At 42.7% G+C, this 57,671-nt stretch carries 54 protein-coding genes and 1 riboswitch (1 of these 55 running past the window's edge); of the genes, 19 read left to right on the forward strand and 35 right to left on the reverse strand.

Translation table 11 applies throughout. The annotated features are described in order from the left end of the window. From ACP69X_RS14125 to ACP69X_RS14180, 12 genes are all read right to left on the reverse strand, one after another. Positions 1-410: T7SS effector LXG polymorphic toxin (locus ACP69X_RS14125; RefSeq protein WP_426052767.1), on the reverse strand; the 410-nt coding region annotated here is incomplete at its 3' end. Positions 411-641: 231 nt separating this feature from the next. After that, entirely contained in the window at positions 642-2,363 is a 1,722-nt protein-coding gene (locus tag ACP69X_RS14130) for a pyruvate oxidase (protein ID WP_073980020.1), read from the reverse strand. A 67-nt stretch (positions 2,364-2,430) separates the two neighbouring features. Beyond that, the gene (locus ACP69X_RS14135; RefSeq protein WP_048238041.1) at positions 2,431-4,257 is read right to left on the reverse strand and encodes an APC family permease; all 1,827 of its coding nucleotides are present in this window, start codon (positions 4,255-4,257) and stop codon (positions 2,431-2,433) included. Positions 4,258-4,369: 112 nt separating this feature from the next. After that, positions 4,370-4,514: riboswitch (cyclic di-AMP (ydaO/yuaA leader) on the reverse strand. Between the two features lie 69 nt (positions 4,515-4,583). After that, on the reverse strand, positions 4,584-6,668 hold the full coding sequence (locus ACP69X_RS14140; RefSeq protein ID WP_338527770.1) for a cellulose biosynthesis cyclic di-GMP-binding regulatory protein BcsB: 2,085 nt from the start codon (positions 6,666-6,668) through the stop codon (positions 4,584-4,586). 4 nt (positions 6,669-6,672) lie between these two features. Further along, a complete protein-coding gene (locus ACP69X_RS14145; RefSeq protein ID WP_175579069.1) occupies positions 6,673-7,896 on the reverse strand; it encodes a glycosyltransferase family 2 protein in 1,224 nt (407 codons plus the stop codon). 37 nt (positions 7,897-7,933) lie between these two features. Further along, on the reverse strand, positions 7,934-9,646 hold the full coding sequence (locus ACP69X_RS14150) for a DUF2334 domain-containing protein (protein ID WP_073980022.1): 1,713 nt from the start codon (positions 9,644-9,646) through the stop codon (positions 7,934-7,936). Further along, positions 9,636-10,487: a GGDEF domain-containing protein gene (locus ACP69X_RS14155; RefSeq protein ID WP_075610909.1), complete on the reverse strand. Its 852-nt coding sequence runs from the start codon at positions 10,485-10,487 to the stop codon at positions 9,636-9,638. The genes ACP69X_RS14150 and ACP69X_RS14155 overlap by 11 nt, the downstream gene beginning before the upstream one ends. Then, on the reverse strand, positions 10,468-11,550 hold the full coding sequence (locus tag ACP69X_RS14160) for a glycosyl hydrolase family 8 (RefSeq protein WP_041089160.1): 1,083 nt from the start codon (positions 11,548-11,550) through the stop codon (positions 10,468-10,470). Before ACP69X_RS14160 ends, ACP69X_RS14155 begins: the two co-directional genes overlap by 20 nt. 196 nt (positions 11,551-11,746) lie before the next feature. Further along, a complete protein-coding gene (locus tag ACP69X_RS14165) occupies positions 11,747-13,933 on the reverse strand; it encodes a DNA topoisomerase III (protein ID WP_073980025.1) in 2,187 nt (728 codons plus the stop codon). 72 nt (positions 13,934-14,005) lie between these two features. Next, complete coding sequence (locus ACP69X_RS14170; RefSeq protein ID WP_426052768.1) at positions 14,006-15,061, reverse strand: tartrate dehydrogenase; 1,056 nt, start codon at positions 15,059-15,061, stop codon at positions 14,006-14,008. A gap of 97 nt (positions 15,062-15,158) precedes the next feature. Next, positions 15,159-16,091 (reverse strand): DMT family transporter, encoded by a 933-nt coding sequence (locus ACP69X_RS14175; RefSeq protein WP_041089154.1) that lies wholly within the window; start codon positions 16,089-16,091, stop codon positions 15,159-15,161. After that, the gene (locus ACP69X_RS14180) at positions 16,088-16,915 is read right to left on the reverse strand and encodes an AraC family ligand binding domain-containing protein (RefSeq protein ID WP_041089152.1); all 828 of its coding nucleotides are present in this window, start codon (positions 16,913-16,915) and stop codon (positions 16,088-16,090) included. The genes ACP69X_RS14175 and ACP69X_RS14180 overlap by 4 nt, the downstream gene beginning before the upstream one ends. Before the next feature lie 154 nt (positions 16,916-17,069). Here ACP69X_RS14180 and ACP69X_RS14185 point away from each other — a divergent pair, with 154 nt between their 5' ends. Next, the gene (locus ACP69X_RS14185; RefSeq protein ID WP_041089325.1) at positions 17,070-17,744 is read left to right on the forward strand and encodes a GntR family transcriptional regulator; all 675 of its coding nucleotides are present in this window, start codon (positions 17,070-17,072) and stop codon (positions 17,742-17,744) included. Between the two features lie 129 nt (positions 17,745-17,873). After that, positions 17,874-18,170 carry a DUF3817 domain-containing protein gene (locus tag ACP69X_RS14190; protein ID WP_426052769.1) on the forward strand — a complete coding sequence of 99 codons (297 nt, stop codon included), beginning with the start codon at positions 17,874-17,876 and terminating at the stop codon, positions 18,168-18,170. 229 nt (positions 18,171-18,399) lie between these two features. On the opposite strand, the gene ACP69X_RS14195 is transcribed toward ACP69X_RS14190, so the two are convergent. Next, the gene (locus tag ACP69X_RS14195) at positions 18,400-20,649 is read right to left on the reverse strand and encodes a hypothetical protein (RefSeq protein ID WP_426052770.1); all 2,250 of its coding nucleotides are present in this window, start codon (positions 20,647-20,649) and stop codon (positions 18,400-18,402) included. Between the two features lie 158 nt (positions 20,650-20,807). Here ACP69X_RS14195 and ACP69X_RS14200 point away from each other — a divergent pair, with 158 nt between their 5' ends. From ACP69X_RS14200 to ACP69X_RS14210, 3 genes are read left to right on the forward strand one after another with little or no spacing between them, the layout of a single operon-like run. Then, on the forward strand, positions 20,808-21,026 hold the full coding sequence (locus ACP69X_RS14200) for a hypothetical protein (RefSeq protein ID WP_041089147.1): 219 nt from the start codon (positions 20,808-20,810) through the stop codon (positions 21,024-21,026). Between the two features lie 13 nt (positions 21,027-21,039). Further along, positions 21,040-21,222 (forward strand): hypothetical protein, encoded by a 183-nt coding sequence (locus ACP69X_RS14205; RefSeq protein WP_041089145.1) that lies wholly within the window; start codon positions 21,040-21,042, stop codon positions 21,220-21,222. Further along, complete coding sequence (locus ACP69X_RS14210; protein WP_041089144.1) at positions 21,219-21,398, forward strand: hypothetical protein; 180 nt, start codon at positions 21,219-21,221, stop codon at positions 21,396-21,398. Before ACP69X_RS14205 ends, ACP69X_RS14210 begins: the two co-directional genes overlap by 4 nt. A 444-nt stretch (positions 21,399-21,842) precedes the next feature. Here the strand turns inward: ACP69X_RS14210 and ACP69X_RS14215 are convergent, their stop codons facing one another. Next, complete coding sequence (locus ACP69X_RS14215) at positions 21,843-22,265, reverse strand: pyridoxamine 5'-phosphate oxidase family protein (protein WP_426052771.1); 423 nt, start codon at positions 22,263-22,265, stop codon at positions 21,843-21,845. A 294-nt stretch (positions 22,266-22,559) separates the two neighbouring features. Then, the gene (locus ACP69X_RS14220) at positions 22,560-23,429 is read right to left on the reverse strand and encodes an SDR family oxidoreductase (RefSeq protein WP_024425561.1); all 870 of its coding nucleotides are present in this window, start codon (positions 23,427-23,429) and stop codon (positions 22,560-22,562) included. 156 nt (positions 23,430-23,585) lie between these two features. On the opposite strand from ACP69X_RS14220, the gene ACP69X_RS14225 reads away from it, so the two are divergent. After that, complete coding sequence (locus tag ACP69X_RS14225; protein ID WP_041089138.1) at positions 23,586-24,197, forward strand: class I SAM-dependent methyltransferase; 612 nt, start codon at positions 23,586-23,588, stop codon at positions 24,195-24,197. A gap of 16 nt (positions 24,198-24,213) precedes the next feature. On the opposite strand, the gene ACP69X_RS14230 is transcribed toward ACP69X_RS14225, so the two are convergent. The 3 genes from ACP69X_RS14230 to ACP69X_RS14240 all read right to left on the reverse strand — a co-directional run bounded on the left by ACP69X_RS14230 (position 24,214) and on the right by ACP69X_RS14240 (position 28,235). Further along, positions 24,214-26,301, reverse strand: a complete 2,088-nt coding sequence (locus tag ACP69X_RS14230; RefSeq protein WP_041089136.1) for a BglG family transcription antiterminator — start codon at positions 26,299-26,301, stop codon at positions 24,214-24,216. A gap of 129 nt (positions 26,302-26,430) precedes the next feature. After that, complete coding sequence (locus ACP69X_RS14235) at positions 26,431-27,513, reverse strand: C45 family autoproteolytic acyltransferase/hydolase (protein WP_411264493.1); 1,083 nt, start codon at positions 27,511-27,513, stop codon at positions 26,431-26,433. An 89-nt stretch (positions 27,514-27,602) separates the two neighbouring features. Next, on the reverse strand, positions 27,603-28,235 hold the full coding sequence (locus tag ACP69X_RS14240) for a GDSL-type esterase/lipase family protein (protein ID WP_305960831.1): 633 nt from the start codon (positions 28,233-28,235) through the stop codon (positions 27,603-27,605). Positions 28,236-28,640: 405 nt separating this feature from the next. Between ACP69X_RS14240 and ACP69X_RS14245 the strand changes: the two genes are divergently transcribed. Next, positions 28,641-29,276: an FMN-dependent NADH-azoreductase gene (locus tag ACP69X_RS14245; RefSeq protein WP_024720223.1), complete on the forward strand. Its 636-nt coding sequence runs from the start codon at positions 28,641-28,643 to the stop codon at positions 29,274-29,276. A gap of 34 nt (positions 29,277-29,310) precedes the next feature. On the opposite strand, the gene ACP69X_RS14250 is transcribed toward ACP69X_RS14245, so the two are convergent. The 8 genes from ACP69X_RS14250 to ACP69X_RS14285 form a co-directional block, all read right to left on the reverse strand. Continuing rightward, positions 29,311-30,084 (reverse strand): IclR family transcriptional regulator, encoded by a 774-nt coding sequence (locus ACP69X_RS14250; protein ID WP_411264495.1) that lies wholly within the window; start codon positions 30,082-30,084, stop codon positions 29,311-29,313. Continuing rightward, positions 30,068-31,114 carry a biotin-dependent carboxyltransferase family protein gene (locus ACP69X_RS14255; RefSeq protein WP_411264496.1) on the reverse strand — a complete coding sequence of 349 codons (1,047 nt, stop codon included), beginning with the start codon at positions 31,112-31,114 and terminating at the stop codon, positions 30,068-30,070. Before ACP69X_RS14255 ends, ACP69X_RS14250 begins: the two co-directional genes overlap by 17 nt. Further along, a complete protein-coding gene (pxpB, locus tag ACP69X_RS14260) occupies positions 31,111-31,857 on the reverse strand; it encodes a 5-oxoprolinase subunit PxpB (RefSeq protein ID WP_305960828.1) in 747 nt (248 codons plus the stop codon). Before pxpB ends, ACP69X_RS14255 begins: the two co-directional genes overlap by 4 nt. A gap of 18 nt (positions 31,858-31,875) precedes the next feature. Then, entirely contained in the window at positions 31,876-32,667 is a 792-nt protein-coding gene (locus tag ACP69X_RS14265) for a putative hydro-lyase (protein ID WP_426052772.1), read from the reverse strand. Between the two features lie 5 nt (positions 32,668-32,672). Then, positions 32,673-33,890: an NRAMP family divalent metal transporter gene (locus ACP69X_RS14270; protein ID WP_426052773.1), complete on the reverse strand. Its 1,218-nt coding sequence runs from the start codon at positions 33,888-33,890 to the stop codon at positions 32,673-32,675. Between the two features lie 26 nt (positions 33,891-33,916). Next, positions 33,917-34,675 carry a LamB/YcsF family protein gene (locus tag ACP69X_RS14275; protein ID WP_041089118.1) on the reverse strand — a complete coding sequence of 253 codons (759 nt, stop codon included), beginning with the start codon at positions 34,673-34,675 and terminating at the stop codon, positions 33,917-33,919. Positions 34,676-34,858: 183 nt separating this feature from the next. Then, positions 34,859-35,614, reverse strand: a complete 756-nt coding sequence (locus ACP69X_RS14280; protein ID WP_041089116.1) for a Cof-type HAD-IIB family hydrolase — start codon at positions 35,612-35,614, stop codon at positions 34,859-34,861. Positions 35,615-35,741: 127 nt separating this feature from the next. Further along, positions 35,742-36,011: an excalibur calcium-binding domain-containing protein gene (locus ACP69X_RS14285; protein WP_080772302.1), complete on the reverse strand. Its 270-nt coding sequence runs from the start codon at positions 36,009-36,011 to the stop codon at positions 35,742-35,744. A 184-nt stretch (positions 36,012-36,195) separates the two neighbouring features. On the opposite strand from ACP69X_RS14285, the gene ACP69X_RS14290 reads away from it, so the two are divergent. Genes ACP69X_RS14290 through ACP69X_RS14300 form a run of 3 tightly spaced genes read left to right on the forward strand, consistent with a single transcriptional unit; the run spans position 36,196 to position 37,151 of the window. Further along, complete coding sequence (locus ACP69X_RS14290) at positions 36,196-36,573, forward strand: VOC family protein (RefSeq protein ID WP_305960825.1); 378 nt, start codon at positions 36,196-36,198, stop codon at positions 36,571-36,573. 25 nt (positions 36,574-36,598) lie between these two features. Beyond that, the gene (locus tag ACP69X_RS14295; RefSeq protein ID WP_426052774.1) at positions 36,599-36,892 is read left to right on the forward strand and encodes a DUF5316 domain-containing protein; all 294 of its coding nucleotides are present in this window, start codon (positions 36,599-36,601) and stop codon (positions 36,890-36,892) included. A 25-nt stretch (positions 36,893-36,917) separates the two neighbouring features. Continuing rightward, positions 36,918-37,151, forward strand: a complete 234-nt coding sequence (locus tag ACP69X_RS14300; protein WP_041089110.1) for a DUF2651 family protein — start codon at positions 36,918-36,920, stop codon at positions 37,149-37,151. Between the two features lie 32 nt (positions 37,152-37,183). Here ACP69X_RS14300 and ACP69X_RS14305 read toward each other — a convergent pair whose 3' ends face one another. The 5 genes from ACP69X_RS14305 to ACP69X_RS14325 all read right to left on the reverse strand — a co-directional run bounded on the left by ACP69X_RS14305 (position 37,184) and on the right by ACP69X_RS14325 (position 42,736). After that, on the reverse strand, positions 37,184-37,576 hold the full coding sequence (locus tag ACP69X_RS14305) for a RidA family protein (protein ID WP_039176565.1): 393 nt from the start codon (positions 37,574-37,576) through the stop codon (positions 37,184-37,186). Between the two features lie 215 nt (positions 37,577-37,791). Further along, entirely contained in the window at positions 37,792-39,540 is a 1,749-nt protein-coding gene (locus ACP69X_RS14310) for a methyl-accepting chemotaxis protein (protein WP_426052775.1), read from the reverse strand. Positions 39,541-39,640: 100 nt separating this feature from the next. Further along, positions 39,641-40,762: a mannitol-1-phosphate 5-dehydrogenase gene (locus ACP69X_RS14315; protein WP_041089106.1), complete on the reverse strand. Its 1,122-nt coding sequence runs from the start codon at positions 40,760-40,762 to the stop codon at positions 39,641-39,643. A 1-nt stretch (position 40,763) separates the two neighbouring features. Beyond that, complete coding sequence (locus ACP69X_RS14320; protein ID WP_012008933.1) at positions 40,764-41,198, reverse strand: PTS sugar transporter subunit IIA; 435 nt, start codon at positions 41,196-41,198, stop codon at positions 40,764-40,766. A gap of 95 nt (positions 41,199-41,293) precedes the next feature. After that, entirely contained in the window at positions 41,294-42,736 is a 1,443-nt protein-coding gene (locus ACP69X_RS14325) for a PTS mannitol transporter subunit IICB (RefSeq protein WP_059375998.1), read from the reverse strand. Positions 42,737-43,242: 506 nt separating this feature from the next. On the opposite strand from ACP69X_RS14325, the gene ACP69X_RS14330 reads away from it, so the two are divergent. The 3 genes from ACP69X_RS14330 (at position 43,243) to ACP69X_RS14340 (ending at position 46,263) form a co-directional block, all read left to right on the forward strand. Next, positions 43,243-44,877, forward strand: a complete 1,635-nt coding sequence (locus ACP69X_RS14330) for a copper resistance CopC/CopD family protein (protein ID WP_426052776.1) — start codon at positions 43,243-43,245, stop codon at positions 44,875-44,877. A gap of 16 nt (positions 44,878-44,893) precedes the next feature. Continuing rightward, the gene (locus ACP69X_RS14335) at positions 44,894-45,508 is read left to right on the forward strand and encodes a YcnI family protein (RefSeq protein ID WP_041089100.1); all 615 of its coding nucleotides are present in this window, start codon (positions 44,894-44,896) and stop codon (positions 45,506-45,508) included. A 158-nt stretch (positions 45,509-45,666) separates the two neighbouring features. Continuing rightward, a complete protein-coding gene (locus tag ACP69X_RS14340; protein WP_041089098.1) occupies positions 45,667-46,263 on the forward strand; it encodes an NAD(P)H-dependent oxidoreductase in 597 nt (198 codons plus the stop codon). Positions 46,264-46,306: 43 nt separating this feature from the next. Here ACP69X_RS14340 and ACP69X_RS14345 read toward each other — a convergent pair whose 3' ends face one another. From ACP69X_RS14345 to gabT, 3 genes are read right to left on the reverse strand one after another with little or no spacing between them, the layout of a single operon-like run. Next, positions 46,307-47,701 carry an NAD-dependent succinate-semialdehyde dehydrogenase gene (locus tag ACP69X_RS14345; RefSeq protein WP_041089096.1) on the reverse strand — a complete coding sequence of 465 codons (1,395 nt, stop codon included), beginning with the start codon at positions 47,699-47,701 and terminating at the stop codon, positions 46,307-46,309. Next, entirely contained in the window at positions 47,676-49,064 is a 1,389-nt protein-coding gene (locus ACP69X_RS14350) for an APC family permease (protein WP_041089095.1), read from the reverse strand. The genes ACP69X_RS14345 and ACP69X_RS14350 overlap by 26 nt, the downstream gene beginning before the upstream one ends. A 21-nt stretch (positions 49,065-49,085) precedes the next feature. Beyond that, the gene (gene gabT / locus ACP69X_RS14355; protein ID WP_041089093.1) at positions 49,086-50,402 is read right to left on the reverse strand and encodes a 4-aminobutyrate--2-oxoglutarate transaminase; all 1,317 of its coding nucleotides are present in this window, start codon (positions 50,400-50,402) and stop codon (positions 49,086-49,088) included. A gap of 109 nt (positions 50,403-50,511) precedes the next feature. Here gabT and ACP69X_RS14360 point away from each other — a divergent pair, with 109 nt between their 5' ends. Then, positions 50,512-51,936 carry a PLP-dependent aminotransferase family protein gene (locus ACP69X_RS14360; RefSeq protein ID WP_426052777.1) on the forward strand — a complete coding sequence of 475 codons (1,425 nt, stop codon included), beginning with the start codon at positions 50,512-50,514 and terminating at the stop codon, positions 51,934-51,936. Between the two features lie 31 nt (positions 51,937-51,967). Here ACP69X_RS14360 and ACP69X_RS14365 read toward each other — a convergent pair whose 3' ends face one another. Beyond that, positions 51,968-52,279 carry an ArsR/SmtB family transcription factor gene (locus ACP69X_RS14365; RefSeq protein ID WP_039182979.1) on the reverse strand — a complete coding sequence of 104 codons (312 nt, stop codon included), beginning with the start codon at positions 52,277-52,279 and terminating at the stop codon, positions 51,968-51,970. Positions 52,280-52,416: 137 nt separating this feature from the next. Between ACP69X_RS14365 and ACP69X_RS14370 the strand changes: the two genes are divergently transcribed. The 5 genes from ACP69X_RS14370 to ACP69X_RS14390 all read left to right on the forward strand — a co-directional run. Next, positions 52,417-52,794 carry a hypothetical protein gene (locus ACP69X_RS14370; protein WP_269103812.1) on the forward strand — a complete coding sequence of 126 codons (378 nt, stop codon included), beginning with the start codon at positions 52,417-52,419 and terminating at the stop codon, positions 52,792-52,794. A 139-nt stretch (positions 52,795-52,933) separates the two neighbouring features. After that, on the forward strand, positions 52,934-53,800 hold the full coding sequence (locus tag ACP69X_RS14375) for a TetR/AcrR family transcriptional regulator (RefSeq protein ID WP_228280305.1): 867 nt from the start codon (positions 52,934-52,936) through the stop codon (positions 53,798-53,800). 16 nt (positions 53,801-53,816) lie between these two features. Continuing rightward, positions 53,817-55,250: an MDR family MFS transporter gene (locus ACP69X_RS14380; RefSeq protein WP_041089086.1), complete on the forward strand. Its 1,434-nt coding sequence runs from the start codon at positions 53,817-53,819 to the stop codon at positions 55,248-55,250. 174 nt (positions 55,251-55,424) lie between these two features. Then, complete coding sequence (locus tag ACP69X_RS14385; protein WP_041089084.1) at positions 55,425-56,801, forward strand: aspartate kinase; 1,377 nt, start codon at positions 55,425-55,427, stop codon at positions 56,799-56,801. A 164-nt stretch (positions 56,802-56,965) separates the two neighbouring features. Then, a protein-coding gene (locus tag ACP69X_RS14390) for a GAF domain-containing protein (RefSeq protein ID WP_041089082.1) crosses the window boundary here: on the forward strand, positions 56,966-57,671 show its 5' portion. 140 nt of this gene lie beyond the right edge of the window; the window shows 706 of its 846 coding nt (coding positions 1-706); it begins with the start codon at positions 56,966-56,968; its stop codon lies off the right edge, out of view.

Raw genomic sequence — 57,671 nt, forward strand, 5'->3', positions numbered from 1 at the left:
TCTTCTATTTTTTCGTCAAAGTTTTGGCTATCAAATACCTCTAGTGAAATGAGATCATCAATGTCTTGAAAAATCGTTTTGAGTGCCTTTTTTTGATCCTTTACAATGCTTTTGGCATTCTTGATGCCCATATGTACTGCGTTGTCTAAAAAGTGTTCTTCTACAAAGGTATCGCCGCCAAAGCTCGTATCATCAAGTGTCCCAGAAACACCTTCATGAAAGGCTTTTTGCTTATCAATGAAATTGATAAACATGTCAACATTACCCGCTAGTTCTTTATAAAAGCTTTTAATGTTATCGGCACCTTTCCCAGTAAAATCATCACGGAGGTTGGCAACACCTTGGAATGCCTTTTTTAAATCTACCATTTGTTCACGGAGTTCCTGATAGTGTTTTGCCCTTGTGTCCATGGCACTTGTTAGTGCTTTTGCATCAAGTATCTTGCCCAGAAGAAGTCACTCCCTCCATTATTGATCATAAAGTCTATTTTACCTTTCTCAGCGAATTGGAAAAATAGGCTTTAAGTTACAAAAATAATTTCCATATATTTTCAGAAGGAATAAAACAAGTGATAATTGAAATATTTTTCCTTTCATCACAAAAAAGTCAGTCCTCTTTTGAGAGGACCGACTACATTTTGTTTAGAAAAAGCGTTTTAAACTTTTCTTGAGTGGAGGGATATCCAGCTCGCCTTTTTCAAAGAATTTTTTCAGTAAGTACTTACTAAAACCAGCTGCTTGTGTGTACGTAATTTTCCCAGGTAACGGCGGTTCATTGGTGACAGCAACATCAATAATGACAGGTTTATCTGATTGAAGGGCTGTATCAAAGGCTGGAGCTAGTTCTTCATGTGATGACACGGAGATTCCTTTGCCGCCACATGCTTCTGCAAACTTAGCAAAATCAATATCTTCCAGCTCTATACCATAATTGATGTTTCCTTTTACTTGTTGTTCATATTCAATCATTCCAAGGTTATTGTTGTTTAAAATCACAACAACGATTGGCAGTTTATATTTTACCGCTGTCACAAAGTCTTGCATGACCATTGTGAAGCCACCATCGCCACAGACAGCAATCGCTTGGCGATTCGGTTCATTTAACTTAGCAGAGATAGCACCAGGCAAACCACAGCCCATTGTGGCAAGCCAGCTGGAGATGATGAAATCCTGTTGTTTCATTTCAAAATGGCGTGCCATCCATACGGTCACATTCCCTACATCAACAGAAAGAATGGCGTCGTCTTCGACTGCTTCTTCTAATCTAGCAATGACTTGCTGAGGTTTAAGTGGTGATGTAGCAACGGATTTTTCCTTATCCATTTCTTCTCGCCATTTCATCATATGCTCAGTACAAGCTTCAAGGAAACCACGCTGTTCTTTATATTCAATGTAGGAGGTCAGTTCATGCAAACCACTCTTGCTGTCACTCACGATTCCTACGTCTACCGGATATCTTTTACCGATTTGATCTGGTTTAATATCCAGTTGAATGGCAGGTGTGTCCTCTGGTAAGTAGTCTCTATATGGAAAGGAAGTTCCAAGCATAATTAAGAGATCACACTCTTCCATCGCTTCATAAGCTGGCTTCGTTCCAATTTGACCTAGGTTTCCTAAAAAGTATGGATGCCTGTCTGGCACAACACCTTTTGCAGGAAGGGTGATGACGATAGGTGCAGCAGCCTTTTCTGCAAATGAAAGAAGCTCTTCTTTTGCATTACGTAATCCTTTACCTGCTAAGATGACTGGCTTCTTCGCATTTTTAATTAGCTGTGCTGCCTTTAGCAGTTGATCTTTCTTTGGCCGTACTTCTCCTTCAACATAAAGAGGAGATGTATAAACAGGCTTACGCTTAATTTTTTGAGAAAATAAGTCATCCGATACGGTGAGAACTGCCACCCCTTTATGGGTATAAGCTGCTTTAATGGCTTGATTCAATAAATCAGGCAGAGCTTCTGCTGTTTGTACCTGCTGATTAAAGACTGCGACGTCGTCAAACATCCGCTCTAATTTGATTTCTTGAAATGTGTCTCTTCCTACTTCATTCGACGCAACCTGCCCTGCAATTGCTAAAACGGGTGCGCCATCTGCTTTTGCATCGTATAGTCCATTTAATAAGTGGACAGCACCCGGTCCAGCGATGGATAAGCAGACACCGAGCTTACCTGTTAGTTTGGCATCAGCCGCCGCTGAGAGTGCCGCCACTTCTTCATGTCTCGTTTGTATAAATTGTATTTCGCTTGATTCGTGCCTAAGCTCTTCAATCAATTCGTTTATGCTGTCGCCGGGCATTCCATAAATATGTTTTACGCCCCACTCTTCCAGTAGCGCTGTTACTTCTTTTCCTGCGGTTCTTTGCGGCATGTGAGAAAACTCCTTTTTTCTTACTCCATACCACCGCACCCTTTTGATCAAACGTTTCAACTTGCTGCTACTTTTTAAAATGATATGGAAGGGTGGCGACCACAATATCCCGTTTCCATAATAGACGGAATCTTAATAAAAAGGCAGATTGGTTATGCAAGATGGTGTGCCATCTTTTTTTCGGGATAAATTGAGGAACGAGCACCATCACTTTATATTGATGCGCATTTGCTTTTGCCTCAACCGTTTCAAGAAATTTATCAAGCGGATGAATAAGACTTCGATAAGACGAATGCAGCATCACAAGCCGCACACCGCTGTTCAGTTTTTCCCAATCCGCTTCAATTTTCTTATCTTTTTCTTTATCAAAGGATACATGAACTGCTATGACTTGCTCTGATAAGGATTTTGCATATTGAACAGATTGCTCGACGACACGTGTTACCCCTGCTATTGGCACGATGACCACATTTCCTTTAATCTCAACTGGCTCTGTTTCATTCATTAAACGCAGTTGCTCTCCGACAGACAGATAATGCTTTTTAATAGAATGAAAGATCAATAGCACAATTGGCATGAAAACAAATACTGGCCATACAAGATGGAACTTGGTCAAAATAAGAATCATGAGAACCGTGAAAGAAATCAGCGCTCCCACTATATTGATAGGCATTTTCGTTTTCCAGCCCTGCGGTTTTTCACGAATCCACTTCACACACATACCGGTCTGTGACAACGTAAATGGAATAAATACACCGACAGCATATAGCGGGATAAGGTGTTCCGTTTTCCCATCAAACAACCAAATGAGTAGCATGGAAGCTACACCTAAAAAGATAATGCCATTAGAGTAACCGAGACGATCCCCTCTTACAGTAAACATGCGCGGCATATATTTATCCTTTGCTAAGTTGACCGCCAATAAAGGAAAGGCGGAGAAGCCGGTGTTTGCCGCTAATATCAAGATTAAAGCTGTGACAGCCTGAATGACATAATAGAAAAATGTACGTCCAAATGTATCTGATGCAATTTGTGATACAACTGTTTCTTCTGGCTTTGGTGAGATACCAAAACCAAACGCAAGCAATGTCACGCCAACAAATAATACAGCTAGTAATCCACCCATCATCAATAATGTTCTCGCTGCATTTTGTGCAGCTGGTTTTTTAAAGGATGGAATGGTATTTGAAATGGCTTCTACTCCAGTCAGTGCAGAACAGCCAGACGAAAATGCTTTTAATAAAAGAAATAATGTAATGCCAGGTACGTGTGTACCTATTGCAGTATGCTCAGGTGCTGGAGGAACGCCTCCTGTTAATAATTTAAAGCCGCCGACTCCAATTAATATAAGGAGTGATATGACAAACAAGTATACGGGATAAGCCAAAATAGATGCTGATTCTGTCAATCCACGAAGGTTGAGCACCATAATCAAGATGACCAATACAATTGAAATCAGCACATGATATGGATATAGTGCCGGAAAAGCTGATGTGATGGCATCGGTACCCGCTGATATGCTCACTGCTACAGTCAAAATATAATCTACAAGCAATGATCCGCCAGCGATCAGTCCTGGCTTTTCACCTAAGTTTCGGCTAGAGACGACATAGGCCCCGCCGCCTTCTGGATAAGCATAAATAATCTGGCGGTAAGATAGAATTAACGCCATTAAAAGAATTAATACACAACCTGCAATCGGGAGTGAGTACCAAAATGCTGCTGCACTAACGACTGAAAGAACAATCAAGATTTGTTCTGTACCGTATGCAACGGATGATAATGCGTCTGATGACAATAATGCCAACGCTTTGATTTTTGATAGTTTTTGTTCTCCTGCTGCCTGTGATTTTAATGGTTTCCCAATTAAAATACGCTTCATCAAACTGTACATGTGATGCCCGCTCCTTTAGTGTCAAACGATTTAAGTTACAAAAGATGGATCGCCAAAAAGACACAGAGGCAATAGAATGCCCCTGCGTCTATTGTTTAGATCACAGGTTGGTCTTTGCTCTCTTTAACGCTTACGAGGTTAGCTGACGGATTCGGGCGCATGAGACTTTGCCCTACCTAAAAAGGATTCACCCCAAGTGGTGTCCTGCACCACAAATGGTTCCCCCGCTCATCGAAATGATTCAGCGATTGGTCTTTTATAAAAGAGATCATACTCCCGTTTGACACCAAAGTAAAGATATTTTTTCAAGGTCTTTTGATCGTTTATCAATCAGTCTTTTTGCGGTTTTTGCGCACAAAATAAATAATCATTCCGACCACAAAAATAATCAGCACAGCGATACATGCAAAATAAATCCAAGAATCACCGACGCCTTGCTTTTCACCTTTTTTGAGATCATTTGTTGTGCTGACCGTTTGATGATTAGAGAACATGTCTTTGTTTTTGCTCTCGATGGCAACTGTTGCCATTTCCGTATTTGTTTGCAGGAAATGAAGCACTTCATGTGAAAGATCAGCGTCAGCTGCATTCATTCCTGAAAAGACGGTCATTGTTTGCTCTTTGTTCCATACAGATGGCTGTGTCCATACAATACGAGCAGTCGTTTCGTTGATCATGCCAAAGGAGGATACATCATACTGATCCTTTGTCACAGGAACGATGAGATCCTCTGCCTTTTCTTTTAAAAGAGAGAACGTTTGAATGCCCCCGATGAAAATAATAGAGTGATTTTTCAATTGATCATTTGTCACATTTGATGCTTTGATTAATTGATATTGAGCAGCTTCCGGCTGACTAAATGATTCTGTCAGCATCGCCATTTGATTGATCGTTTCTTGCTTGATTTGATTTGGCATGATGATCAATGTTTTTCCTTGCTGCGTTTTTGATGTGAAAGGAAGCGGCCATGCGGCTAAATCCGGTGTATCACTAGTCGTCCCTTCTGGTATTTGAAGAGAGCTATTCTTATCAATGTAAATCCAGCCTTCTTCATCTGTATGTCTACAGGATTCCATGTTTTTAAAGCCTGTAGTAACAAATTGCAAATCAATATATTCATTCTTCTGGAGCACTTGTGAATCTACTGGAATTGACACATGATAGAATCCATTCTCATCTTTGTTTCCTAGTTTTGTTAACGGTACATCGTGTGGTTCATTATTAATCATGACTGTTAAGCGTTCCGCTTTGTTCGCTGTATCAGTTTTTTTAAATGATAGATTTAACTTTGCACCAGATTTTTGATTAGAGATCAATGCCTTCGGATAATAGTAATGATCCGATGCCGTCTTTTTGGTTCCAACCGTTACATCATCACCACCAAAATCTTTTAAACGAATTTGATGAGATGGTTTTGATGCTTTAGCAGTAACCTTTTGAAGCAGCAAATCTGTCCCAGTGAGCTGATCGGTCAGTTCTGGTTGAGTCAGGACATTGATTTTTTCAGCAATTATCTTTGGCTGTTCAGCAGTGACAAATAAAATGGGCTGTTCTTTTTTCTTCCCAGTCAGTGTTCTCACTGCTAACGTGAGCTGGTTGCTTGCTGTTTTCATTTTCGCAGCTTGCTCGATCGATTTCACTCGTCCCTCCCAGTTTCCTTTCGCTCCAACAGCAATCGTTGGATGCGCGATTTGCTTGAGGTCCTTTTCTTGGACGATTTTGAGGTCTGCTTGGCGGTCTTTGTTTTTCAACGTACGGTATACTTTCATAGCCGCTTCTAATTCAGCTGCTTCCGGTGAATTTGGAATCACAATATCTGTTTGTTCCTTCTGATCACCTGTTTGAATGAAAGGTGAAGGGAAGCTGTCTAACGTCACGTCTGTCGTTTGAGTTCCTTTGAAAGCCAGCTCACTTTCAGGATATACTTTCAGCCAATTGGCAGGTGTCTCTTGGTTGATACACACACCTTCTTTTAACACGCCATAAAATGCGAGCTGAATTAGATGAGAACCTTTTTTCAATTGCTCTTTGTTCAATTTGATTTGAATCGACTTCTTTTGGTTTTTCCCTGATACTGGAATGGTCTTTTCAATCTCTCCATCAATCATGACTGTGAACGATGATGGCGAAATGAGTAATGGTGATGCCTCTATATTCAATGTAAGGGTGCTAGACTCTATTTTTCCTTTCTCTATTTGATAGGAAAATTCAGTGCGGTCTTCTTGTCCATACAAGGTCACTACATCTTCTGATAATGCTTGCGTTTCTGTTTGGCTTCCTTTTGATGAGCGAATCCAGTCATCTTTCACTTGTACTCGATTTGATTGCGCCAGTGCTTGCCCCGCCATGAAAAAAGGCTGAATGGCAAGGGATATCATCAATATAAAAATCATCCATTTTACCGATTTCAATTTGTCACCCACTTTTCTTTTGTTGTTGATCGTAGCGCTCGGTTTTGTACCATTTTACTTCTTGTTTGAATAGACGGCTCTTTGCCTCTACACATAAGGAGTATACGACTAGCGCAATCCATACTTGAGAATAAGTGAAGTACATGAGCGCCACAATGAGTATATTTTGTTTGGTGAGCTCTGTTTTCTCAATGCTTAATGTAATCATCACTTCTGTTAGAAAGAGGAAGAAGGCCAATCCCCATAGGATCAGTGCAACAGCACCTACAGATAAGTGAAGGTCAACAAATAGGTTCACGATAAAGATCCCATTTGAGAGCAGGACACCGAAGAAAAATAAGAAATACGTAAAGAAGAAATAAAACAAATCGAAAATCATTCGTTTTCGTTTCAGCTTCATAAACTGCTTTAAAAATTTGAGTACAACATATTGATTACCTCGAGCCCAGCGCGTTCTTTGCCGCCACCAGACTTTCCACGTCTCAGGCTCTTGTTCCCAAGTGATCGCTGCCGGGAAAAATCGAATGACATAGCCAAGGTTATAGACACGAATCGTTAATTCGGTGTCCTCAGCCAGCGCATGAACATCCCAGCCGCCAAGTTCTTCTAAAATGTGGCGGCGGATGGCGAAGTTGGTGCCTGGTATTGTCGCAATGCCAAACCACTTCCATCTTCCGCCCTGCGCCATCCATTGGAAGCAGATGGTCTCAATATTAATAAATTTGGTCAGGAGATTTTTGGCTGCATTAATGACCCTGAATTTCCCGACAACAGCGCCTGCCTTTGGGTCGTTCAATAAACCGAGAACCAAGTGATAGACAGCCTTTTGTTCAGGCATGTTATCTGCATCGTATACGCAGATGACTTCTCCTGTTGAAGCCTTTAAGCCTTCATTCAGTGCAGTTGATTTTCCCTTTCCTGCAAATGGCGGCTTCGTTTCAATCATATGGACATGATCATATTGCTCACTGAATGACTGCACGATGTCCCCTGTGCCATCGGAGGAATTGTCATTAATCACAATGATTTCAAGGAGATGTTTAGGGTAGGATAGCTGGACCATTGCTTTTAGCGTTTGCCGGATGACAACTTCTTCATTATGAGCAGGAATCAGGATGCTGACAGTCGGCAGCTCTTTCCCCTGTTTCGTCCATTCAGGCAGCACTTTTTCGTAGGTCAGGTAGTGCTGAAAACCGCCCTGCATGAGAAACATGTGGTATAGGAGCATGATCCAAATCAATATTAATGAAAGATAAAATAAGACATCAGCCACCTGATTTTCTCTCCTTAAAAATTCGTTTTTTCATTGTCAGTCTTAAATACAATGTGTAAAAAGCAAATGCCACAATAAACAGCATCACCACGACTGTGAGAATGCGCAGCATATTTTCCATACCGCTTCGTTTGACTGTTTTGGTTTCTGCTCTATTGGATTGTTCTACTTGAATATGTCCATTCCCTGATGTTTTGATCTGCACATGTGATGTTTGGACCGTCTGTTTTGTTTTCTTTAAATCCAGCCATTCACTAGAAGGAATTGCATCCATCTGCATCACCAGATTCTGTAGTCCATCTATTCTGGATTCCACATCATAGGACAGCCCGATTGCGGCAGATTGAAGATGCTGGATGGATTGAATCTTTTGTTCTATTAAAATATTTGAACCTTCTTGGTCAGACGCTGGTTCTACTGATTGCTGAGGATATAAGGTCATGCCGTGAAGCATGGCGGGTTTCGTCACCAGCGGCGGAGCACCGGCTGTTTTCCACGTATGATCCGACAACTGTACCTGTCCAAACAGACTGGACATATGCCTTGATATCACATCGTAGCCTTGTTGGGATATGGCATCATGCGGCACCTCGAATGCCAGTGGATATAGACCTTGCTGCGCAAGAAGCTCAATACCCTTTGTGATTTTTTCTTCTGTATAGATGATTTCTTGCTGCTGATTCGATCTCGTATAAGCATGGAAGTCTTTTTCATTCGAAAAATGGCTTTCACTTTGCTTTTTCTCGGCTTTTTTTGGGTCATTTGACGTAATGGCCTGATCATTCTTTGCATCCCAGAACTCAAAGTCCTGACCAGAATCCTCCGTTCGGTACGTACGGCTAAATCCATGAAGAATGATGCTAGCTCCATCGCTTTGCAATTGTTTTAACACTTTTACGAGCTGCGGGCGGTCACTCAGTGTCACTTCATCACCTGTTGTTCGATCCACCCATACAGGGGTTACCGCTATCAGAAACGGAATATGCCGAGTCGATACGTATTGTCCAAGCTCAAGCAGCTTCTTCTCGTCAGTGACAGGGCTGATGTTCCCAAGCCTTAAGTACTTTGTGGTCAGTTGATGAGAAGAAGGCAGACGTTTTTCTAGCACTTCTGCAAGTAGCTCGATCTGCTGCACGACATTTAAGATTCCAATATAGTCGGCACCTTTCTTTGTTTGAATCACAAATGGAAGATCAGCTTCATGCTTCTTCAATAAAAATTCACTTTGCAAGTCTGCCCCTTGAACCGTTAACGCACTAATACTTTTCTCTAGCTGACGGTAAGTTTGATCATCTGTATATTTGATTTGACTCGTGTGATCTTGTTTGTGAAAAGTAAGCTTGGAGAATGGGCGAAGCTGTTCCGCATTGTATCCAATGGCTATTACCTTCTGTGCTTCATTCATCATACGAATGGTCTGTTTCGGTAAGGTTCTCTTTATTTCTCCTAGGTAGATGACTTGCTGAAATTCACTGATCTTCTTTTCAGCCAAATGTTCATCAGATACAATCGTCGTCTTTGTTGAAAAATGTCCGGCGAGTAGATCCAGCATATGCACTGCTGGAGTCGCTTCCCCCGATTCTGTCGAATAAACGATCAGGGTATCTGACTTGGCAAGTGCGTCGGCTGAAGCCATGTATTTAAAAGAAAGAATCAAAAAAAGAGCAAGCAGCAAACAGCATTTCATCAAAGAATTAAAGTTCATTCATCATCATCTCTTTTTCTAGTTCTTCTAAAAATTGCTCTGGCGTACGATAATCCGAACTGCTTGTTAAATGACAGACATGAAAAGTCAGGGTGACTTCACGACCGTTTAACAGCACATGCTTTTGCAATTTATCTTTTAGCTTCTCAAGGACGACAGAGACATTCTCTTCTGGTGTGTGAGTAAGCAGCAAGCCTATTCGTTCTTCGGATAATCGAAATTTCTTATCCGTTTCTCTGACACTTTCGCGAATCTTGATACTTAACTGCTGAAATAGGTGCTGCATTTCTTTTTCTCCATATAACGATTTGAATTCCGCTGCATAATGGATATGAAGAAGGATAAAAACGAATGGCTGTTTGTAACGTTCTGCCCGTTTCATTTCCTCGGATAATTCCAGCTTCATCCGATCTGCATTGTCAAATCCAGTTGTCGAGTCAATCGCCACAAATTGTTTCATCGCCTGCTTTTGTTGTTCAATGGTGTGACGCATCGTCTTGATCCGCTCATGCAAGCTTCCTGCTGAAATCGCGAAAAAGAGTAGGGCTACGCCCCAAACCACCACATCCTGCAATGTTCGATTGGAAAAGAAAGGATTTGTGTGGCCAAGCTCTGTAAAGAACATAGCACTTCCTATAAAGAACAACATCAGCAAGGTAAAAATTAATGCTGGTAAGATGCCAAATAAAATCCCGCATCCTAACACGACAAAAGTCAGTGTGATCATCAAAAAGCTCTCTGCATCATGTAAGCCAAGGTAGCCCATAAACAAAATAAGACCTGCAAACGTGAGGAGCAGAGAATAATATAAACGATACGTATTACTGAATAACCGATTCATTAAAAAGCTCCCTTTCTGCAATGAGAGGCAATAAGTTGTCAAATGAGTGTGTGTCTTTTTCGTTCATGTATCCTCCATAATAATCCTTGAGAGGATCTTGAATTTGTAATTCTTTCATGCGGTCATAGACCTCTTTTGCGAATTCCGGTTCGTTTCGTTTTAGAGCATACAAGATGACCAGTGCATATACAGAAGGCGATTCATACGTCACCGATGGCTGCAATGTGCTCAGTTTATATCTACCGTACAGTTTTCCTTCTTTTTTAAAAGTCGTTTTCAGCCATTTCATGATCGCGGACGTACTCACCTTTGCACGATCAGCATGTAGAGCCGTATAGAGTTGATCAATCATATTGATTTCTTGATCAAATGAATAGGCTTTTTTCTTTATGTCATAGGATTTAGGAAAGAATCCTTTTTTTCTCGGTGCTTGTTTTAGAATGGTCAATTGGTTACTCGTCATTTGTTTCGTAAATATTTTGAGGGATTCCAATTCTTTGATTGCTTTTGGGTCTAAATATGAGAGTGTGATTGTGTGTGAAGTTCGGTTTGTTGATGCATCATAATAATCGGACAAGATGCCTCTATACATATTCTTGTCTTTTAACGCTTGTGCGATTTCTTTTGCTGTGGTTTGATACGCTGCATTCTTCCATAAACGATCTGCCTTTTGAAGTGCCGTCACTACCCGTAAGTCATCAACTAGAGCATTGGCTTTACTTTTTTGATCAGATTCGATTTGCCAGCTGAGAAGATGATCATCTAGTAAAAATTCATCTTGCAGGACACCAAATTGTTGGTCAAAAGAATTTTGGTCTTTTTTTCGAACAAGATAATCCATCCAAAGTCCAAGCGACTCAGATAAGTAGATGTGCTGCTTTGCTAATGAAGTGCGAATCATGCCTTGATCTGTCATGAGGTGATGAGTGATAAAATATTCTCCAGGCAATACAGGCTGTGGAGATACTGGATCAGCTGATTCACTCTGCTGTTTCCAGGTACATCCGCCTAATAAAAAAACAATGAGTAAAACAATAGCCGTGCGATGTATGGCTGTAACCATTCGTGTCCCCTTTCAACTCCTGTTCTCTTAGCATCCAACGATTTATTATAGAGTGTTTTTGTTAAAATTTAAATAAATATTTCATACCAAATTACGAGTCTTTTCGCATACGTATTCCCATTTTCAGAAAAACCATATGCCGATATACTTGATTGCACTGAAAAACCCATGCGTTTCCGCATGGGTTTATACACTACTATTGATCTAATTTTAATTTCTTTAATTGCTCAGCCAGTGCGTTATTGATTGGTTCTTCCACTTTCTTTTGTTTCTTCATATATTTAGACACATCGTGCTTACTGGCTCTCTTTTGATTGGATTGAGATTTGCGTTTTTCGAAAACCGACAGTTTTTCTCTATGGCCGCACACACAAGCAAAGATTTTACCATCGCCTTCTCCACGCAGCTCGAGCTTTTTATGACAGTTCGGGCAGCGTGCGTTTGTTTTCTTCGCTACATTTTTACGGTGGCCGCATTCTCGGTCTTGGCACACGAGCATTGTGCCATGTTTTCCGTTCACTTTCAGCATAAGTTTTCCGCAGTCAGGACAATGGGTGCCAGTGACATTGTCATGCTTAAAGGTTTGATTCGTCTGTTTGATTTCAGATACGGCTTGTTTTGCATAGGACTTCATTTCACTCATGAATTGAGAAGCCTTCAGCTGTCCTTTTGCTATTTTAGAAAGCTTTTGTTCCCATTCCGCTGTTAATGCAGGAGACTTTAAGTCTTCAGGCACTAAGGAAAGCAGCTGTTTCCCTTTCGATGTGATGAAAATGTCTTTGCCCTTTTTCTCGATTAAGAAGCTGTTGAACAGTTTTTCAATGATATCGGCTCTTGTGGCCACTGTTCCTAGTCCGCCTGTTTCACCGAGGGTTTTCACTAAGTCCTTTTCCTGATTTTGCATAAATGCCGCTGGGTTCTCCATAGCAGATAGCAGAGTTGCTTCATTAAAACGGGCAGGAGGTTTCGTTTCTCCATTTGTTTCTTTCAGCTGGCGTACTTCAAGTGACTGCCCTTCTGAGAGCAGCGGCAGATGCTGATCTGCTTCGGCTGATTCCTCGTCTTCATAGGAATCATCATACACGGCTTTCCAGCCGGCTGATTGTACGGTTTTTCCTTTTGCCGTGAAGGTTTCACTGCCTATCTTGGCAAACACCGTTGTTTCCTCGTATTCAAAAGGATTCATGAGTACAGCAAGGAATCGTTTGGCAATAAGATCATATAATTTACGCTCTTTATCACTTAGTGCACCAGGATACAGCTCTTCCTCGGTTGGAATGATCGCATGGTGATCTGACACTTTTGCATCGTTGACGAAGCCTTTGTGCGCTTTCACGCCTGATTGTAAAATGCGGTTCACATGCTGTGCGTACGGTCTGACGTTCATTCCTTTTAAACGATCTTTTAATGTAGGAACGATATCCGCTGAAATAAATCGTGAATCAGTACGTGGATATGTCACAAGCTTATGCTGCTCATACAATCGCTGAAGCGTAGACAAGGTTTCTTTTGCTGAGAAGCCGTAGCGTTTATGTGCATCACGCTGCAATTCAGTCAGGTCATACAGCCCTGGAGCAAAAGCTTTTTTCGCTGTTTTTTTCAATGCATCGATCACCGCTGGTTTTCCTTTGCAGCCTGCCAAACGCTCTTTTATGACATTCTCTTGGAATGTGCGGTTTTGCTTTGTTTTGGCATCCTGCCATGTCAAGGTAAGCCCATCTACTTGTGCAGTCATTCCATAGAACGGCTTCGGCTGGAATTGCTGAATGTCTTCTTCTCGTTTGGCGATCATGGCAATCGTTGGTGTTTGTACCCGTCCGCAGGAAAGCTGTGCATTGAACTTGGTCGTCAGCGCTCTTGTTGCGTTGATCCCTACAATCCAGTCTGCCTCTGCACGTGCAACCGCCGAGCGATACAGATTATCATATTCTCTGCCATCTTTTAATCGTTTGAAGCCTTCTTGAATGGCTTTGTCCGTAACAGATGAGATCCATAGTCGTTTTAGCGGCTTTTTCACATGCGCTTTTTCAAGAATCCATCTTGCGACTAGCTCCCCTTCACGTCCAGCATCTGTTGCGATGACAATATCTTTTACATCTTTTCTTGCAAGCTGTGCTTTTACTGCTTGGAATTGCTTTCCTGTCTTTTTCATGACGACAAGCTTGAGCGGCTCTGGAATGATCGGCAAATCCTCTAAACGCCAGGATTGAAATTCTTTTCCGTAGCCTTCTGGATCAGCCAGTGTGACCAAATGACCAAGCGCCCACGTCACAATGTATTGATCTCCTTCTAAAAAACCATTTCCTTTTTTATGACACTTCAGCACACGCGCTAAGTCACGTCCTACTGAAGGTTTCTCTGCTAATACAACTGTTTTTGACACTAGATTTCACATCTCTTTCTTCTATCCATCCTTTTATTATAGCAGACGTGGAGATGCGGTTCTAATGACGGATTATTTCTTCAAACGCTCGATGATTTCGTTGGTGATTTCTTGTGTTTGATAGGCTCCGCCGATGTCTGCTGTTAAAAAGCCGTCTGCTGTGACTGACTCGATGATTTCGAGCAGGTGTGTGCCCAGTTCTTCCTCTCCGAAATGATCAAGCATGAGTTTAGCTGTCCAAATTTGACCGATTGGGTTGGCAATCCCTTTTCCTGCAATGTCTGGGGCTGATCCGTGTACAGGCTCAAACATAGACGGATATTTGCCATTCACATTGATGTTGGCGGCAGGCGCCACGCCAATACTTCCCATAATGGCAGCTCCAAGATCAGTCAAAATATCGCCAAATAAATTACTGGCTACAATCACATCGAATTTCTCAGGTCTTGTTACAAAGAAGGCTGAGAGTGCATCAATGTGCTGTGAGTCTGCTGTCACCTCTGGATAATCCTTTGCTACGTCTTGAAACACTTCATCCCAAAATGGCATTGTATGAACGATTCCATTCGATTTGGTTGCACTTGTCACATGCTTTCTTCTCTTTTTTGCTAATTGAAAGGCAAAACGCATGGCTCGCTCTGTCCCTTTTCTGGAGAAAACAGCATTTTGAATGGAAAGCTGATCTTCTCCTTGATAGATACGGCCCCCAATTTCACTATATTCACCTTCACCGTTTTCTCTTACAACAAGCAGATCGAAATCCTTTGGCTGAGCAAGCGGTGAGCGAATGCCGCTCAGCTGTTTTGCAGGTCTAACATTGATCACCTGCTCAAATTCACGTCTAATTTTAATGAGCAATCCCCAAAGTGATACATGATCCGGCACTAAATTGGCATCTCCGACGGCCCCTAAGAAAATGCTGTCAAAGGCTTTTAGTTGTTCCAATCCATCCTTTGGCATCATTTCGCCATGCTCTAAATAATATTCACAGCTCCACGGAAAATCCTGGAAGGTGAAAGAAAGACCGCCATGCACCTCTGATATCGCTTTCAAAACTCGAATGGCTTCAGGCACAACTTCCTTTCCAACTCCGTCTCCTGGTATCGCTGCAATTGAAACATGCTTCATTGATTTTTCCCCCTTTGTCATCGGTCGACCGTCGACCATTTAATTTGAGTTTACTAAAGAGTGCCTGTTCTTACAATGGACAAAAGACGCTTTTTGATCAAAGCGCCTTTTTATCCTGCACCAGTATCGGGGACTTCTGTTTCTTTCTTCCCACACCTTTTTTATCTGAAAGCAGCAAACCTCCTAAGGTCAGTACCGTTCCTAGTGCCGACATGAAGGTCAGACTCTCGTGAAGAACGATCATTGAAATGATCATCGTGATAATGGGCACTCCATAAATATACACACTTGATTTCACCACACCGATCGTCTTCACGGAAAAGCTCCATGTCAGAAAACAAATAGCAGATGCAAAGACGCCTAAAAACAGCAAGTGGAAGGCAAACGATGGATTCGTGAACCGCTCCCAGTCTAAACGAATCTTAAAATGCCAGATTAGCGGAATCATCCATAGCAGCCCGTAAAAGAAGACACGTCTTGTCACCTGAATAATATGGTAGCCATATTGATTGATCATTTTCGATAAAATGGAATAAAATGCCCAGACGATGGTAGCCATAAATGCTAAAGCATCACCGAGCGGATTCAATTGGAACGTCGTCATCCCATTAAAGCTAATCAGTACAATTCCCATCATCGCGATGAAAAAGCCTATGAAAAAGCGGCTGTGCAGCGGCTCATCTTTTAATAAAAAATAAGACAATAGAAAAGAGAAAAATGGGACAACGGAGCTGATGACACCTGCATTCGAAGCGAACGTATAGGTAAGTGCAACATTTTCTAAAAAATAGTATAAGACCACACCGCATAACCCTGCGAGCGCAAACATCCCTTCATGCTTTCTACGCTGTACCTTCATGGTGACTGGATAAATGATCATCAGGGTAAGGTACCCAAGGAAAAAACGAAAAAATAAAATCTCTGTTGGAGAAAAAGCCGTTAATAATATTTTGGTTGATATAAAGGTAGATCCCCATAAAAAAATGGTGAACATGGCTGCTAGATGACCAAGAAGCTGTTTATTTTTCATTTTGCTGTTACCTGCTTTTCAAAAATTTGCTGATACTGCCCTGGCGTAAGCCCAATAAATTCCGAAAAGAAATGAGTCAAATGACTTTGATCAGAAAATCCAGCGGCAGCAGCTACATCTATTGGCTTCATTCCTTGGGCGAGAAGTTCCTTCGCATAGTTCACCCTGATTGTCTGTAAATAACGATACGGCGTAATTCCTCTGAACTTTGTAAAAGCACGCAGCAATGAATATTTGTTCATGGACACAAGCTCACCTAAGTCATCTAACGATATATTTTCCGTGAGATGTGTTTCAATATATTGCTGTACGTCTTGGACTTTTTGTTCATTGGCATTGGCATTGGCTGCTGATGCTTTTTCCTCTGGTGTATCAGAATAGGTTTCGATCAACTGCTTCATCAAAAAGTAAAAGGCTTCCTGTTTATTCAAAGCAGGAGCTTCTTCTGTGATCATTTGATGAAGATCATATAATTGCTTTGCTAGTTCACTTTGTGAAACCACAGGGGCTTTAAAATGCGGCTTGTGCTGAAAGATCTTCTCCAGCAACTCTGGTTCAATATTTAAGCTGCGATAATCTAGCGGCTTGTGATCAAATTGTTCACATCCGTGATTATCGTAAGGATTGAAAAGAAGGATATCTCCTTTTCCAATGATGTATTCTTGATTTTGGCAGAACATACGTCTTTGACCGCCTTCAATAAATCCAATTACATAGTATGTATGAAAATGTTTTGGGAACTTTTTGATGATGGCATGAAAGCGATACGCCTCTATTTGCAAGTCCTGGTCAAAATGGACTGTTCGTTCCTCTAATGTTCTCATGTCGATCCCCTCTTTTCACTGAACTCATCATTAGTGTAGCACACCCTTTTTCTCTTGGATTGTACGATATTGACTTTTCGATGCAGGCTTGCCTAGAGGGAAAAACTTGGATAACATGAGACAAAAGATGATGTACAAAAGAGGGAATGATGGGATGAATTCATTCGAGATGGAAAGACCAACACCGTATCACATGCAATTTTATGAACAGCTGAAGCAAATGATTTTTGATGGCCAGTTTCAGCCAGGAGAGCGCATCAATGAAACGCAGCTTGCCAAGCAATTTGGCGTAAGCCGTTCACCTGTAAGAGAGGCGATGAGGCTGTTAGAAAAAGACGAGCTTTTAATCGCGGATCATCGATCAGGCTATTCCGTCTATACGTTAACAGAAAAAGATGTCGAGGAGCTCTATCAAATTCGGGTTGCCTTAGAAACACTTGCTGTTGAGCTTGCCTGTAAGGAAGCCACGCAAAGAGAAATGGATGAAATTGAGCAGGTTCTCACGGAGGCGGACGAAGCGATCAAGCAGGAGCTGCCATCTAAAGAGATCGTCCAGTTACATGAATCCTTTCACCAAAAAATCATTTTGGCGAGTCACAATGACCGTTTATCCAAACAATTGAATCACGTCAATGCACTCATTCACTATTGCCGCATCTTCCATTTTAGCGGCGGCACTCGTGCTGAAACCATTCAAAGAGAGCATGCAGCGATCTATTCTGAAATAAAAAAGCGCCGCTCCACAGAAGCGGTTCAAGCAATGACGGAGCATTTATTACATGATGTGATGCACTTAAAGCAAGTACTCTCTGAAACAAACAAACAGTAAAGGACTTTTCCCATTTTTTAAGCAATCCATGAACATATTTTGAATTTTTCGTAGATTTCAGCATGTCCAGACGATCTTTCGTTTATATTAGAAGATGAGAAACTAGCTTTTATACAGGAGGATTTGTATATGCATACAAGTATTAGCCGTCTGCGACAGGCGGGTTTTATTGAGGGTATATCTCTTTTAACCCTTCTTTTAATTGCCATGCCTCTAAAATATTTTGCGGATATTCCGATGGCAGTCACCATTGTAGGCTCTCTTCACGGCGCATTGTTTGTCATCTATATGCTCGTTTTGGCATATGTGACATTTAAAGTTCGCTGGCATTTGAAATGGTCCATCGCCGGTTTTTTTGCGGCATTCATTCCTTTCGGCAATTTCGCCTACGATAAGGTGCTCCGCCAATATGATACAAAAGCTTAATAGAAAAAGCGTTCCTTAAAGGAACGCTTCAGATTGTTGACAAAGGGCTAAAATGATTTTGATTTTAGCCCTTTGTCTTCTTTTCAGCGTGATAGAAAACCTTTGCAGTCTAGGAAGGACGAGCACCGGAGCGGAGCGAATTTGACATTCGTGAGCACCGAAGCGCAGACCTGACAACGAATGCGAGGGTTTGTCTACACGCTGAAGCGTTCCTAAAAGGAACGCTTTTTTATATTGATGCATATTTCACAATGGCTGCTTGACGCGTCATATCGTGATATGCCACCCATAATTCATCACCAGGCAAGACGCTGGTGATTGGATCGATTGGCTGTTTCACTTCATACATCATGCCATTTCTCTCAACTTGAATGATTGCTAACGGCAGATTGCCGATGACGCCAGCAAATTCGACATTGGTCACTTTTGCACTTCCTTGTTTCTCTTGCATGAGGCCCATTTCTCTATCCAGCTCTTCTTTCTTTGTCTGGATCGTCATTTGAGTGCCCGCTGCGACCTGCATATGATCAGGGATGAACTGGCTGACCGTTTTGGTGATGGACTGATCTCCGTTTGACACTGTCACATCCAGCTGAATAGGCTTTTGTTCATGGATGGCAATTGGATATTGCTTCACACGCTGGATGGTTCCTGTTAACGTCATATCTTTCCCCGATCGATTTCGAACTTCATAGCCATAGGCAGCCATTTTCAGCTGGCCATTGATGTCGACGAGATCGGCTTTTTCTCCTGTTCTAAATTCAAAACCAGCGGCTTGAATCATTGGAATGATATACGTTTTCTGATCTAATTCAAATGTGAGTGATAAGACGGTGCCCCGTCCTACGGTTCCATATGATTCTATATTTCTTAAAACAGCGCCTTTGATGAACTTTGGCTCACTTGGCTGCGAGAAGTCACCCTCTTTTAAAAGCATTGCCTTTTGCTTCTTCGGATCATAGTGAATGACAATAGGCTGGCCTGGCTGTGGTATCTGGGTGTAGGATACAACCGTTTTAACCGTCTTTTCTATACTTTGCCCTTCATATTCAAATTGAAGCCGCATGCTGACAACTGGCTGTTCGTTGATGTAGGTGCCTGTTTCTTTCACGGACGCAATATAGGCTTGTAATGTGACACTGTCCTTTACCTTGTTTCTTCTCACCAGTCTCAAAATCGGCGGCAGGAAGATCGCTAGCACAAATAATAACAGCGGGATCAAGATCCATATCGCCCAGTTGAGAATGAGCGGTCCGCCCTTCATTACATATTGCATAAAGGTATCAACAGATGTTTGGTGGGCTGGACTGGCGTTTTCAATCGAGATGACCTTTTGCAAAGGAAATTCCTTTAGCTCTTTGCTTTTCGTCTCAAATGCACCCGTTAATTGATTGTCAAAAGAATAATAGAGCCAGTCACTCTTCACATTTTTATTGAAAGAGAGCCCTTCTCTTTGTAAAGATTCATATGAAAACGACTGCAAAAGCTTGCTGGCAGACGTCGCCTTATTCGTGCGATGGTTATAGATATAACCAGTCAGTTTGCCTTTTGCTTCGTCCTTTGCTGTAGAGCCTGCAATCAACACTTCTTCCTCATTAAGCTGGTACAAATACGTTTGGTAAATTGGTTTTGGTGTTGGAACGACTTCTCCAAGTCTTCCTTCTGCATTCACTTTCCTTGCCCTTTTTGGATATTCCGATTCCACGGCGACAGCAAAGTTTTGTGATGATCCGATCGTTTTTTGCAGCCGCTGCTCAACTGTATCTTCTACAAGGCTAAACGGTTCAGCATTTTTTGAGACATAGAGGCCAAGCTGATGCTTCTCGTTTGAAATGCCGCTGACATATGCCTTTTGATCATTTTTCAAGGCTACTTCAAATATAGGAATAGGGGTCTGCCCTCTAAAGGAATTCATGACAACATCCATGGAGACAGGCCTTGCCGGTAGTTTTAGCTTATTGAGATTGTGCGCATAAAATTGACCATTCTTAAGCTCACCGATGACTGCAGCGGCACCGTCCATTTCTCCTGTAAATACGAGCCGTCCATTCCATTGGTATGTATTCGTTTTTAAAAATGAAGGAATCTGCAGGTTATTTTGAACGAGCTCTTTCTTTTCTCCGCTTGGTGTTAATTTCTCAATCAACAGCTGCCCGTCTTTATTTTTTAAAGCCAGTAAGAGATTGTTTCCTTGAATGGATGGCAGCATTTCATTAAACGAATCACTTTCTGTGGTCCATTCACTGATTCTTTTTCCTGATTGAGGATCAACCATTGCAAAATGGAGCTGCTGGTCTTTTGATACCGCACTCACCACTCGTTTGCCTTCATCAAATGTGAACATTCCTTTGACGTTATTCTCTGTTACTTTCCCATCTGACAAATCATCTTGATAATGGTTCCACACCAAGACACTGAGAATGATTGCTGGAATAAAGAAGACAATATATCTGAGGAAGATGACTGGTATTCTTTTCACTTGATCGCTTCCTTTCATGAGGTTCCTTTCACTTATACGTCAGTACAGCGAAAATGTTTCACGCTAGAAGAATACCATCAAAGCCTCTGAAATCCATATTTTACAAACTTTGTTGTTTACGATAAAATCCAATCAGATTCAAAAAAGGAGTTCTCTCATTGGATAAGCTATCATCAATCATTCTAGCGGCGTGGCTGCGTGTCCCTCGCTGGTTCAAGCAATGGGTACTCGTATCCATTTCCATTTTCTTTTTTTATATGTGTTTTGTAAAGGGGCTGACTAGCTGGTACACCTTGCCGCCTGTCACTTTGCTCTCATGTGTGATTGGTTCCTTCATCATTTGGCTGATATGGCTTAAGGGTCAAAAAAATAAGTGAGAAGAGGAAAATGATGAAAAAATTGATTCTATATTTTGCGATCTCTTTTGTTCTGCAATTCGTTTGGTTTGGTCTTGTGCACCCAAATAGAGGCGTGACACTGCTGGATATGTTCATGTTTTCTATTTTGTTTGCAGTGATGTTCTTTTTTATTGAACGGATTTGGCGGTATCAGAAGAAAGGGCAAAGGAAATGATCATGAAGCCCGCCTTATTCACTCTGATCATCTGTGCATTCATCGGTCTGCTGCTAGTATCGAACCCTTTTGGTGCGGACGCTATGCGATTGGTTTGTATCTTCATCTTCCCTTTTCTTGGGCTCATTGGTTTTGGGGTCTTCTTGTTTGACCAAATGAAAAAGGCTGCCAAATAGATGGCAGCCTGTTACTTACTCTTTTCATGCAAATAAATAATCAATGTTTAATCTCCGTTACGGAGTGTATGAATTAAGATTCGATCATATCAGTGTGTCATATGTGTTCCGAGTGAACCTACGTTTGAAAGTAAACGCCATGGAAGTTCTGGATAACAAGACAACGAAAGCCCTACCTCTCATTCGTCCTTACGGCTCCGAAGCCGTGCCAGTGTGAATTGTAAATCAAAACGTCTTTTTTCCATTCTTCCGCTTATATAGGGGGGCGGGTGCAGAAGGAAAAGAATAAGTTTGTTCGCTTTGACAGCGTCTCGTTCTTATCAAGTAGAAGCTCTATTGCTTCTCATTGTGTCATAGAAAAAAGAAAGTTTACTTTCTTTATTTATTTGCTTATTTCAACACTTAATATCAAACTCTAACACATTCCCCCTGCTTATGCAAGTGTTAAAGTGATAATTCTGCTGGTGTACGGCTTCCTTCATTCATATAACGAATGGAGGTTGGATCAATTTTCAGAATCACTAGATTCGGGTCATCTTTTCCTTTAAACCATTTCTCCATCTCATCAGACCAAAGGCGGTCGATCAATTCCGGATCATCGGTTAATGTTGCGGTGCCTGCAATTTCTGCATAAGTATCACCGAGTCCTTCGCCTGAATATCCAATGAGAATATGCACATTCGGATTTTTTTCAATTTCATCTGCTTTATGTGTTTCTTTACTCGTTGGTGTATATAACGTTAGACCTTCATGGAAAAACGTCATGTAGCGAGTATGCGGCTTATCCTGTTCAACAGTCGCCAATGTTCCGACCTTTTGTTCATCTAACAGGTTTAATACCTTTTGTTTTAATTCTTCTTGAGACATATCGTTTCACTCCTTCAAAATTTCATCCGTATTCGTAGGTTTCCACGACAGCCCATTCATTAAACAAAGAAATGTGTTTTTCATAAAAAGATACTTTCTAGCTGATGCTATAGAAAACAGGTTCAATGAAGGGAGAAGTTGAACATGCATCATGAAACGATGTTCCATTTGAGTTCACTTGTCATTGCGGCAGTTGTTGTAGGCATTATCGTATGGTCTGTCATATCTGTGCAGAAAAATCGCAAGAAATACTAAAAACACCGCCCAATCAAAGCTGGGCGGTGCCGCGGTAGATCATGTATTCATAAAGGAACCTCCATTGACATGAAGTGTCTGTCCTGTCATATAAGACGATTCGTCAGAAGCCAGCAGCACAAAGCAGCCGACATGCTCAACAGGCTGTCCTGGTCTTCCCATTGGGGTTTCTGCCCCGAAGCTTTCCACACTGTCTTCATCAAATGTAGATGGAATGAGCGGCGTCCAAATTGGACCTGGCGCTACACCATTCACCCGAATCCCATCTTTCACAAGCGATTGTGCCATAGAACGCGTAAAGCCGTTAATGGCTCCTTTTGTCGCCGTATAATCAATCAGCACTGGGTTACCTCGATATGGGTTAATTGATGTTGTGTTAATGATGGAGCTTCCCGGTTTTAAATAATCCAGTGCCTTTTTCGTAAAATAGAAATAGGAATAGAAATTGGTTCTAAAGGTTTGGTGAAGCTGTTCACTAGAAATATCTTGAATACGTTCTTGCGGATGCTGTTCAGCCGCATTATTCACTAAAATATCTAATTGACCAAAGGCTTCAACTGTTTTTTCTACGGCTTTCTCACAAAAAGCTTCGTCACCGACATCTCCTGCAATCGTTAAGCATTTGACGCCTTCCTGTTCTACACGTTTTTGCGTATCTTCTGCATCCTCATGTTCATTTAAATACACAATGGCGACATGTGCACCTTCTTTTGCATAGGCAACAGATACTGCCCGTCCGATTCCACTATCTCCGCCTGTAATCAGTGCCACTTTTCCTTTTAGCTTGCCAGAACCTTGATATGATTCATCCTCAAAGATCGGCGCTGGATTCATTTCTCTTTCACTGCCTGGCTGCTGATCCTGCGTTTGGCGCGGAATGCCATTTGTTAAATATTCACGTAAATCCATGTGTAAGCTCCTCCTTGATTTGTTGATGTATCCTTTCATTACCACCTCATTTTTCCACTCAAACATCATGAAGCTGTGTAGATGTGTTCCCGAAAATCAGCATGTTTGAAGAGAAGAAAAATCGGTTACATGATCATCAAAAAGGAGCGTTCTCACATGCTGTCTACCATTTCGAAAACCTTTAGCAGACCAAAAGGCTGGCTCGGAAGCATTGCTGGACTCATTATGGCAAATGAAAATAAAGCATTGAATCAGTGGGCCATCTGCCACTTAGATTTGACAGATGGTGAAAACATTTTGGAAATTGGCTATGGACCTGGCTACAGCATTAAACATATGCTCAAGCATTATCAAAACCTTCACATTGATGGACTGGATGCTTCTTCGACCATGCAGGAGCAAGCACAATCCCGCGTCAGCAAACGAGCAAAAGACAAACAGGTCCGATTGTATGTCGGAAAAATCGAGAAAACACGCCTTCCCGGAGAGCAGTATGACAAAGTGCTGTCTGTTAACAATTTTACGATTTGGGATGATCCAAAGACGGGCTTACTCAATCTTTATCACACGTTGAAACCAGGCGGAACACTCGTTATTGTCATGCAGCCAAGAGAAAAAGGAGCTGACGCCAATCGGACAAAAGAGATGGGTGAAAACATATTAAATGACATGCAGTTTGCAGGGTTTGACCAATTTTCTATTGAGTATGAAGAAATTCGCCCTACCCTTGCTGTCTGTGTCACAGCAAAAAAGCCGAGAAGCGAATAAGCTCTCGGCCTTTTTCTTACCATTTTGCCTCTTTGACAAATTGATAGAAAAGCTGATGTAATTTCTGTTCAATGTCTTCCTTTGTGCCTTGTCCATAAAGCGCCATGCTTTCTTCACTTTCAATGATGGATGAACTGATCAGACTAAACATTTCTGACCCTTCCTTGCCAAGCTCTTGCGGCGCCAGCATCATGAGCATTCGTGACATCTGCTGCTGCCCGCCATCCATGCTTTTAACCTCGTATGCCTGATCAAGATCATAAATATGAAAGATTGGTTCCTTGATGAATGCATGCTTTAAATGATAAAGAGCAAATTCAGTACCAGGTATGCCTAAGCCGCCTTGCTGTTCACGATCCAAAAGGCCGCTCACCACATCATCCGCATGTATGATAAGCCCTTCCTCTTCAAGCTGACGAAGCAGCTGCCTGATGGTTTCATCATGCTTCGGCATCGTCTTTCTTTTTTCAATGGTAAAACGGGACAGGATGCTGCGAATTACAAACATATAATTCGTCACCTGTTCTGCAATCGTCATCATATTAACGGTTTCTTTCACCAGTTCTTTGGGAGATTCTTTTGTTCTTTTTTTCTCGATGATATAAGGAATCTTCCGTTTAATATGAGACTTCACACGCATGGCATCATCCTCGTTTAGGAGGGGGCTGACCATAATGTAATCGATATGCTCATATGGGATTGGAACGGTTGAGACAATCATGTCATAGCTCGATGCATCGATTTCCTTTAGCTCCATCAAGGAGGATAGATCGAATTTGGCGATCTCGGGCAATTCTTTTTTCAACCGGGAGGCGAGCATTTTCGAGGAACCGATTCCGCTTGAGCAAACAACCAGCGCATGAATTTTTGTTTCTTCTTTTTTGATTTCAAGCACTGAACCAAAGTGAAGCACAATAAAGGCGATTTCATCCTCTGGAAATTCAATCTCAGGAAAGAAGCGCTCGACTCCTTCTTCAATCGCCATGAACAGCAAAAAGTAGTCTTTTTTAATTTGTTGTGTGAGCGGATTATAGATTCTCATCTTTTCCTTTAGACGGTTCATGGCAGGCTCAAGATGAGACACGAGCCCCTCATACAATGAATCATTTTCATTGAGATGATAGCCGGTTTTATTTGAAATAAAATCAATGAGCTTTTTCGTTCTCAGCGCGATATCCAGCTCGATTTCATCAATACGATATTCTGCCCCAAAGCTACGATTTGCACTGCGAAGATGGATGGTCATATATCCGACCTCCGCTTCAGGAATCTCCACATTAAACATGCGTTCAAGCGCTCTTGCCATTCGAAGTGATGATTCAAATTCCTTCGTCCGCTTTAATTCCAGCAGCTCTTCCTCTTCCATTCGAATGGTTTCCCCAAGCTGAATACGTTCAATAGCATAGGTTAAGTGAACAACAAGTGCGATATAGGCACTATCAGATAAAGAAAGTGACAGCCGATCCTTCAAATGAAAGAGCAGTCTTTCTACCTTGAGCAGCTGACCTCTGCTGACAACGCCAAACACCTTTTCCGTTGCTTTCGTTCGATGTTTGATATTCATTTCAATCGTTTCTAAAAACAATTGAATGTCGAGCCGGTCGACAATGAGATTGCCAACAATTTTCCGCTTTGCTTCCTCCGGCCCTTTTAATTCAATGCCGTACCCGCGCTTGCGGATAAGCTGCAAACCGTATGGAGCAATCCACTCCGTCAATTCATCTAAATCATAGCTAATCGTCGCATTTGTTACCTGCAAGTCAGCTGCGAGAGTGTATAATTTTACCGGTTCCTTCGCTTCAAGCAGCGCACATAGGATTAAGAGCTTTCGTTCGTCCGAGCTGTATTCAATTTGATCCTCATTTGACATATGAGCAAGAAGCCGCTGTTTATCCTCCTGTTCGCCAACTGCCTTTAAGCCTTTTCCCGGCTGTTTATCTAATGAAAGATGATAATCTTTCAAAATTGGTTTAATAGATTTTAGTTCTCTATGGATCGTTCTTGTACTCACCTGAACAGAATCGGCTATCTCACGAATGGTGACATAACGATTTTGCTGAATGATGTATTTAATGACTTTCTGTTCTCGTGCCGTTATGTACATGAAATGCCTCCTTCTGTATAAATAGGTCTATTGTCACACCTTAATATAAAACGCTTTCAACGAGCGATGCAATCTTAAGTTGATCTGAATTTGGCACAGCGGCTGTGACAAAATATAAACAAGGGATCATTAGACACTCCTCCAAAATGACGGTCCATAATCCTTTTGATGAAATTGTACCTTTTGTTCATGGAAAGGCAGTGAACCCCCGGCTTTTAAAGAATGAGTCGGATTGTAAACTGGAGAGCCAAAGCAATAATCGATTGTGCCTTCTTCCGGACGGAACATGACGGTTCGCATCGTTCCAAACAGCTCTTCATAATTGTGCACAGTTAGACCATCAGGATATTCTGTCTGGAACAGCTTCACAAGAGAATCATTTGATCGTTGTTCTTTTAAAGCCTCCATTAACATATCGTATCTGACAATAGAATGATGTTTGGTCATCCCTTTTGCTGTTTGATCAGCTACCGGATGATTCGTTGCGGCAATATAACCTGTCTCCGGTCTTCTCACCCTTTTTTGACCATCAATGATTTCAATCACAGCCGCCTCTCCTTTTCGATCCGCAAGCATGATATGAACATTTGAGGCAACGGGCATTTTCTGGATAGAGCGAATGGCTTCCTCGACCATTTGACAAGATTCAAGAACAGAGCGAATCACATGATACACCTGTAAACCGGCGACTGCTGGAGTCTTTAAACCGGGTTCATTGCCAACCGGCGGACCGCAAGCGGAGAAAGTCACAGCAAGACCATGCTCATTCATTCCATCAGATCTGCCAAACAAGAGCAGCGACGAACCTGTATGACATGCCGATTCTTTTACATGTGTCGTCACAAGACGCATATCATCAAAAATCGGGGAGAAATCATAGTTACGAAGCATGACCGTTTGTTGATCAGCTGCCTTATTCCCCTGCCTCACACAATGGGAACAGCCTGGCTGAAGATGCGATGAATAGAAAAAGGTCAAATAACGCTCATCTAAGTGCATTTCATCACAAAATCCAGCAATCTCTTCATCTAATTGAGGAAGAAAAGGACGGATCAGCTGCTTCGTTTCCTTCACAGCCTGTTGTGTTACCGGTTCTGTTCGAATATATTGTGTCTGCAGCAGCGGGTTCTCCTTCAGCCAGAGAGCCTGCTGTTTTCCTACTTCATAAGCCGTTCCTGTCATCTTTTGAAAAAACGCATTGATCTCCTCCATGCCTGCACACCTCTTTCGCCTTCGTTTCTTTTATCATATCGAAACCGTCATTTATTGAAAAGGATGAAAAAAACTGCAATCCCACCGGATTACAGCTGTTTACAGTATTGTTGATACAATGCTTCTGCCATTGCATCATACCCCTTAGGATTCGGGTGAAATTGATCAATCGATAAGTAAGCTCTTTCATGCCCTTCAAACGCTTTGTACACATCCACAACTTCTACATGCGGATTCGCAGCAAGCAAACGAAGTTGTTGATTATATTGCTGAAGCCACCGCCCGGCTATTGGTATTTGTGGAAAAGGATTATATAAATTCATGAGATATACGCAATAGGGCTCATGCTGCCCTCTTTTGATCTGAGCAATTTCTTGAATCATCTTGCTAAAATTCGCCTGACAATGCATGACCGCTTGCAGTAGTTTCTTTTCATCTTCACCTTCTTCATCCTGCTGAACAGCTTTAACAAGGTCATTCGCGCAGCCTGTGATGGTGATGATTTCAGCAGCTGCAATGGAACGTCTCACCTCAGACCGTTTGAAGAGCTGTAAAATCTCATCGGTCGTTAACCCTGACTTTGCAAATACAGACAGCTCGACCGGTGCATGCGTCTTTTTTTCAAGCAGCCATCGAAACCGCTGAGTAAATCCTCCACCAAATAAACGTGCCCCCACCCCAACTGTTAAGGAATCCCCAATCGCAACATAGGATCGTCCCACTCTAATCCCTCACTCTCTCCTGCCTTCTCTTATATATACGAATTTGGAGAACAGATGCTTGTAGCAGATGACTTAGGGCATCTATCTTTTTTTGAGATGCGGCGCATTTACAAACTCTTTACTTGCGGTATTGAACGATTTTTTGTTCAATAAGAGTAGGTTTTTTGCGCTGAAATCTGCGTGTTTAAGTGTTCCAGAAAAATTTACAAACTTTTTATCTTGATTTCGAGACTTTATATCTTGACTTCAAACTACAATGTGATTACAATGAAAATATCAGTTTTTATGTAACTGTGCTTGTTACATCTTTTTCATAGCATTCCAATATGATTAAAGATGCCACATATTCAGCGTACCTTTGGGATACGCTAAAAAAATAACCGAAACAGAAAGGATTGAATGAACATGGCAAAAGTTTTATACATCACTGCACATCCGCATGATGAAACAGTTTCTTACAGTATGGCTACTGCTAAGGCATTTATCGAATCTTATAAGGAAGCAAACCCAAGTGACGAGGTTGTACATATCGATTTGTACAAAGAAAACATTCCTCACATTGATGCAGATGTATTTGCTGGCTGGGGCAAACTTCAATCTGGTGCTGGCTTCGATACACTTTCAGCTGAAGAGCAAGCAAAAGTTGCTCGCCTAAACGAATTAAGCGATCAATTCGTTTCTGCTGACAAATATGTATTTGTTTCACCACTTTGGAACTTCTCATTCCCACCAGTTCTTAAAGCATACATCGACTCTGTTGCTGTAGCTGGTAAAACATTCAAATACACTGAGCAAGGTCCTGTTGGTTTATTAACAGACAAAAAAGCTCTTCACATCCAAGCACGTGGTGGATACTACACTGAAGGTCCTGCTGCTGAACTTGAAGCAGGTCACCGTTACCTTGGTACAATTGCGAACTTCTTCGGAATTCCTTCTTTCGAAGGTCTTATCGTTGAAGGTCACAATGCTGAGCCTGCGAAAGCAGAGCAAATTAAAGCAGATGCAATCGAACGTGCAAAAGCTTTAGGAAAAACTTTCTAATAACTGCACCCAAAAAAGCCAATGATCTTGACGGTCATTGGCTTTTTATTTGTTCGGATGAAAAGCCTAATTCTCTCGAAATATCACTGGCGGCTTTTTTCACCTGTTGAATTAAGTAAGGCAAGCGTTCTTTTTGATAGCCTGCTTCAAATCCTGCAATGCTAATACCTGCTACCACTTCCCCCAGATGATTGAAAATAGGAGCTCCAATGGCCGCTGTATAGTTTTCAAGCTCAGAATAACTTAACGTATATCCCCGCGCATTTGATTCTTCCAGCATGTTTCTTAGAACCTCTTTATCTGTAATAGTCCCAATTCCGATCTTCCCCAGCTCAATTGAGTCAATATAGGCAAGTCTTTCGCTCTCTGGCAAAAAGGAAAGAATACTTCTCGCACAGGCACCTGCATATAGGGGGGAGCGTCTACCGACGGCGGTGTAGAGACGAACAGGCTGCGTACCTTCTATCTTTTCGACGTAAATGGCTTCGTCACCCTCACGAACAATGAGCTGTACAGCTTCTCCCACTTCATCCCGTAAGCTTTCCATAAATGGCCTCGCAATCCTCCGAATATCAAGGCGGTCCGCCACAAGCTGACCGTATTCAAGGAACATTAAGCCTAATCGATAAACACCTGTTTCTTGCTTTTCTAACAGCCCCATATCGACTAAAGAGGTCGCCATGCGATGGACAGATGTTTTCGGCATACCAGATAGCTCGATCATTTCATTTAATGTTAATTGATCGTGAGCGATAAACAGCCGCAAAATCTCCATTGATTTCACAACCGTTTTATTTGTGTTTTGCATTTTCTTCACCTTTTCTAAACGAGAATGCTTCCAGCTTGATTCTTGCGGTAAGCTCCCTCAGTTCTGCTTCTTGCTTAAATAACGCCTGCTCTGCATCCCGATGATCTATTTGTTCAAAATACAGCTTTGCCCCAGGCATCGCCTGTGCAATAAGCGGCAAATCTACAGTCGCTACTTCTCCAATACGCGGGTATCCGCCTGTCGTTTGCCGATCTGCCAGCAGAATAATCGGCTGGCCATCGGGTGGGATTTGAATAGATCCAAAGGCGACAGCTTCTGAGATCAATTCCAGCTTTTCTTTTAAATGAACCGGCTCCCCCTTCAGCCGGCAGCCCATACGATCTGATTGAGGTGTGACCTGATAAGGCTGCTCAAAAAATGCGGTTTGAGATGTTTCTTGAAAATGAGAAAGATGCCTCCCTGCCAGCACACGAATCACTGGCGATTTCCGCAGCGGCAAAAAATAATCGTGACTCACTGTCCAATCTGGTGCGCCGTATCCCGCCTGATTCACTTTATTTTTTAGCCTATCAAACAAATGATCCGCTACGATAGACGGCTCTCCAATGGGCAGAACGTCGCCTTTTTCAAGAGGACGCCCATTCAGTCCACCGATCCCTGCTCTTACATAAGTGCTTTTGCTCTGCATGACTGGCTCCACATCAATTCCACCTGCCACAGCAAGATAAACGCGGCAGCCTCTCTTACAAAGACCAAAGGTGATCGTGCTTCCTGATCGGACAAAGAGCGGCTTCCATAAAGGTGCCCGCTCTCCGTCAATATCAATCTCTACATCAGCACCAGTGACTGCAATGAGCTGATCCTTCTCAGATGTCAGCACAGGACCCGGCCCCATCAACGTGACTTCCAGCACGGCTTCGTTTTCTTGGTTGCCAGTGAGAATGTTGGCGATTCTAAGTGAGAGCGGGTCCATGCCGCCGCTCGTTAAGACGCCATACTTTTGATAGCCTTGCCGCCCTTTATCTTGAATGGTTGTGTACATCCCTGATTTGATGACATGAATACTCAACGTTCTGCCTCCTTCATGCTGAAAAATTCCTTTTCAGACATTTGGACAAATCTGACCTCGTCCCCTGCTTTCAATAGACTCGGAATTTCCTCGTCTGGGCGAAAAAGTGGCAGCGGGGTTTGTCCAATGAGCTGCCAGCCCCCTGGTGTAGAAATCGGATAAACCCCTGTCTGCTTCCCCGCAATACCCACAGACCCTTTTGGAATCGACATTCTTGGTGTTTGTCTGCGCGGAGCTGCAATTTTTTCAGAAAGTCCGCCTAAAAATGGGAACCCGGGGGCAAACCCAATCATATAGACAAGATACGTCCCGGCAGTGTGAATACGCACGACTTCCTCTGGCGTTAAACCATTGATACGAGCAACCTCTTCTAAATCAGGGCCCAGCGCTCCCCCGTAACAGACTGGAATATCCACAATGCGGCGCTTTATCTGAACTCCCTCCTGCCATTTGTCTTCAAGAAGTTGTTCAATATAGCCTTTGACCCATTCGTACGGAGACAGATCTTGTGTTTGAAGCTGGGCCGATTGATGAACGGTATAAGGCTCGTAAAAAACAGTCACGTTTGTAAAGGCTTGAACCGCTTCAATATAACCTTCAAATGGGTGCTGTTCAATACATGCAAACAGCTGCTCAACACGTGCATGAATCTCCTCATGTATGTCAGCTCCAGCTTGGATGACGATCGCTGCATCTCCCAGCGGGTGGTAGGTGATGGAATCTTTTATCGTTGAAAAAGCCACTTGAGGACACCTCTCTTTCTACAGTACACCGAGCTTTTGATCTCTTCGATCTGTGATGAACATATGCCCAGGTGCATGAGTGATCGCAATGTCGGGTTTTGTATGCATGACAATGGCTTGCGGCGTCACACCACATGCCCAAAACACCGGGACTTCTCCTTCTTTGATCACAGATGGCTCTCCAAAGTCAGGCTGGTTCACATCGGAAATACCAATCACCGCTGGGTCCCCTATATGAATTGGACCGCCATGGACTGATGGAAATCGAGACGTCACTTGAACACTTCTTGTGACCTGATGCGCCGGAATGGGTCTCATGCTGACCACCATTGGGCCATGAAAGTCTCCTGCTTTTTCACAAGCTATATTCGTTTGATACATGGGTACGTTATGACTGTCTTCAATATGGCGGACAGGGATGTCATTCAGCATAAGCGCGTGCTCAAACGTAAAACTGCATCCAATGAGAAAGGCAACCATATCATCCTCCCAATAAGCAGAGATATCTGTAACCTCTTCTTCAAGAATCCCTTTTCGGTAAATACGGTACTTAGGAAAGTCCGTACGAATATCCGCTTGAGGCCCCGACCGTCTTGGCACTGGATCACCCGGGTCCAGTACATCAAGCAAGGGACATGCAGCCGGATTCCGCTGACAAAATAAAAGAAAATCAAAGGCAAGTTCCTTTTTGACAATCATTAAATTGGCTTGAGCAAACCCCTCAGCAAAGCCAGCCGTTGGTCCTGTGATCTTTTTTTCGCGAATCAATTCTCTCATCTGTGATGGCTCATATGTTTGATAGACATTCATCTGAATCAACTCCATAGTTTCGGGATTTCATTGATGATGGTATAGCCGCCCATCATCGTCATGATGACCACAACAAATGCACCAGACACTGTCAAAAAGAAAGGATGGCGATAATCTCCGACAATGTCTTTCTTATAAGCCGCAACAAGCAATGTGCCAAGGGCGAGCGGCAAAATCAATGCATTGATCGCTCCAACTAATATCAAGATGTTCACAGGTCTTCCAATCGTAATAAAACAAAGGGTTGAAAGAGCAATAAAACCAATGATAATGCCACGCTGGTTTTGCTCAATTTTTGGTGAGAAGGTTTTGAAGAAAGAAACAGATGTGTATGCTGCTCCAATGACGGATGTAATCGCCGCAGCCCACATAATGATGCCGAACATTTTATATCCAACATTTCCAGACGCCAATTGGAATACAGAAGCAGGCGGATTGGCTGGATCTATCTGCAAGCCCTTTGAGACCACTCCTAGAACGGCTAAAAATAAAGCGACACGCATCACAGATGTAATAAGAATGCCGAAAACAGAGCTTTTTGTCACTTGAGGAAGTGCATCCTTCCCTTTAATGCCAGCATCCAATAGACGATGCCCACCAGCAAAAACGATATAGCCGCCAACTGTCCCCCCGACAAGTGTCACTATTGATAAAATATCAATTTTTTCTGGGACAAATGTTCTGAGCGCTGCTTCTCCAACGGGCGGTGCTGTTGAAACCGCCACGTACAGCATCAGACCAATCATGACAAAACCTGCTATTTGTGTGAAACGGTCCATTGCTTTCCCAGCTTCTTTAATCACAAAGATGAGAATGGCAATCACAGCACTGATCCCTGCGCCAATTCGCGGATCGACACCGAAGATCACCTGAAAACCAAGACCAGCCCCAGCGATATTTCCGATGTTAAAGGCAAGTCCTCCAATGACAATCAAAAAGGCCAGCACATATCCGAGACCCGGGAGCACCATATTCGCAATATCCTGACCTCTTTTTTCTGACACGGCAATGATGCGCCATACATTTGTTTGTGCAAAAATATCTAATAAAATTGAGATTAAAATGACAAACCCAAAGCTAGCCGCAAGCTGCTGTGTGAAGACGGTTGTTTGTGTTAAAAATCCCGGTCCAATCGCAGACGTCGCCATTAAAAAGGCAGCGCCCATCAGCATAGTCCGATTCCCCTTTGGTGCCTTCATGTGTTTGACTTTCTCTTTTTTCATGCTGTTTCCCCCTTTGATGACGATTTTTATTGAAAGGCCTTGAGATGAATGCCGGCTTCTTTTAGCTTCGCTGTAATGGTTTTTGCAAATTGAAGCGCATGGCTGCCGTCTCCGTGAATGCAGACGGTATCTGCTTTGAGCTCGATATCTTCCCCTTGAACTGTACGAACCTTGCCTTCTCGAACCATACGAACGACCTGCTGGACGGCACGTTCATCCTCTTCAATGAGTGCATGTGGTTCGCGGCGCGATGTCAGTGTCCCGTCTGTTTGATACGTTCGATCAGAAAAAACTTCATGTGCCACTTGCAGACCTATCCGTTCACCTGCTAACGCAAGTTCACTCCCTGACAGACCAAATAACACAAGGTTTGGATCCACATCATACACAGCCTTCGCAATTGATTCAGATAATTCAGTATTTTTAGCCGCCATGTTGTAGAGGGCGCCGTGTGGTTTGACATGCTGCATCGTGCCACCCTCAGCCTTGAGAAAGGCTGATAGAGCACCAATTTGATAGATGACAAGATCATAGGCTTCCTCTGCAGAGATAGCCATTGGACGTCTGCCAAAGCCGGCCAAATCTTGCAAACCAGGATGTGCACCAATTTTGACCCCTTTACCCAATGCCATTCTGACCGTCTTTCTCATAACCGTTGGATCTCCTGCATGAAAACCGCAAGCAATGTTGGCTGAGGTGACATATTCTAAGATTTGTTCGTCTGCACCGATTGTGTATTGACCAAAGCTTTCTCCCAAATCACAGTTAATATCCACTTGATACATAGAACCCCTCCTTGTTGTTCCGAAATACGGAATATAAAGTCCGAATATTCGAATTTATATTGATTATATCAACTTTGGATAGACTGCACATGAAATTGGCAGAAAACATAACAATAGAACTAGGAGTAAACAAAAAAGCGAGAGGCAAAGTCCTCTCACTTTTTCTTGTAATGAAAATGCATCCTATTTAGACAGCACCCAATGTTGGATGGCTTTTGCCACGCCGTGTTCTGTATTAGGAGCCGTAATCCAATCAGCTGCCTCTTTCACCACTTCCTGCGCATTTCCCATGGCAATGCCTAATCCGGCTTCTTGAATCATGGCCATATCATTGAGGCTGTCGCCAAGTGACATGACGTTGTCCATCGTACAGCCAATGCGTTCTGCTACTTTTGCAAGAGCTGCCGCTTTGTTAATGCCGGCTGCATTGACTTCAATATTAGTCGGACTTGAGTTTGTGATCTCTAGATGCTTATTTGTTTTCAATGTATTGAGTACTTCCTCACGAACGTCATCATCATGAATATCAAAGCCAAATTTCAGCCATTCATGGTCATGAATTCGTTCAGGGAATTCACCTCTCCACACCTTTTCCACAGTCGAAGCCCAGTAATCGGTTTCGTACCTATTTTTTAAATCCCACATCATTTGGACGTGATCAGGATGCAGCAAATCTCGTTCGATCAGCTGGAAGTTTGAATCCCAGATTTCGCTTCCGTTTGCTGTCACAAGGTAAGACGATAACTTGAGCGGCTCAACCAGCTCTCGGCATGTCATCAGTGTCCGTCCTGTGCTAATGACCACATGGACCCCTTTTGCTTCAGCCTCTTTAATCGCTTGTTTATTTTCCTCTGGAATGATGTGCTCACTGTTTAACAGCGTGCCATCCATATCAATGGCAATCAATCGGATGTCTTTCTTATGAGCTTGTGTTGACAAATTGAGTACCCCACTTTGTATCGATTTTTGAAACTATCTTTATTTTAATATAAAGATGAAGCTGGCACAAAGGGACGAGTTTGATCACATAGAAAAAAGACCTTGTGACAGGTCTTTTCACAGGTGCTTAGCGTTCACACGCAATGCCGTCTTTATCTCGGTCAAGCCGCATATTTTTTTGATAAAGTGCTTTTGATACATAAGGCTTGTACTTTGTTTTTCCGCCTTTGTTTTTCGTGTTTTTGCTTTTTGCTACGCCGCCTTTATATACTTTGTTCAGCGCTGTGCAGTTTTTGTAAGACTTGACCGTTTTTGCATCTGCTGTGTGGGAGTCGACTTGTGTAAAGCTTAGTAAAAGACCTAAAGACAAGACAGCTACCATGATTTTTTTCAACATGTAAAATCCCCCTATTTTTTCTAATTTTACATTTTTATCATATGTCACCACTTTTTGTTTTTCAAGACTATTGAGCTAATTATTTTGATTTTTTTGGTATGAAATACACCTTATATCCTATATGGTACAATGAGTGGGAAACCTTTCCGTTTTTGACACGTATATGAAGAGAGGAGTTTTTCACATGAAAATGAAATATACCATTCTATATGTAAACGATGTGGAGGCAAGTATTCATTTCTATCAACATGTACTTGGTTTTCCAATAAAATTGAGGGTTGAATCCTATGTTGAGTTTGAAACTGGAGACGTGACGTTATCGATTAATTCACGACAGGATGTCAAAGAGGCACTCGGATTGTCTGTCCCAGAAGCAAATCAAGCGTCTCAAACGTTTGAGATTGGCTTTGTTGTGGATGATGTGGATCAAACGATTGCATCAATGAAAGAAATAGGGGTACCCATCATCAAGGAACCTGCAAAAAAACCATGGGGTCAAACAGTCGCTTATGTGTCTGACCCTGATGGTCATTTCATTGAAATATGTGATGCGATCTCCTAATTGTCTTTGAAGGGAGTGAACCAGAATGAGAAAAAAACATGCTTTTTTCGTCGGTGTTTGCTCAATGATTGTGATTTGCAGCGCCGCTATCCTGTTGCAGCACCTTGAATGGATTGGGTTTGTCAGCGGCGGAATCTCTATTATTGGGGTCGTGATATCTGGGGTGCTAATGGGCGCTTGGACAAGTGGAGAAGAGACACGAGCAGCCTATCATTCTGAAACAAAAGAACACCGCTTGTGGCGCCTTGATACGGCTTTTCTTGTGATCATTTTTGCACTTCCACACATGGCTGCGTCGGTCTTATATGTTTTGATGTAAACACTTGTTAAAAGGAGTTAGTCGTATGGCTGTCTTTATTCTATTCATTGTATTTGGCTTTCCTATTATCTCTGTGCTGATTGGCATTTTCGGTACGCTCTTTTTGAAGAATGTTTGGATGCCTACTTTGATTGTGCTGTTAGCGAGCATGATCTTCATGTTCACCTATATTGGCGGGAATGAATCTTTTCTCATTTGGGTTATTGTCTATACCGTCTTTACATTCTTTGCTGGATGGATTACAAAGCGGCTCAAGTAAAAAAGAACAGTTTCCACTGTTCTTTTTTTGAATCATATATCCGCACACCATAGTTCAATTTCAATTTTCAGCTCCGGCCATCCTAAAGCTGATACATAAGCAACCGTCATTGATGGGTAAGCTGTTTTGAAAATCGTATCCCACTGAGGATATAGATGGTCCCAGTCGATTTCTTCTGTTGCCCATATATTGACCTTGATCACATGTTCTTCATTCAATCCCTCTGATTCAAGGATTTTTTTGATATTTTCAAACGTATTCGTTACTTGGTCGTTTAAGCTTGATGGGATCTGCCCATCTATATCTGTCCCTACCTGACCCGATGTAACAAATAATCCTGCACCCTTTGGCACCCTTGTGATATGACTGTAGTTACCAACAGGTTTCGGCATACTTTCTGGGTTTTTTCTCGTGATTTTTTCCATGTTATGTCCCTCACTCACGTTTATTTTTCTGCTAGTTTCTTTGTTTTGTAGACAGACTTCACCAATTTCTATCTACCTTCAAAGAAAACAGCAGTGGAGTATCCATAGCCACAAGGCAAGAACATCAATATCTTCTTTTTCATGACTGAAACACTCCTTTTGTTTGCGTGAGCAAGGTTTTAATTAAATTGATAGTACCACATAGTCAAAATGAATTATAGTCGATAACGCGCAATGTCCTGATTCAATCGCATGCTAAGTTCATTGAGTCTTTCTGCTGCTTTTGCCACATTAGAGATAGCTGTTACTTGTTCATCTGTGGAAGCAGTGATTTCTTCGATCGCCGCTGCGTTTTCTTGAGAAATATGGGCTGCGCCTTGCATGGCTTTTGTGATAAGGTCGTTTTGCTCCAGCAGTGTATTCAGCTCTTTTGCCATCGCGTTTGTTTCAACGATGGTTTGTGAAATCAATGTAGAGATGGCATTGAATTCGTGTTCTGTTGCATGCACCGCTTCATCCAGCTCGGCAAAACGATCCATTGTACTTGACATGATGCCGGCTGTTGCCGTCGTTTCTTCTTTAATGCCTTGAATCATTTGCTGAATTTGAACGGCTGATTGTTTTGTCTGCTCAGCTAAATTCCGCACTTCACTCGCCACAACTGAGAAGCCTTTGCCGTGCTCTCCTGCACGTGCTGCTTCAATGCTGGCATTCAGTGCCAGTAAATTGGTCTCATTTGAAATGCTTTCAATCGTATCTGTGATTTGAGAGATATCCTGTACTTTTGTACTTAACTGCTCGATTCCTGCTCTAATGCCTTGAGACGCCTGAATCGATTGTTCATTCGATTGTTTTAATTGCTGTACGATTTGCTGGCCCTGCTGTGATGATTGACTCGATTGGTCGGAAATCCGTTTAATTTGATCACTCTGTTCTTTCACATTCTCAATAGATTGATTAAACTGGGTCATTTGTTGATTGGCTACTTCAAGATCAGATGCTTGATGAAGTGTTCCAGTCGAAATGTCTCCGATGGCTCGTCCAATTTCTTCACTGCTGGCTGAGGTTTCTTCAGATATCGCCGATAAATCTGTCGCTGATTCCACAAGCTGACTGCTTGTTTCCTGTAAACCGCTCACCAGTGTTCTGAGCTCGCCTGACATATGGTTAAAGCCTTTTGCCAGCTGTCCGATTTCATCCGTTGTTTCCTTTAAGCTCGTGCGCTCAATATTTCCCGCCGCAATTTCCTTTGAAGCAGCAGTGACTTGCTTGAGCAGTCTGACTTTTCCTCTGGCAGCTAAATAAAAGACGCCTAAACTCAGAAGGGCGACACCCGCTGTAATGAGAATAATATAGAGCTTCATCTGCTCTAATTCTTTATAAAATTCGTCCTGGAAGACAGCGATGCCTACACTCCAATTCCACGGTGTAAACTGGCTCATATAGGCAAGCTTTTCCTTTTCTTCGCCGGTTGCATCGTCCTTATCCATATAGGTCACATAGTGTGCATCCTCATCTTTTGCATTGGCACCAGCGACCATTTTTTGACGATTGGTCGTGTTATCTGGAATGACGCCGATGTCGTTGACCGGATGGACCTGGGTTGAGTAGTCAGTGCCATATGCGATCAGATAGCCTTTATTTTTATAGATAAAATCTGATTTTTGAGATTGGTATCCCTTCCCGTTGTCATTTTTGGGTCCGCTCAAGTAAAGGCGGGCCTGTTCTTGCGCCTGCTCAAGCGTCAGTTCTTTTTTCTCCACACGGTCATTCAACTGTTCAAGTGTGGCCATCGCTCCGCTGACGATGTGCTTTAAATCTGCTTTCCCTGCATCAATTAATACATGTTTCGCTAACAAATATCCCGTAGTTCCAACAAGTCCGCCCGTTAAAATCGTGATCACGATAATGGCAGACATTAATTGAAAAAATACACTTCTTGAAGCAAGCGCTTTCTTTTTCATAAACAAATTCCCCCTTACTTTATATATCGTCAAGCTGGGAAAAGTATTAAAAAAGTCATAGAAAAAAATCCCTTTCGCACGTTGGAAAGGGATGTTCAAATTATCGAGTTGCTTCTTTAAGAATGGCTTGATAAAGATCGTCTGTTGGCGAGAGTCCACATACCTCTTCCAGCACACCTTCAATGCCTTTTTCTTTTCGTAATGCCTGCAAACGAACAGCTTCTTCATCATCAGTAAAGTCGTAAGCCAAAGCTGCCACGATTCCTTTAATTAAATACTGTGGCTGTCTGATCTTTTTCGCTGGACCGATTAAACGGTCATCTGCTCCGAGCTTTCTAAGCGGAGAGCGTGCAACACGCGTGACTTCATCAGAGATAAAGGCATTTTCAAATCGTTTGATGATTTTTTGAATATACGCATCATGTTCTGCTTTTTGAAAGCCATATGTGTCGATTAAATAACTGCCTGTTTCGTGAAGTGCACCTTCGACCACTTGACGAATCTCTTGTGTATCGACAGCTTCTTTAATCGTTTGCACGCCTTTCTCGTACCCGACATAAGCAGCTAGTGCATGTCCTGTGTTGACAGTAAAGAGCTTACGCTCAATAAATGGCGTCAAATCTTGTACAAAGGTCGCTCCGTCAATTTGAGGAACGTCTCCAATAAAGCCTGTCTCATCAATCACCCACTCGAAAAATGGCTCGACTGATACTTTCAATATGTCCTCATGGTGCTGAATTGGGACAATGCGGTCAACCGCAGCGTTTGGAAAACCAACTGTGTGTGACAGCGCTTCTTGTTCATCAGCTGTTAAATGAGAGAAAACGGCTTTCTTTAAATGAGAGCTGCCGCCAATCATATTTTCACATGCCACAATGTTGATGATATGATCAGGCTTTTTCTGTTTTAAACCTTCAGCAATCGACGAAGCAATGATGTTCAAAACGGCTGGTCCAACAGCTGTTGTAATGAGGTCAGCTGTTGCAACTGCCTCTGTTAATGCGGCTGGATCTTTTGCGGAATTGATAGCTGACACAGGACCGACTACTTCTTGCTGCTGCCCTGGTGCTGCGAGTTCTACCGTGTATTCTCCTCTTTCATTCAGCTCGTTGATGATCGCTTCATTTACATCGGTAAAAACGAGCTCAAAGCCTGATGCTTTTAACAAAGATCCGATAAACCCTCTGCCAATATTTCCTGCTCCAAAATGAAGTGCCTTCATGTTAGTTCACCTCGTTAAAGATGGCGATCAGTTCATCCTGATCCTTTGCATGAATGATACGCTCTACGTTTTCTTCTTCTGAACAGACAATCGCAATTTGAGAAAGAATATCGAGATGCTCATTGTTTTTACCAGCGATGCCAAATACAACTTTAGCAATATTCCCCTCGCCGTATTCAACGCCGTCTGGAATTTGGATAATGGAAATCCCTGAATGAAGGACAGCCGCTTTCGCATCCTCTGTTCCATGAGGAATGGCAATTCCGTTGCCCATAAATGTAGAAGAAATATTTTCTCTTTCAAACATTTTGTCAACATAATCACTTGTGACATAGCCGTTTGCCACTAAGACTTCGCCTGCTTTTTTAATGGCTTCTTCTTTAGAGCCCGCTTGTTCGTTTAGAAAAATATTGTCTTTTGAAAGTACTTGTTTCATGAAAGATCACACACCTTTTTTAGAATAGAAAATCAGAAAACAACCAAAACGGGGAGTTCAATTAGGAAAAATTGGACTCAACCCGTTTCGTCATGTTATTTTTTCAATTTCTCAATCAGCTCATCGTATTTCGGGCTGTTTAAGAAATTATCAACTGAAATATGCACAGCTCCTGGAAGTTTTGCCTTCGCTCTATCTGTTAAATCTTTATGAGTAAAGACTACATCGGCATCATCTGGAATGTTGCTGATGGATGTATTTGTCACATCAATATCAAGCTCTGCCTTTTTGACTTTATTCTTTAAAACGGATGCGCCCATCGCACTTGAGCCCATTCCTGCATCACAGGCAAAGATGATTTTGTTCACGTCATCTGGATTGATCTCATCTGGAGATGCTGCTTGCTCGTTTGCTTCAGCACCTTCTTTTTGTGCTGTAAGAGCAGCTGCTGCTGCACTTTTCTTACCTTTCATGTCTTGCATTTTTTCTGTTGCTGCTGTTAAATCTTCATCCACTGCTTTAGACGCTTTCAAAATGACAGAAGCGACAAGGAATGATACGACCGCTGCCACGACAACACCTGCTAGAACGGCAAGGTGGCCGCCTTTTGGTGACATGAGCATAAGAGCGATGATACTTCCTGGTGACGGCACAGCCTTTAAGCCTGCATTTAACAGTGTAAAAGTCAGAACGCCGCTTGCTCCCCCAGCAATTACCGCTAAAATGAGCTTTGGCTTCATTAAGATGTATGGGAAGTAAATCTCATGGATTCCCCCTAAGAATTGAATGACAATCGCACCCGGTGCAGACTGCTTTGCTGTCCCTCTTCCAAAGAACATGTAGGCTAGAAGAACACCGAGACCTGGTCCTGGGTTTGTTTCAAGCAAGAACAGAACGGACTGGCCTGTCTTCGCCGCTTGCTCTACTCCTAATGGACCTAAAATCCCTTGGTTAATTGCATTGTTTAAGAACAATACTTTTGCTGGTTCAATGAAGATACTTGCCAGCGGAAGTAAGTGTGCATTGACAATGATATCTACACCTGCCGCAAGGGCTTTATTCAGACCTAGTACCACTGGGCCGATGGCGTAGAAAGCAATGGCGACTAAAATGGCACCTAGAATACCAGCACTAAAATTATTAATCAGCATTTCAAAGCCTGATCTGATTCGGTCTTTAAACAGCTGGTCGATTTTCTTAATGAGATAACCGCCAAGCGGTCCCATGATCATTGCGCCTAAAAACATTGGGATGTCTGAACCGACAATAACCCCGATCGTAGCGGTTGCACCGAGTACCCCGCCTCGATGGTCATATACGAGCTTCCCGCCTGTGTAACCGATTAAGAGCGGCAGCAAGTAGTTGATCATTGGACCAACTAGTGTATTTAATTGTTCATTTGGAAAATAACCGCTTGGAATGAACAATGCGGTGATGAGTCCCCAAGCGATAAACGCTCCAATATTCGGCATGATCATACCGCTTAAATAGCTTCCAAAGCGCTGTACTTTGACGCGAAATCCGCTTTTTTCCTGCATCTATGAAAACTCCTTTCTTCTCTCCCTTTATTTAGGGCTTTATAGGTCAAAAGATATAAGAACAAGATTCAGTGAAGCCCTTATGCCTATCGTAAAACGCTTTCACTTTCTCATCAATTGAAACTAAATGTCACTTTGTCACATCGTGTGTGACAAAATTGAAAAATGATGTGAATTCTCTGTCAGATCTCAACATATAATGGGTGGAAAGCTTGATATGCCGTTGTTTTCACGCAAAATTCATGGGAATTTCACAACTTTCAAATGGTCTCTTCTTGTTTCCTCTTCTTAAATCGAATAGGCTTAAATTGATCAAACCTATTCAATTAAGAAATGTCTGCGCAGACATGACACAGAAAAAGTGAACCATCTTGCTGTTTGTTTCGTTTACCTTTTAAAGAGGGCGGTACAATAGGAAGAGCGGTTTTTTCTGTGACTCACAGTTTACTGCCGCTTTCTTTCTGATACATGAGACATTTTCATAGGTAGAAAGGCGGTTATTCACCTTGTTTAAAAATAGTCAGTGGCTTCTGCTTCTTATGGTCATGTTCGCTTTTTTCATTCCAAAAGAAGCATTTGCTCACGCATACGTCGTGAGCTCGAACCCAGCGGCAAATGAAGAGCTGGATCAGCAGCCTCCTTCAGTCTCGATCACATTTAGTGAAGGGATTGAAAGCGGATTTCATGCCATTAAGGTGCTAAATGCAAAAGGTGATCGTGTGGATAAAGGAGATACGGTCATTAAAGATCAAAAGATCATGGAAGCGGCTTTGAAAAAGAATTTACCAAAAGGAATTTACACCATCCAGTGGAATGCGGTATCAGCGGACGGACACTCTGTCTCTGGCATGATTCCGTTTAGTATTGGAAAAGCGGCTGGCGGTTTTGACCAATTAGAGCAAGGTCAAACGGATGAATCCATTGATGTGGCCTCAACTATTGATAAAGCCTTTCTTTATACGTCATTTAGCTTATTCCTTGGAACCATTTTGTTTGGACTGCTTTGGTTTAAGACTGCGATTTCACCTGTATTGGCGAAACGAATGAAGCGGCTTTTGACATTGTCATTGATCATGATGGGCGGAGCACTTGTGTTCCAGCTGCCGATTCAGACAAAATCAGCGGCAGACGTGTCCTTTTTTGGGGCATTTCAGCCTTCGCTTTTACAAGAAACGATTGCGTCCACTTCTGGCGGTAGTCTGTGGATGATGCTGATGGCGTCATTTGTACTTCTCACCATCTGGACAATTGTGGCGATGAGAAAAGGGGACTTCTCTTCTTTTCGTGTGTGGCTGTTTCCACTGCTCCTATTCACAGTGCTGCTTTGGTTGAAAGCACAAATCGGACATCCAGCCGCAACAGACAATAAATTACTCACAACATCACTTGATTTCATCCATCTCGTCTCTGCTTCGATTTGGGTCGGTGGTTTAACAGCCATTGTCCTTCTATTGATGAAGAAACTGCCAAATGAAGATGAGCCGCTCATACGGAATACGCTAGCAGCATTTCATCCTTGGGCACTGCTCTCTGTTGGACTCATTGTGTTTTCAGGATTTGTGAATGCCATCTTTATTTTGCAATCGTTTGATGCTCTTTTCCAATCATCATACGGACGCACCTTTTTAATCAAGCTTGGTTTATTTATCATCATGGGCCTGCTTGGGCTTATGCATTACTTGATGCTGAGATGGGAAAAAAAGCAGAAACGCAGCGTTTCCTTACGAGCTGAATGGATGATCGGGATCGCCATTTTGTTATTAACGGCTGTCTTTACTAATATTCCGAGCCCTCCTCCGCCTGCACCTGAGCCTTTCTTTGGCGCAAATCAGGTCGAGCATCGTGACATTGTGTCCTTGAGCATTACCCCGAATGCCCCGGGGAAAAACTCATTCGAAGTGGCATTTACAAAGAAGAATGGCGAAACGATCACTGATATTCAATCTGTGACAGCCAAGATTCATAAGGTGGCTTTATTCGGTGATGAGACACCAAGTGAATTTCAGCTGAAACGATTAAAAAATGGTCATTTCTCTGCTGAAAATCTGTTATTAAATGAAAAAGGCACATGGAAAATTGAAATCCATGCGTTAACTGGTTCTTTTAAGAATATCGATACCACCTTTATTAGAAGAAACTAAAAGGAGTTCATCACATATGAAAAAATACGTTAAAGCTTTATTACCAATGCTTCTCGCTTCATTTTTATTGGCGATTCCTGTGAGTGCGCACGTAACAGTCAAGCCTGATACGTCTGCGACAAATGCTTGGGAGACCTATACATTAAAGGTTCCTTCTGAAAGTGACAGTCCAACGACTAAGGTTGTCGTGACAATTCCTAAAGGCGTAGAATTCCAGCAATATGAGCCCGTACCTGGCTGGAAAACGTCAACTGAAGAGAAAGATGGCAAGGTGACAAGAGTGACTTGGGAAGCAACCGGTAAAGGTGTGCTTGCTGGACAATTTCAGCAATTCGTTTTTGTAGCGAAAAACCCTGAAAAAGCTGGTGAAGCTGCATGGGATGCGTATCAATATTATAAGGATGGAACGGTCGTTGAATGGACTGGTGATAAAGATGCTGATAAACCTCATTCCATCACAAACATTGTGGCATCTAATACCGTAACGGATTCACATGGTCAAGAAAAACCAAAAGAAGAAAAGGCCTCTGAAACAGCCTCTGCTTCTTCCTCACCACTTGTCCTTGGTCTATCCATTGCTGCTCTAGTCGTGGCACTGATTGCACTTGGACTTGCTTTTAGAAAGAAATAAAGGCTGTATAAGCGATCGTTTTCTTAGAAACGATCGCTTTTTCTTCTATAAAGAAGCAATTATTTTCCATTTTCCCAACTTATTATTACCAATATAGGATTGAATAGGATAAAGCCCCGTGACATAATGAGACAGATGACCACATAGGAGGCTATGAGATGAACCATGTAATCATATTTGCTCATCCCCAGCAAAGCTTAAATCAAACCTTATTAGATCTTGTTGTGAGCACTCTATTGAACAATGGTCATAAAGTGACTGTTCGTGATGTCTATGCCCTAGGTTTTTCGCCAGAGCTCACCATTGCAGAAAAGGCTGCCATCAAATGCGGTGATGTGCCGATCGCCATTCAAAGAGAGCAGAAGCTGATTCAGCAAGCAGATGTGCTGACGTTTATTTTTCCAATTTGGTGGACAGGCTTACCGGCTATACTAAAAGGATATGTAGAGCGCGTCTTTTCTGAGGGTTTTGCTTATCAGATCAATGAGGATGGAGAGATTGAAAATCTGCTTCGGCACAAAAAAGGTGTCATTATCAACACGCACGATGCCCCGAGGACTTTTCTTGATTCAAATTTGAGCTTCACCTCTCCCCATCACATGACAACTGATACTGAAGTCTTCAATTTTATTGGCGTTCAGCCTGTCGAACGGCTTTTATTCAGCAGCATGGAGCAGGCATCTGCAGATTACATACATGAAATTCTGAAAGAAACGAAAGAAACGGTGGATCAGCTTTTCCCACCGGCTGTTTAACAAAAAAAGACTGCCGAGATTCCTCTGACAGTCTTTTTCACGTTTATTCGTCTAAACCAATAGATACATATTTTGTTTCTAAATATGGTTCGATTCCTTCGATTCCGCCTTCTCGCCCTATTCCGCTCTCTTTCATACCGCCGAACGGTGCTTGGACAGCTGATGGACCGCCATCATTCCAGCCAATAATTCCATAATCGAGATGTTCGGAAATGTAGAGCCCGTTCCGATAATTTTCTGTAAAGAAATAAGCTGCAAGGCCAAAAGGTGTATCGTTGGCTAATTCAATTGCCTCGTCTAACGTTTTGAATGTCGTAATCGGAGCCACTGGACCAAAGGTCTCTTCATGCATAATGTTCATCGAAGGGTCCACATGTGTAAGAACCGTTGGCTGGACGAAATAATACGACTTGTCATCGTCGAAATGCGTATCGCCGCCGACAAGAACTTTCGCCCCTTTGTCCACTGCATCTTGAATTTGGCCAACAATTTTATCAAAGCCGCGCTTATTGATAATTGGACCGATAGATGTGCCTTCTTCAAAGCCATTTCCCATTTTCAGCTTTTCTACTTCTTTGCTGAACCTTTGCGCAAATGCTTCATGAATGTCTTCATGCACAATTAAGCGGTTGGCACAGACACAGGTTTGTCCTGCATTCCGGAACTTAGATGCCACTGCTTGTTTGACAGCTAACTCCAGATTTGCATCCTTGTCTACGATGAGCGGGGCATGACCGCCAAGCTCCATTGATACATGTTTGACTGTGCTGGCACTGTTTTTGATCAAATGCTTTCCGACGGGCGTTGAGCCTGTAAACGTAATTTTTCGAATCAATGGACTATCTGTGAAGATTTCACCCACTTCTTTTCCGTCTCCGACAACCCATTGCAGTGCATCCTCTGGAATGCCAGCTTCATGACCTAATTTTACTAGTTCAATGGCTGTCAGCGGTGTGTCTTCAGCAGGTTTTACAATAAACGTACAGCCTGCTGCAAGCGCTGGAGCTGCCTTTCTCGTAATCATCGCCGCAGGGAAATTCCACGGAGTAATGGCAGCAACCGGACCAACTGGTTGTTTTGTGACGAAAAGGCGTTTGCTAGTCGTATGCGACGGGATGGTTCTGCCGTAGATTCGCTTTGCTTCTTCTGCGTACCATTCAATATAACCAGCCGCATAGACGATTTCCCCTAATGCTTCTTGATATGGCTTTCCGTTTTCTTCTGTGATGATTTTCGCAAGTCTTTCTTTATGTTCAATCATCAGATCAAACCACTTGCGAATGATATTGGCACGTTCATGCGCTGACGTTTTGGCCCATGCTTTGAATGCTTTGTGTGAGCGGGAAATTGCGCCTTCGACCTGTTCTTTTGTATGCTGAGCAACTGAAGCAATTTCTTCTCCTGTTGCAGGATTATACACTTTGAGTTCGTTTGTCATGCTCTACCGTCTCCTTCGTTCTTGGATTCATTACATATAGTATATACCCAATGAGTACCCAACCTAAAAGCAATATCCATTCAGCTGGCCACGATAAGGAAGCCGGCATTCCTGGAAAGTAAAATGAAAGGAAAAGAAGACTCAGTCCGATGGCTAAAACACCTGTCGTCCGCCAATATTTAATGCTGTATGGACGCTCCAGCTCAGGTTCTGTTTTGCGAAGTCTCATAAAGGCAATGGACACTATTAAGTACCCGACGATGATTCCGACACCGCCCGCATTGACAATCCATACGAGGGCAGGACGCCCTAATAATGGAGCGAAAAAAGCTAAAGCTCCAAGAAATAAAATGGCATTTGTCGGTGTTTTATACTTTGGATGAATATACGCAAACCATTTGGTAATCATACCTCTTTCCGCCATAGCATATAGAATACGGCTTGCACCGATAATAAAAGCATTCCAGCTCGTCACAATCCCTGCTACACCGCCAATAACCAGCACTGTTCCAAACGCTTGATGACCGAGAAGCTGTACCATCGCATCTGCTGTCGCTAATGAAGAGGCTTCAAGCTGTCCTTTTGACAGCCCAGCTGCTACCCCAAAGACAATAAGCAGATAAAAAACGACTGCGCTCACGATGGAGATAATCAAGATTCTCCCAATGATTTTTTTTGGTGCGTTAATCTCCGCCGCTACTTGCGGAATGACATCAAACCCAACGAATAAAAAGGGAATCATGACTAATACCGCCATGAGACCGCCAACCCCGCCTTGAAACATCGGCTCAAGGTTTGCAAAATCTCCATTAAATGTTGCGCCGCCTAAAAGGAGAAAACCTGTCAGAATAATTGCCACAGTGAACACGGACTGAAAAATGGCGGCAGGCTTAGCCCCAATGTAATTCAGTGCTGTTAAAAACAATGCACCGCCAGATCCAATCAATACCCACGTGAAATACACGTCCCATCCCCCAATATTCCATAGCAAGCCAGCATGCTGTGTTGGAATCACATAATCAATGACGGTCGGCAAAGCGACAGCTTCAAACGTAATCACAGACACATAACCAAACAATACACCCCATGCTGAGACGAATGCTGCTTTCATCCCAAATGCCCGCTGGACAAAAACGAGCCCTCCGCCTGTCTCTGGAATTGCAGATGAAAGCTCGGCATACGTGAGTCCAATAAAGATCACGAGAATGCCTCCTATCACAAAGGCAATCACACTGCCTAAAAAGCCCGCTGTTAAAATCCAATCTCCCGAAAGTACAACCCAACCCCAGCCAAGCATTGCACCAATGGACAAAAACAGCACGTCTGACTGCGACATCGTTTTTGCCATTTGTTGTTTTTGCATACAACCATCCCCCTTTGTTGTTTAGCGTGCTTTGAAGGCGTCCTCTATGATCCCTAGTCCCTCGTGAAGCAGCTCATCTGTGATGACAAGTGGTGTTAAAAAGCGAATAATATTCCCATTAATCCCTGCCGTTAAAAGAAGCAGTCCGTGCTCATTTGCATATGCTGCAATCGCTGCGGCTCTTTTTTTATCTGGTGTACGCGTTGTTTGATCTTCCACAATTTCAATTGCCGCCATTGCCCCTAACCGGCGAACTTCCCCAATGAATGGATACGCCTGTCTCCAATCATTTGCTTTATCCTCAATGACTTGTCCAATGTGTTCAGAACGTTGATTCAATTTTTCTGTTTCAATGATATCAAGAACAGCCAGTGCTGCTACACAGCCTAACGGACTTCCTGCATATGTTCCCCCGAGCTCCCCTGGATCTGCCGCATCAAGCAGTTCTTTTCTGCCAACGACACCACTGAGTGGTAAGCCAGCTGCAAGAGATTTTGACACAGTGATTAAGTCCGGCACCACATCAAAGTGCTCAATCGCAAAGTATTTCCCTGTTCTCGCAAAACCGGTTTGGATTTCATCTGCAACAAAGACAATCCCATGCTCCTCACAGAATGAAGCGACATGCTGAACGAAACGCTTCGATGGCACAATGAATCCGCCCTCCCCTTGGACTGGTTCCATGACCACACAAGCAACGGTTTCTGGTGCAACGGCTGCGACGAAGAATTGATTGAATTGATCAATGATGTACTCGTCGTACGCGGCATCACTTAATCCTTCAGGCTTTTGATAGTAATAAGGGTACGGTGCTTGGTACACCTCAGATGCGAATGGTCCGAAGCCAAATTTATATGGCTTGACCTTGCTCGTCATGCTCATTGTCATATTCGTTCTGCCGTGAAAACCTCTTGTAAACGACACAACGGCCTGTCTTTTCGTATATTTACGGGCAATTTTCACGGCATTTTCAACAGCTTCTGCACCTGAATTAAGGAAAATGGCTTTCTTATCATGGTCTCCTGGTGTGAGGCGGCAAAGCTTCTCTGCCAATTCGATATACGATTCGTACATCATCACGTTAAAACCTGGATGAATCAGGCTCTCCGCCTGTGCTTTGACCGCTTCCACGACCTTTGGATGTGAATGTCCTACGTTTAATGTGCCAATGGCGCCTGCAAAATCGATAAATCGCTTCCCATCAATATCGAACAGCTCGGCTCCTTTCCCCTTCGCTGCAAGATGACGGTTGCCATTACTCACGCCTCTTGCGACGTATTGATCTCTTTTCCCCTGCCATTCTTCAGTTGAAAAACGGTTTGTTGTCGTTTGACTCATTGTCATCCATCCCCTTTATATCCTTTTTTATTATTCTGAATATTTTTTGGTATGATAGAAAGTACCAATATCATTTTTTTCATGGTACCAGAGAGGATGGAATGGTGAGATGCTGACAATTCAACTAGATCAAACAGGGCAAAACGGGTATATTTATCATCAAATTTATATGAAAATCAAAGAAGAAATCTTAAATCGCAACCTACAGCCACACGATCAATTACCGTCCAAACGAGAGTTAGCCGATACATTAAACGTCAGCGTTAATTCAGTGAATGGCGCCTATCAGCAGCTGCTTGCCGAGGGGTATTTATACTCGGTTGAGCGCAAAGGTTTTTTCGTGGAGTCACTAGAAACGTTTCATGAATCTGGTCAGCTAAAACCCTCTTCTCTTCCTGTAGATTTAAAGGAAGAACCGATTGCACGAGACGACTGGTATTCCTTTTCACATATCTCCGTCGATACAGCGAACTTTCCATTTAAAAGCTGGCTGAAAAGCGAACAAAAGGCGATCCATCTCCACCAAGATGCCTTCGGTGAGCTTCCGCATCCACAAGGTGTGTATGAGCTCAGAGAAACGATTGCCCGGCTGATCGGACTTGCGAGAGGAGTCAAATGCTATCCGGAACAGCTCATTTTAAGTGCAGGCACACAGTCACTGATCCATTCGTTATCAAGCATTCTTCCGGCCGATCAAATATATGGGTTAGAAAACCCTGGCTACCGCCGGCTCTATCAAATGCTGAAAAACAATCATCACCGAATTGAAACGATTGGTATTGATCAAAAAGGTGTGCGGATGAGCGACATTCATAAGAAACAGCCGAATGTGTTGATCATTACCCCTTCACATCAATTTCCAACAGGGGTGATTATGCCGATTTCCCGGCGCATTCAGCTGTTAAACTGGGCAGCTGATCAGCCAGAGCGCTATATCATTGAGGATGATTATGACAGTGAATTTAAATATGGCACAGACAGCATTCCAGCGCTGCAAAGTCTCGATCGATATGACAAAGTCATTTATATGGGCACCTTTTCAAAATCATTGCTGCCGGGCTTGCGGCTAAGCTATATGGTGCTGCCTCAGCATTTATTGAGACGCTATAAGGAAGAACAGCATTTTTTCATTCAAACTGCTAATCTTTTTACACAATACACCCTTCTTCATTTTATAAAAGATGGGGCGTATCAACGGCATATTAAACGAATGAATGGTTTATATGAGGAAAAACGGAAGCAGCTCATTGAAGAACTCAATATGGTTTTTGCTGACAATGTACGGATTATTGGAGAAAATGCCGGGCTTCATTTTATCGCAGAGTTCCGCTCAAATCGGACGCAGCATGAGATTTTACAGCGAGCGAAAGAAAGGAAGCTGAAAATGTACGGTATGGATCGTTTTACCCTTGATGAGCAATTGCCGGGGCATCAGCCAGGCTTTGTTCCGCTCGTCCTCGGCTTCTCGCATATGAGGCGAGAGGATATTCAGCCGGCAGTGAAACGGCTGTATGACGCCATTTTTGGGAAATAAAACAGCCAGCTGTTCTTCATAGACAGCTGGCTTACCACCGCTTTTTATCTACAGCTAGAATCGATGACATGAGTCCAGGAAAAGCGGTCTCGATGTCTTCTTTTCTTAAAGAATAGTAACGGTGCTTCCCGTCAATTCTCACTTTCACGACGCCTGCCTCCCTCAGCACTTTGAAGTGATGGGAAAGCGTGGATTTGGCAATATTCATTTCATACGTGCCGCATGTCCTCTCCCCCGCTTCTGCCAAGCAGCGGACAATTTCTAACCGGATTGGATCAGCCAATGCGTGCAGCACAGAAATCAGTCTCATATCTTCTTTGTTTGGATGGTTTGGATTTGTCATACGATAAATGTATCGTATTTTGTGCCAACATACAATCTCATTCACCTAAAACTCATGAACTGACTAGGCATGTAACGATTTAACTTCATTCACGTCCATTACTTAAGAAACGCTGTATTGAAGGGAAGGAACCTATTTTGATACGTAACATATGGTTTAGTTTATTGCTCTTGCTGCTCACGTTTTCCTTATGCGCCTGCCAGTCAGTCCAATATCATTACCAGTCAAAGCCACCTAGTGCGGAGGAGTTATTAGCTATGGATCAGCAGGCAGATTTATTTCAATGGGAAGGAACCGTGTATGAAACAAATGTAGATTGGACGACATCCTTACACGTCACAAAACATCAGCAAGTAGGTGTCATTCAGAAAACAGTCGCCAAAAATTTTGAACATGGTACAGCTTCTAAGCTGCAAAAAGGGACCGCTATTTACTCTGTGAAGGAGAGAGAAGACCTTTTGGTCGTTGAACTTCACGGCAAAACAAAAATATATGCCGCACATGCGGAAGGATAAAATACCTGTCATACAGACGGGTATTTTTTTAAGTTCATTTTCTTGTCTTAAGGCATTGGTTTTGTTATCATAGCAAAAGTGACCACTCGGTTTCCATTGTGACCATATGGTTTTACCGATTCGGAAAGGAATTAAGAAGATGAACGAAAAGCAAGAAGAGATTTTGCGGGTTTCGAAGAAATTGTTTTCTCAAAAAGGCTATATGAGTGTCTCTATGCAGTCAATTGCCGATGCCTGTAAAATATCCAAAGCGTCTATTTATAAACTGTTTGATTCAAAGGAAGCTCTTCTATTAGAACTGATTAAATACAATCAGCGCAAAATGAGAGAGATTTCCCGCATCATTCATTCAGAAACGACGCTGTCCAAAAAGGAAAAATTCACAAAGAAGATCAAGCTTGAGCTTGAAGAGTTTAAAGAGAATCATAAATTTTTGAACATGCTGTCCTTTGAAGCTTTTTCTCAGCATTCGCCTATTGTCATTAAACACTTACGCGAGACACGCTCCATTATCATGCAGCGGCACAGAGACATTATTTTGAGCACATATGGTGAATCTGTCGCTCCTTATGTTTGGGATCTCGTGATTGTTCTCAATGGATTAATGAGAGAGTTCATCTTAATGCTGGCGATTGAGCAAAAAAACATCCAATTAGAAATTGCTGCCGAAATGATCATCGGTGTAATGGATCGTGTATCGAAAAAGCCTTGTTCCATTGAACCTGTGTTAACAGACGAGCTGATGAACTCTTATTTGCTTTCCTCACAGGACGAATATGACGAAGAAAAACTTGTCAATTCGTACTTAACAAAAATCAAACAAGAGCTTCACTCATGGCCAAACGGAGAAGAAAAAAATGATCTCCTCTCTGCGTATGAGCTGCTCAATCAGGAATTATCAAAGGACCAACCGAGAACCTTTTTAATCAGCTCACTGCTCGATTATTTAGGTAAAAACAGCGTTTTATCACAAAACGTGTCACAGCTGAAAAGCATCATTTTATAGATAAAGAAGGGATAACATGAACCAATCAACAACATCTTACAATCGATCTGTGATTGTTGGGATTTTTCTCGTTGGGGCATTCGTCGCGATATTAAACCAAACGCTTCTTATTCCAGCGATCCCACATATCATGGAGGACTTCAATATTGAGGTCAGCAAAGGACAGTGGCTTACAACAGCCTTTATGCTGACAAACGGGATTCTCATCCCGATTACGGCTTTCTTAATTGAGAAATTTTCGAGCCGTTCTTTAGTTTTAACGGCACTTAGCATCTTTACAGCCGGTACAATTCTTGCTTCATTTGCGACGAATTTCCCGGTGTTACTTGCAGCGCGTATCGTACAGGCAGCCGGTGCAGGGATTTTAATGCCGCTGATGCAAACGATCTTTTTAACCATTTTCCCAAAAGAAAAACGCGGGCAGGCGATGGGCATGGTCGGACTTGTCATTTCGTTCGCACCAGCGCTTGGACCAACACTAGGCGGCTGGATTGTTGATTCCTTCAGCTGGAAGGCCCTGTTCTATATTGTACTGCCAATCGGAATCATCGACCTTATTCTTGCTTTCTTCTTAATGAAAAATGTGACGCAGCAAAGAGAGACACGTATTGATGTGTTATCTGTCATCTTGTCGTCCTTCGGTTTCGGCGGGCTGCTTTACGGATTTTCTAGTGTCGGCACGTATGGATGGACGAGTGCGACTGTCCTCATTTCACTTATTGTCGGCGCCGTGAGCTTGTTCTTCTTTATCCTGCGCCAGTCGAACTTAACAAGACCGATGCTTGAGTTTGGTGTATTTAAATTTGCGATCTTTAGCTTAACAACCTTCCTTGGAATGCTTGTCTTTGCTTTATTGATTGGTACAGAGACAATTCTGCCGCTTTATACGCAGAATGTCAGAGGGCTGTCTGCACTTGATACAGGGCTAATCTTATTGCCAGGTGCTCTCTTTATGGGACTCCTGTCACCAATTATCGGACGGATTTTTGATAAAGTCGGCGGAAGAGGGCTCGCATTAGGCGGATTTACAATCCTCACCGTTACCACCCTGCCATTTATGCTGCTCACCCTTGATTCATCGATCGCTCTCATTACGGTCGCCTATACGCTTCGCTTAATCGGGGTTGGGATGATCATGATGCCGCTGACAACGGCAGGTATTAACGCATTACCGCCTCATTTGATCCCGCATGGGACAGCGATGAATAACACGATGAGACAAATAGGCGGTTCCATTGGAACGGCTGTGCTTGTTTCCATCATGAGCAGCTCTGCTGCAAATGCAGAATTGGCCAATCCATTAAAATCAGCCGTTCATGGAATGAATACGTCATTTTTCATTTCTGGTCTGATTGCGGTCATTGGACTCATTCTCTCCTTTTTTCTAAAGGCAAAACGTGATAACAAAGTGATGAAGCAGGAGATATCTTCCTCCTCCTCTTCTTCATAAGAAAAAGAGCTCGGCATATGGCCGGCTCTTTTTTTATATCATCATACAGCACCGTCCTCTCTGTAAATACATTTGTATTTCTAGAAAAGAAAAACCTTGATAATTTAAGGAAAAGAGTTGATAATAGGAACTATTGAATTTGTGAGAAAATTTTTACTATAGGAGATGTATGCATTGAAGGTCGTTAAATTTGGTGGCAGTTCACTTGCATCTGGCAAGCAGCTGCAAAAGGTATTTGACATTGTAACAGCAGATCCAGCTCGAAAAGCAGTCGTTGTTTCCGCACCAGGAAAACGGCATTCAACGGATACGAAGGTCACCGATCTATTAATTAGCTGCGGTGAACAATATTTACGTTTAGGTGAAGCACATGATTTAAAGGAAGCCGTCATCGAGAGGTATGCCTCAATAGCGGATGAACTCGGATTAGGTCAAGACATTATCGATACCATCAGGGAAGATCTAGACACATTATTACAGGCTGATTCATCCCGCCCTGAGTGCTATCTTGATGCCATTAAAGCAAGCGGTGAAGACAATAACGCCAAGCTCATTGCTGCATATTTCCGCCACCAGGGTGTTGAAGCTCATTATGTGAATCCAAAGGAAGCTGGTTTGTTTGTGAGCGATGAGCCTGGCCAAGCGCAAGTCCTGCCGGAGTCATATGATCATTTGTACAAATTAAGAGAGCGCTCTGGCATTATTATATTCCCTGGCTTTTTTGGCTTTAGTCTAGCGGGAGACATCGTTACCTTTTCGCGAAGCGGCTCCGATATTACCGGCTCCATTTTGGCGAACGGTCTAAAGGCAGATGTGTATGAAAACTTTACAGATGTGGATGCTGTCTATGCTGTCAATCCAACGATCGTTCATGAACCGAAAGAGATTACAGAGCTGACATACCGGGAAATGCGCGAGCTGTCTTATGCTGGTTTTTCTGTGTTCCATGATGAAGCCCTCATTCCAGCCTTCCGTGCAGGCATTCCAGTTCAGATTAAAAACACCAATAACCCGTCGGCAAAGGGTACAAAAATCGTGAATCAGCGGGATCATACAAATGGACCGGTTGTTGGAATCGCCTCAGACAATGGATTTTGCAGTATTTACATTAGCAAATATTTAATGAACAGAGAAGTCGGTTTTGGACGTAAGGTGCTGCAAACATTAGAGGAATATGGGCTTACGTATGAGCATGTTCCTTCTGGCATTGACGATATGACCATTATTTTACGGCAGGATCAGCTAGAGGAGCAGCATATTGAAGAGGAGCTGCTAGACCGATTGAAGCTCGTGCTTGATGCAGATGAGGTCGTTTTAGAGCGGAATCTCTCGCTTATTATGGTCGTAGGAGAAGCGATGCGTCATAATGTTGGCACAACAGCAAGAGCGGCAAAGGCGCTGTCAAAAGCGAAGGTCAATATCGAAATGATCAATCAAGGTTCTTCAGAGGTCAGCATGATGTTTGGCGTCAAAGCGGCTCAAGAAAAAGAAGCTGTGCGAGCCTTATATGAGGAATTTTTCTCTATGTCTACTGTTCCTGTCTCCCTTTAATCAGCAGGCTGCCAGATCTTAAGATCCGGCAGTCTTTTTTCCTCTCGCCGATTCGAGTTCTTTGCGCATTAAAGTGTATCTATTTCTCGTTTGATTTTGTATGATAGAGACAAATCAACTAACCGTTCCGGCCTATGCTCGGAGCTACAAGGAGTCCTAAAACAATGCCTCGTCAACAACTATTAAAACAGTTTCGCAATTTTCATGATGCTTCTACTAGTATTTTAAACATGATGAGTCAATTCATTGATGTGAATACACTGTTTATTGCTAAAAATGATCAAAACACCAATCAAATTGTAAAGGTGCTAAATCATGACGAGCAGCTTCTTGAAGAAGGAGAAGAACTTCCTTACGAAAAGACATTTTGCAAGCTTGCGGTCGATCATCGGAATACACTTGTGATCCCTGACATTTCGAAAGATGACCGTTTTAAATACTTAGAGGTCACGAAAAATCTCCAAGGCGGCTCGTTCATTGGAGTTCCCATTGATTTCACAGATGGGACGAACTACGGAACGATTTGCGGACTTGATTTGAGGCCAAAGCAGTTCACAGAAGAGCATGTATATATGTTTGAAACGATGGCTTCTTTATTAAGCTACGTTCTCGAGCTAGACCGTGCCAACAGGCAGATTCAGCAATTGTCTGTACCGATCGTACCAGTTGTTGACGGGGTAGCTGTGCTTCCTCTGCTTGGTGATATCGAAGAGACACGTGCTCAGCATATTTTGGAAACCATTTTACAGGAAAGCTACAGGCTGTCGCTCTCTCATTTGGTTATTGATGTATCGGGAACAAAAAGCCTGAATGAACAGAGCATTCAATATTTGGTCAGCTACGCACAAACGCTGAGACTTTTAGGAATTT

It is taken from the genome of Bacillus sp. DC4300-2b2, from assembly GCF_049895685.1.
Taxonomy (GTDB): Bacteria; Bacillota; Bacilli; order Bacillales; family Bacillaceae; genus Bacillus; species Bacillus safensis.

What these genes read in the sequence shown, in the direction of transcription:
- ACP69X_RS14150 (WP_073980022.1), bottom strand. Translation starts at nt 9,646, where the DNA reads ATGAACTTTAATTCTTTGATGAAATGCTGTTTGCTGCTTGCTCTTTTT.
- ACP69X_RS14315 (WP_041089106.1), bottom strand. Translation starts at nt 40,762, where the DNA reads ATGAAGGCACTTCATTTTGGAGCAGGAAATATTGGCAGAGGGTTTATC.
- ACP69X_RS14305 (WP_039176565.1), bottom strand. Translation starts at nt 37,576, where the DNA reads ATGGAAAAAATCACGAGAAAAAACCCAGAAAGTATGCCGAAACCTGTT.
- ACP69X_RS14340 (WP_041089098.1), top strand. Translation starts at nt 45,667, where the DNA reads ATGAACCATGTAATCATATTTGCTCATCCCCAGCAAAGCTTAAATCAA.
- ACP69X_RS14170 (WP_426052768.1), bottom strand. Translation starts at nt 15,061, where the DNA reads ATGAAGCATGTTTCAATTGCAGCGATACCAGGAGACGGAGTTGGAAAG.
- ACP69X_RS14360 (WP_426052777.1), top strand. Translation starts at nt 50,512, where the DNA reads ATGCTGACAATTCAACTAGATCAAACAGGGCAAAACGGGTATATTTAT.
- ACP69X_RS14320 (WP_012008933.1), bottom strand. Translation starts at nt 41,198, where the DNA reads ATGAAACAAGTACTTTCAAAAGACAATATTTTTCTAAACGAACAAGCG.
- ACP69X_RS14300 (WP_041089110.1), top strand. Translation starts at nt 36,918, where the DNA reads ATGGCTGTCTTTATTCTATTCATTGTATTTGGCTTTCCTATTATCTCT.
- gabT (WP_041089093.1), bottom strand. Translation starts at nt 50,402, where the DNA reads ATGAGTCAAACGACAACAAACCGTTTTTCAACTGAAGAATGGCAGGGG.
- ACP69X_RS14285 (WP_080772302.1), bottom strand. Translation starts at nt 36,011, where the DNA reads ATGTTGAAAAAAATCATGGTAGCTGTCTTGTCTTTAGGTCTTTTACTA.
- ACP69X_RS14230 (WP_041089136.1), bottom strand. Translation starts at nt 26,301, where the DNA reads ATGTACATAACGGCACGAGAACAGAAAGTCATTAAATACATCATTCAG.
- ACP69X_RS14325 (WP_059375998.1), bottom strand. Translation starts at nt 42,736, where the DNA reads ATGCAGGAAAAAAGCGGATTTCGCGTCAAAGTACAGCGCTTTGGAAGC.
- ACP69X_RS14225 (WP_041089138.1), top strand. Translation starts at nt 23,586, where the DNA reads ATGCTGTCTACCATTTCGAAAACCTTTAGCAGACCAAAAGGCTGGCTC.
- ACP69X_RS14175 (WP_041089154.1), bottom strand. Translation starts at nt 16,091, where the DNA reads ATGAAAAATAAACAGCTTCTTGGTCATCTAGCAGCCATGTTCACCATT.
- ACP69X_RS14345 (WP_041089096.1), bottom strand. Translation starts at nt 47,701, where the DNA reads ATGACAAACGAACTCAAAGTGTATAATCCTGCAACAGGAGAAGAAATT.
- ACP69X_RS14185 (WP_041089325.1), top strand. Translation starts at nt 17,070, where the DNA reads ATGAATTCATTCGAGATGGAAAGACCAACACCGTATCACATGCAATTT.
- ACP69X_RS14270 (WP_426052773.1), bottom strand. Translation starts at nt 33,890, where the DNA reads ATGAAAAAAGAGAAAGTCAAACACATGAAGGCACCAAAGGGGAATCGG.
- ACP69X_RS14145 (WP_175579069.1), bottom strand. Translation starts at nt 7,896, where the DNA reads ATGCTCCTATACCACATGTTTCTCATGCAGGGCGGTTTTCAGCACTAC.
- ACP69X_RS14275 (WP_041089118.1), bottom strand. Translation starts at nt 34,675, where the DNA reads ATGTATCAAGTGGATATTAACTGTGATTTGGGAGAAAGCTTTGGTCAA.
- ACP69X_RS14335 (WP_041089100.1), top strand. Translation starts at nt 44,894, where the DNA reads ATGAAAAAATACGTTAAAGCTTTATTACCAATGCTTCTCGCTTCATTT.
- ACP69X_RS14295 (WP_426052774.1), top strand. Translation starts at nt 36,599, where the DNA reads ATGAGAAAAAAACATGCTTTTTTCGTCGGTGTTTGCTCAATGATTGTG.
- ACP69X_RS14265 (WP_426052772.1), bottom strand. Translation starts at nt 32,667, where the DNA reads ATGAATGTCTATCAAACATATGAGCCATCACAGATGAGAGAATTGATT.
- ACP69X_RS14155 (WP_075610909.1), bottom strand. Translation starts at nt 10,487, where the DNA reads ATGAATCGGTTATTCAGTAATACGTATCGTTTATATTATTCTCTGCTC.
- ACP69X_RS14250 (WP_411264495.1), bottom strand. Translation starts at nt 30,084, where the DNA reads ATGCAAAACACAAATAAAACGGTTGTGAAATCAATGGAGATTTTGCGG.
- ACP69X_RS14235 (WP_411264493.1), bottom strand. Translation starts at nt 27,513, where the DNA reads ATGGAGGAGATCAATGCGTTTTTTCAAAAGATGACAGGAACGGCTTAT.
- ACP69X_RS14365 (WP_039182979.1), bottom strand. Translation starts at nt 52,279, where the DNA reads ATGACAAATCCAAACCATCCAAACAAAGAAGATATGAGACTGATTTCT.
- ACP69X_RS14215 (WP_426052771.1), bottom strand. Translation starts at nt 22,265, where the DNA reads ATGTCTCAAGAAGAATTAAAACAAAAGGTATTAAACCTGTTAGATGAA.
- ACP69X_RS14160 (WP_041089160.1), bottom strand. Translation starts at nt 11,550, where the DNA reads ATGGTTACAGCCATACATCGCACGGCTATTGTTTTACTCATTGTTTTT.
- ACP69X_RS14310 (WP_426052775.1), bottom strand. Translation starts at nt 39,540, where the DNA reads ATGAAAAAGAAAGCGCTTGCTTCAAGAAGTGTATTTTTTCAATTAATG.
- ACP69X_RS14205 (WP_041089145.1), top strand. Translation starts at nt 21,040, where the DNA reads ATGAAAAAATTGATTCTATATTTTGCGATCTCTTTTGTTCTGCAATTC.
- ACP69X_RS14245 (WP_024720223.1), top strand. Translation starts at nt 28,641, where the DNA reads ATGGCAAAAGTTTTATACATCACTGCACATCCGCATGATGAAACAGTT.
- ACP69X_RS14375 (WP_228280305.1), top strand. Translation starts at nt 52,934, where the DNA reads ATGAACGAAAAGCAAGAAGAGATTTTGCGGGTTTCGAAGAAATTGTTT.
- ACP69X_RS14210 (WP_041089144.1), top strand. Translation starts at nt 21,219, where the DNA reads ATGATCATGAAGCCCGCCTTATTCACTCTGATCATCTGTGCATTCATC.
- ACP69X_RS14380 (WP_041089086.1), top strand. Translation starts at nt 53,817, where the DNA reads ATGAACCAATCAACAACATCTTACAATCGATCTGTGATTGTTGGGATT.
- ACP69X_RS14135 (WP_048238041.1), bottom strand. Translation starts at nt 4,257, where the DNA reads ATGTACAGTTTGATGAAGCGTATTTTAATTGGGAAACCATTAAAATCA.
- ACP69X_RS14190 (WP_426052769.1), top strand. Translation starts at nt 17,874, where the DNA reads ATGCATACAAGTATTAGCCGTCTGCGACAGGCGGGTTTTATTGAGGGT.
- ACP69X_RS14290 (WP_305960825.1), top strand. Translation starts at nt 36,196, where the DNA reads ATGAAAATGAAATATACCATTCTATATGTAAACGATGTGGAGGCAAGT.
- ACP69X_RS14180 (WP_041089152.1), bottom strand. Translation starts at nt 16,915, where the DNA reads ATGAGAACATTAGAGGAACGAACAGTCCATTTTGACCAGGACTTGCAA.
- ACP69X_RS14350 (WP_041089095.1), bottom strand. Translation starts at nt 49,064, where the DNA reads ATGCAAAAACAACAAATGGCAAAAACGATGTCGCAGTCAGACGTGCTG.
- ACP69X_RS14220 (WP_024425561.1), bottom strand. Translation starts at nt 23,429, where the DNA reads ATGGATTTACGTGAATATTTAACAAATGGCATTCCGCGCCAAACGCAG.
- ACP69X_RS14130 (WP_073980020.1), bottom strand. Translation starts at nt 2,363, where the DNA reads ATGCCGCAAAGAACCGCAGGAAAAGAAGTAACAGCGCTACTGGAAGAG.